Source organism: Pseudoalteromonas phenolica, from assembly GCF_005886345.1.
Taxonomy (GTDB): domain Bacteria; phylum Pseudomonadota; class Gammaproteobacteria; order Enterobacterales; family Alteromonadaceae; genus Pseudoalteromonas; species Pseudoalteromonas phenolica_A.
This window is the reverse complement of sequence record NZ_PNEC01000007.1, coordinates 57,672-115,342: the sequence shown is the minus strand read 5'-3', so window position 1 is coordinate 115,342 and position 57,671 is coordinate 57,672. Positions and strand designations below refer to the sequence as shown.

The window sequence follows — 57,671 nt, the reverse complement described above, 5'->3', positions numbered from 1 at the left end:
CAATTACGTAAAAAATCATCACTGCCGTTAAGCCTGAAGGTATTTAAATTTAACTGATTGCCTGATTGCGTACTTGGGTCTCTGATTGTAAACGAAACCAGTGCGTCTTCTCCTGGTGATAAAGCACCATCGTTAGACACTTTGATATCGCTTATTTGCGGCCCGCTGTTTTCCTCAATAATTGTAACTTTTGCCGTGTTGCTACTTTGATTACCAAATCTATCAGTTGCAGTGGCTGTCCAAGTATGTTCGCCATAATTAAGAGAATTTTTACTATATTGTTTGCTACATGTTAGTGATTCAGTGCCTGAATTGTTACAGGTACGTACAGGTCTACCGTCTTTTTCAATGACCACTTTTTTGAGATCACTTCCAGCATCTCTTGCGGTGAATGAAACCCGGAAAGATGAATCTCTTTTTACTTCCCTAGAGCTAACATCATCGATTGATGGCGTTGTTCTTCGTTTATATTCAACAGTAAGAGTGCAATAATCACCACCTTCATTTATTGAACAGCCATTGTCATCAACATCAGGTCCACTATCATTACATGTCTCGGACTCAGTTAAAGTTTCAACACTTATGCTGTGACTGCCAAAACTGGGCAAACGTAGCAAATTGAGTACCGGAATTATTTCATCCGGATCATTTGGGTTACTTTTAATGTCATCTGTCCAGTTTGCCTTTGAATATTTAACACGGCCAACCTTAACTTCTGTAATTCCCATATAAGTAATAGTATGACCGGGATGATAACTGCCTTCATAGGTTTTTATATTTTCCAATTCAAGCCTAAGGTTTTGACCTTCTTGAAAAGAAAATCCTGATTCATTCGTACAAGCACCTGCAATAGCCGTAGAAGAAAAACCGCCAAGTAACGCAAGTGCTAATAAGCTTTTGCTTTTATTTATTATTTTATTCAGCATCTTATAGCTTCCCTTTCCAAATGACTGTCATTGGCTTAGGCGTAGCTTGTTGACCATAAGCCAGCACCCCAAAGCTTTGGGCTTGTTGCACAATCTGATTTGTAGGAATACCTACACCCATTACGTTGTCTCGCTCTTTAATCAAAAATTGAGGACTGATACCTTGAATCCGTTTTTTATTTAAAAATACCGTCGGCGTATTAATCATCGGTTGTTCAAGTTCATTTTCTAAAGTAAAACTCTGCGGTTTAGGGGCTAGCGTTTGTTGGTCAAAAATACGCACATCGCCATTTTGATAAAACGCATAAACCCCTCTGGCCTTGCTTGTTGGTGAAATAGAATCAACAAATTTTGCTGAGTAATCACCATCGTTATTGACAATGATAGGGCTCGTTAACAATGGCTCTGCATAGTAATCTGAACAGATTAAATTTTGTTTATCGGTCAAGCGTGCTTTACAAAGGCGCCCTTGGTTACTTGCATTGGTTTCACTAAAATACAAATAGTTTTCTGTTAAATTAGGAACACTGTTCACAACGCCATCAAGCGTTAGCTGCCATTCTTGTTGCCAAGACACGGGCTGTCCCTGCTCTTGATAAGCTCTATAAAAGAATAGTTTGTTGTCATGTGTAGCAAAAACTAAATGGTGCTCAGTTTGTAAAATGGTTCGCTGAATAATATCTAAGCCAAGATTATAAAACGGTTGTTTATATTCACTCTTAAGGCCTTTATCTAAGAAAGGGTTAGCTCTTTGAGTTGCAACATGGATCTCTGTTGAAGTTGTTTCGCCATTAAACCCGCTGGCTGTTAATCGAAATTTAGAGTCTGACTTTACATGAAAACTTGTAGAGCCTGATTGTAAGGCTGTGATTGGCTTAGTCGTTGCTCGGCCGTTTTGAATATGGGTAACAGTAGCACTGGTAGAGCCCGCAAGCTGCCAAGCCACTGTCACTTGGCTATTTTCGCTTATCTGTGCGTTTGTTTGTGTGTAGAAGGCACTGATAGATAACTCATTTTTTTCATCGACGCTGGTTGCTGTAGATGTTTGACACCCATATTTAAAGCACGCAACAACTCTAAACTGCCCCGTACCATTATAGGTATAGAAACTATTCGTAACTTTGGGCATTACGGTTACCCATGAACTGCCATTATATTTTAGGACTTTATAATACTCAGCATTTGAAGAAGGCGTCCAAGCTAACTGGGTTTGATCACCCACTTGTTTACTTGATACTCGTACAACTGCATCAGGTGTTAAACCAATAGGTATAAACGTTGTGATGTTGCCAACCATTATCGGCGCATAGGCTTGTTCAAATTGTTCAGTGTTGGCTAGGGCTAAATTATTTATTGAAGTGAGACTCAACACAGTGAGCAACTTGAAGAGCAGAGCTCTTCTTCCATGAATGTATTTTTTCATTCTTATGATCTTCTATATTTTAATTCGGGTTTTAAAATTTTATCTATCTACGTGTATCTAAAGTGATGTACGCAATCTCACACTTGCTCGTGCCTTCTTTCACTCTGACATGCACGACTTTATCTGCCATTTGCGCAGCTAAAAGTGCTGAGTAAACTTCTTTTTTGTTTTCTGCAGTTGGTGGGAGCGTAAAGTAAACACCACTGACTGGGGTGCAGTTCGCTAACTTTTCATCACCTGGCATACCAATATAAATATTGCCATCAGCGTTTACATAAAGCATTTGAATTTTGTCTATACAACCCGTCTTTGAACATGTTGCCGCCATTGAGAAAAAAGGAGCAATTAGCAAAGTGATAGTTAAAATGAGCTTTTTCATGTTTATATTTCTTTTACTCATGTTATTTAGGTTCTAAGACAATTAGTTTTAGCTTGCATTCCTTAGAGCTCAAACCACTCCAATCTTCGGCTTCACTCGCGTATATTTTTACTTTTGTACCGGTGTGATAGGCAGATAAAGCAACACTTAAAAGCTGAGCGTTACTGCTATTCGTTTTATCAATCCAAAACCCCGTAGGACAAAGGTTTTGAGTGTTCGAGTCTGGGCTTTTTAAGCGAATTTTTATCACACCTTTTGTGTAATCAGCCCAAGTCCAAATATCTTGGATCTGATAGTATGAAGCTGTAGACATAGAAAACGCTGGTTTAGTGAACAAAACCAGCGTAATAAAGAGAATAAATATTAGTTTTTTCATGTTTTTAATCGACCTCTTGTAAGCCGGTTATAATACATATAGTTTGGTCACTATCGACGACATATCTGAGTTTTTTATTTCTAGCTTTTGCAGATAATGCATACGAATACTGTGCGCGGTTAAACTCAGTCCCATCCATATTAATTTGCCCTCGAGAGTATCTACAATGTGATGCAAATTCATCTGAGCGAATATAAGCAACACCGTTATTCATATAGAAAGACCATTTGGTAAGTGTTTTACTTGGCCAGTAACGTTTTGCTTGAGTATCAAAGGGTAAAAGAATGAACATCAACAAGATTGTTGTAAAACTTTTCAAGTTCTATATTCCTATCAATTGTTTGTTTAAACTCGGTAAGGGTCTTAGCCAACTCTATGTACTTTTATGTAGCCATCGGCGCATTCGACACTATTGTCGTAGCCAATATTGACCTTTTCTTTCATTGCGTAAGCGGTTAACAACCTGGAAAGAAGCATTTCTCTTCTGTTTTGAGGAACAGAAGAAGGAATAACGAAATAGTTGCTTCTACACTTTGGATGGCTTGTGGGCTGATTATTAAGTGTAAAGTAGATGTAATCACCATCAGTGTAGACAGCTACTTTGGTCGGTATGCCTTTCATATTATCGTTGTATTTAGCACAAGATGTTGAAGTATAAAGGCTTAGTAAAATTATTATTGTTATTATGTATAGCTTTTTCACAACTAGAGAATAGAGTTAAGTACCTAATTTAGTGAGAATGTTACCATCAAAAGTACAAATGTAAATGAATATTAAAAAATTAATATTCATTTACATTTGAGAATTAACTCCACATTTTAAAAAAGGGGCATTCAGCTCCCTTGTTGTGTTAGCTAATTTTTTGCTTATGTTTATCAGAATAAATATCGAACCTTAAACGTCACACTGTCTTCAATGGGGTTTGTCCAAAGCGTGCTTGTGCGATTGCCATAACTGTTTTGTCCGATTGAATCGCGGTCATAACTGTCGCTATCAACACTGCCTCGGCGGTAAACCAAAAACACATCTGAGAAGGGCCCCATACGATAACGCAATTTAAACTGGGCAGTTAAACGATTGTCTTCAAAACTGGTATCAAGGTCTTGCTTAAGTAACTCGCCTTGCTCTTGTACTGCAAAAACTTGCTGAGTTTTGGCGTCTAAGAATGCGACTTGTATTGAACTAGACCACTCTAACTTCTCAGTGATCAAGCCATTTACGATGATATTTGAAGCAAAGTAATCTCTGTCGTATTCGCTGATCACATTTTGCTGATTAGCCACCAGCCAACCTTCACCAGTTCTTAAATAGTTATTCCAATTTATGCTCCAATTGGCATGAGGCATCCAAGTTAAGTCCACCGCATATTGGGTTGATGTTGAGTCGAAGCCTTCTTTGTCATATTCAAAGCTAGCTGCCCAACTGAAGTCTCCTACATATGGGCTTTGGTAAAATAGCCTGACACCTTGTGACGAGGGCTGGGTAAATGCGGTCGTGTTAAAGCCGAGATTATCTTGCTCGCCTTGGGTTAAGTAATCAAAAGTTAAATTAAACCGCGCCCCTGTCGTTAACATAAATTGGCTAGAGTATGTTTGCCAAGCGGGTAAACTTTGTGACGCGCCATTACTTTCATGGCTGAGCTTTACCACATGCTTCACACGTGTAACCCAATCATTCGAGTAATTCACCGAATGTTCAAACTCAGACTGAGCATATTGCCAATCGTTTCTAACCAAATACCCCATATCTCGATTGTCGAACTGGTCGTTTAGTTTTAAGAAACGATTCGTAATTTTTGTATTGGGTGAAAACTGATAGCCCAAGTTTAAGCTCAGGCCGTTACCGGTTTGTGTGGTATTTACTTCAGCGTCTGTACCAATATGGCTAAGTAGTAACGCCCCTTGTAATGACCAAGTTGCACTTTGATACTGACTATCCCAAGCCAATGTACTGGCGCTTCTATCTAGGTATGGGCGCTTAACATGGGTGGTTAACAAGCCGGTTTGCCAATTATTTTGGCGATATTTCGCCCTTGCCGCATAAAATGATTTGCCCGCATCACTGTCTAAATTCGATTCTTCAACAGCAAATGCACCTAGTTGCAATTGCTCTCCTTGATGAACAAATCGTACGGCTTCATCAATTGGGGTGATATTTTCACTGCCATCATCACTGCCGGCACCTATTCGGCGGGTATGTATCAGCTTGGTATTTTGCTCTGCTTGGACGTTAAATACGCTGATATCTTGGGTGAAAAACGGGCGTTTATCAGTTCTTAGCGTTTCAACTGCACTGTAGTTAATATTTACGTCGTCACTGTCAACTTGACCGAAATCTGGATTCACTGACACGCTCAGCTTCTGATGGTGCGCAGGTTTATATATTAAATCGAAGCCTACATCAGTTTGCCCCTTATCTCCTTGTCGGTCTGATAAATCATTTTGCTGGGTAATATAAGGTATAAACGCCAGTTGCTGCTGATTAGGGATCTCAGCAGATACCTTCGGCATTGCTAAATAAAAGTCACTATTACTAATCGTTTGTTTTTGGCTCGCGTAAATAAAATTATTAGCAATATCATAAAGCTGAATAGAAACACCAATCTCTGATTGACTATTTTCACCTGCTGAATGGTGGAAGGATACAGTGTGCCAAGGAATAAACACCTCGGTTGACCAGTAATCGTCATGCTCAAAGTACTGGCTTTGCCAGTCTCCATCCCAATCGTAGTCAGTTGTTAGTTGGGGGGTAAGTACCGCATCTTGCGTACCACCACCTAGGGTTGTCGCAAATAAATAACCACTACTACCATCACCGCCAAAGTCGAGATAAATACGATTGAACTCGCCTTGCATAAAGTTATCTTTGATATTGAATTGTTTTTTACGCGTCTCGGCACTTTGATAATTAATAATGCCAACATAAATGCCCTTTTCATCACTGTAGACTTTGGCATTAACTTGTTTTTTAGTTTGTTCGAGTGTAGCAGGCACAACTTTATAAAAAGTATTAAATGCTGTTGCTTGCTGCCACTGTGGCTCATCTAACTTGCCATCAAGTAAAATTGTCTGAGCCAACACTGATGGCGCTATTGAGAATGAGGCCAATGCTACTGCTTTTGCTATGTGTGAAATTTTCATTACGACTTCCAACTGAATTTCAATGCGCTCATTGCAACAAAACTTGCACTGAAAAAACCTGAAATTTTTCTGAATAACTCTCATGAAAGCCTTATAAACATTGACTTTTATCTTAATAAAGATAACTTTCGGTTATTAGAGTGATTTAAATAACTGCAGTAAGCGTTTTATGCCAGCTTCGTCACAGGGATATCAATTTGACACTTGGGTGTTTTATCCAGAAACAGATGAACTTGTGTGTAGTGAAACCCTACACACACAAAAGTTAGAGCCTCAAGTCGCTCGATTACTTGAACTGTTCATTACCCAAGAAGGTACAACCTTATCGCAAGGCCTGTTAAATGATGAACTTTGGCCAGACACCATAGTTGAAGCGAATAGCCTTTATCAACTGCTCACGAAGCTACGTAAGGTATTAAAAGACACACCAAGAACGCCCAAATATATAAAAACCATTCCAAAAAAAGGCTATGTGTTTATCGCTGAAGTAAGACTCAAATCAGTTGACACTTTGCCGAATCCCCATAATTTTGAATTGGCTTCGCCTAGCCTTAACTCGGCTTCTTTTGTACGCGCTGACACACTGAAAAGAAAACCGCTCTATTTAACCTTGTTTACTCTATTTTTCATCGCATGTTTTAGTGCTATTGCTTTTTTTAACCAGACTCCTCAACCACTTACACCACCTGAATACAAGGTTGAAGACATTAGTTATGAGCTGGGGTTAGAGTTTGATATTGCCGCGCATATAGAGCAAGACCTTATTGCGTATGTCAGTCAGTTTGATCAACTCGTTATTGCCAATAAGTTAGGAAATCACCTCTACGAGCATACTTTCAATACCCGAGTCGCACACCCAAGTTGGCACCCCAAAAAAGACCTTGTGGCGTTTTGGCAATATCTTGAAGATAAATGTGTTTTAAAAATTATTAGCAGTAATGGCAAACAGTTACACGAATCTAAAGCGATTTCATGTGACCGTATTGAAGCGCCAATCTGGCAGTCAGATGACGAGCTCACACTCGTTGTGCACCATTGGGGTAACAGTGATGGTTTTTTGTATCGTTTGAGCACACAACAATTTGTAAAGATACCCGTGCCACTTAGCAAAGGCGAGAAGTTAATAAAAGCACTCAAGGCGTGGGAAAACCAAACTTACTTTCTTGTAAAACAAGTTAATCACCATACAAAGCTGATAACTCTAGACGGAAATATACATCTGTCATGGCCCTACCCGATTTGGCTGGCAGCCTTTGATGTTAAGCAGCAAACTGTCATCACAAATGATGAAAGTAAATACCATAACCTCATTGCGACACATTTGAACAATCAGCAATATAGTGTGATGCGCTCTACCCAAGGCATATTTTCTACTCTTTCTATTGATAAACATGGAGATATTTTTGCAGCAGCTGAGAGCTGGCAAGTTAATATCAAAGATAATGATGACCTGCCGATTTTCTCAAGCTCAAGTATTGATTATTTGCCCGTCAGTAATTTGCTTGGAGAAACAGCATTCATGTCCCGCCGTACTGGGGTGTGTGAAGTTTATTTACATGCTAATGATAAAATTCGGCAGCTATCTTTCCACCAAGGCCATGAATATGTCGGCATATTAAATTGGTCACCCGATAATAGTCTGTTGTTGTCTAACCGTGATAACGACATTGTTTTATATGATAGAAACCGTACAACGAAACAGTTTGCATCAAACCTACCACTCACTTTACAAAACGCGGGATGGATAAATAACGAGCAAGTGTGGGGTTCTGATGGTGAGCATGTTTATGTCTATGATCTAACTGGTCGCATTATTCAACAAACACAGTTAAAAAATCAATTTGTTGGTTTTCATCATCAAACGCAGCAATGGTTGCTATTAAAAAACCAACAGCTAATGACAACGAATACTTTAGATAATTTCAATAACTTGAAAGTATTAACAACACTCTCTAAGCAGCAAGCCAATCACTTTCGAGATGTCAGATTTCAAAACCAATCTATGTATTGGCTCAGCCAATGGTCGAAACAAGATTATATCTGGCAACTTGATATGCAGAAGCCAAGCTCTCCTACTTTAAAAAAATCTGGGTCACTTATTTGGCATTATGATATTAAGCCAGATGGAAGCTTGCTCATTGCGAAGATGGAAAGCGTTGAAGGCGATATTAAAAAGTTTGCAATAGCAGAGCAATAAAAGAGCAACTGAACTAAACTCAAATGGTGCCATAAGCTCATTGCATTTATCATGTTTAAACAACTCCTCGCTTTCGCACTCTTTCTAGCAAGTACCTACACTTTGAGTTGTGAACTTGTGGTGCGTGTTGAGGATTATGCGGCACAATCACATCGCGACGAAAACCAGCAATGGCAAGGCATCGATATCGAGCTTATTAAAACGTTGTTGAATCAAGCAGGCTGCACCTATAAATTTGTACCAATCCGCTGGGGAAGAGCGTTAAAAATGCTCGAAACAGGTAATTTGGACATGATGATGAGCGTGAGTAAAACCACTGAGCGTTCTAAATATATTCACTTTATCGGCCCACAGGGAATTGAACAAATTCTTGTTGTAAGCAAAGCCAGCCCAAAGATCATCTTAAACCGCTTTGAGGATATAAAAAGCACACCATTACCCATTGGGGTTCAAGAAGGTGCTTTTTATGGCAGCGATTTTACTAAATTTGTATCTTCACTGAGCAATCCAGATACATATTTTTTAAAGTGCCAAATAATTACACTAAACTTTCTCTTTTAATAAAAGTAGAATCTTTGGTTTTTTGGAAGAAAGGCTGAATATTGAATATGAAATTAGGCATCAACTCACCCCCAGAGACGTTTACATTCACCCTTTGGTTGTCAATGAAGCACCTGTTTACTTTGCATTTAGTAAAGCATCCCTCACTCAGAAAACTGTCAATAAACTTCAACAGGCTTTTATTCATTTAGAGCACTCTGGCGTGTTTCTGCAAATCCTTAACAGTGCTCAAAAAAACTAGCGTAGTAAAAAAAACGACATTTTACTTATTCAGAAATTTCAGAAACTCGAGCTAAGTTTTCAGTGCAAAGTTACTAATCATACCTAATGATAAAATTTGTCGTTTTTTCTTTTTATCTGATGAAAAAGAACTAAGATTTAAGATATGAATTTTTTAAATATCATCGAACTGAAGGAGCGAACTTGGTATGAGTATTTACGATACGTTGGAGTACGCTGATTCTGATAGTAAAGTCAAAGAAATATACGATGATATATTTGAACACTTAGGCAATGCAGGGCTTGTCGATTATTTTAAAGTACTAGGTAAATACAACCCGCACATTCTCTCTACTACTTGGGCACTGCTTAAAAATGTTTTACTTACTGGTGAATTGCCTCGCGCACTCAAAGAGTTAGTGTTCATTGCTATATCGAACGAGCGTGAATGTGTCTACTGCACTTCTATCCACTGTGCTATGTGCAAATATTTAAATATTGATGACGAAACCATCAACCAAGTGCTACAAAAATCATCTGAGTTAAGCCCTAAACGCGTCAAAGTGGCTATAGACTTTGCTGTTAAAATGGCGACAAATAATACTTCTGTCACTGAGCAAGATCATCTAAGTTTATTAAACAATGGCTTAACCAAAAACCAAGTGTTTGAACTCATGTCTCTTGCTAGTGTGGTCAATTACTCTAATACCTTAGCTCAGGGTATGATGTTAGTCGTTGATGAAGAATTTGCAAACTTACTTAAAGACAATATCGTAGTCTAATTATGAAAAGCAGTATAACTGACTCTTATCAATTATCTTCTTTAATCGAACTCACCAGCAATTTAGCTGATGAGAGTATGCATAGTGATTTGTCATCTAAAACTATCTTGCTCAATGCCGTAAACAAGTTACTTTGGACTTTAAACTTTGATCATTGCTTAATGATCCATAGTAACGGTCAAACTGATTATCTATACGGAGACAGTGAAGACTCACTTATTAGTGAAATAAACAAGCTTTCTATTAAAGAGTTGAAAAACAATACAATCATTAAACTTAACCAGATTGATTTTTATCTCACCTATCAAATTCTTCCTCTAGAAAATGATAAAGCAAACACACTTGTCTTCTTACAGCAGAATCAAGCTTTTAGCTCATCATCGCTGATACTTATTGAACTGTTTAGTGCCGCAGTAAAACGCTTATTGATAACAAAAGAACAAGAACATAAGCGCATAAAATTAAAAAATGAAGCGCAAGTTCTATTACGTTCCAATCAATTAAAATCAGAGTTTTTGGGGAATATGTCTCATGAACTTAAAACCCCCATGAACGGGATTTTAAGCTTGGTTAAGTTGTTACAAAGCACTGAGTTAGAGCAAACCCAATTCGATATGCTGACGACCATTTACGACAGCACACATAATTTACTAAACGTCGTAAATGATGTACTAGAATACAGCCAGATAGATACAAATAATATAAAAATACTGACTACCCCTTTTGTTGTGAATGACTTCTTTAAAGCTTTACTGCAACCCATTAAGAAAGTCATAAAAGATAAAAAGTTATGTTTAAAATGTCAGATAAGTCCAAATGTACCGAGACAATTAATTGGCGATACACTTAGAATTAATCAATTATTAAGTAATATTCTTAATAATGCAGTTAAATTCACTGAGCAAGGCGAAATCTCAATCATTGTTAATGGTCAGAGCGACGCTAATAACCTTTTTAACTTAAATATCGAAGTTTCTGATACTGGTCCAGGCATGTCAGAAGATGCCCAAACTTGGTTGTTTGAGCCTTTTGTGCAAGGTGATGGCTCAACGACGCGTCAATATGGCGGAACAGGCCTCGGCTTAGCTATTACTTCAAAGCTTGCAAAAGCTATGTGCGGAAACATTAAAGTTGAAAGTAAACAAGAGCAAGGCACTAAATTCATAGTTACACTGCCATTAAAAGTGGTCTCTGAGTTAACTCCACTTTCTTCGAACACCCACCAAGCTCCAGACATTAAACACGACTTAAAGCTGCAACCTCACAGTATTTTAATTGTAGAAGACAACCTCATTAATCAGAAGGTGGCGGGGTTATTATTAGCAAAGTTAGGGTATGAGTTTGATATTGCTGAAAACGGACAAGTCGCCTTAGAGAAGTTAGAAAAAAAGCATTACAGCTTTATATTTATGGATATTCAAATGCCTGTCATGAATGGCTATGATGCAACTAAGGCGATCATTCATCGATATAAACAGCAACGTCCTACCATTGTTGCCATGACAGCTAATACCTTTGATACTGATAAAGAGCAGTGCTTCGCAGTTGGAATGGATGATTTTGTTGCTAAGCCAATTTCTGAACAAGAGATAATTCGGGTTCTTAGCCTTTACCCAGTTCGAATCGCGCCGAGTTAATTCCTCGGCGCAAGCGCTTACTTTTTGGATCTATACATGCGTATTGCGGGCTACTGTAACAGTCAGCGCCTGTTGGGCATCCTCTAAATACATCAGTGTTATTGCATAAATTTTCTGCAGTTGGTGAGCATAATTGTTGAATTTGAGTGAATGTACCGCTGGCTATATTAGGGGGTTAGCTGATTTGTAAGGTATTATTGTCTGCCACTTAGCTTTTTCTATGATAGGTTTAATTTCATTTTGATGTTTCCCTGCTGAATTTTCAGCAGAAAATCAAATTAGCAAAATTAAAATTACTGTACAATAAAAAAGCGCCCCCATAAGTCCATATGTAAGGCGCTAGAGATTGGGAAAAGATTATTGAACGTTTGTGATTACCGTATCAATTAAGTGAACAACCCCATTAGAAGTATAAATGTCTGTCGTTGTGACATTAGCGCCTTCAATCTGTAAACCTGAAGTTGGTAGTTTAACTGCCCACCATACATCTCCAACAGCATCACCTTTCATATCACCAGCAGCTTCATCTTGAATATAGCTATAAAGCGGTCTACCTAAGTAAGCAACTTGCAACATACCATCTGCTCTTTCTACTAATGACAAGCCTGGTACATTTGCGATTTGTTCGTTAGTTGCGATAACTGGCGGCCAATTAGTCGCACAAGCATCATTACATTGACTCATTGAGTTTTCTAAATCGTTGTCAAAAACATATAGAGTCTTACCTGCCATTTCAGCAGCTGCACCAGTTACGAGAACACCATTTTCTTTACTGTAAGTTACAGCATCGTTTTCGGTGTTAGATACGCCCGCAAAATCTACAAGGCTTACTGTTAACTTATTACCTTGTAAAGTTTCAACTTCTTTACCATTAGCTGCAAAAGCATTCAAACTACTGACCGACGAAGCTAATACATGCTGTTTTAATACTGCTGTTAATGCATCTTTGTCAGCTAACAGTGCCGTTAAATCAGCGGCTGGGATTTTCTTAAAGGCTGCATTTGTAGGGGCAAATACAGTAAAATTGGCTTCTGAATCACTGAGTGCATCGACAAGTTCAGCCTGTTGAAGCGCAGTTACTAAAGTCGATAAACTAGATGTTTCTACCGCAGTTTCAACTACTGTTTTAGTCGGCTCACCCATTTCTGCAGGAGGAGTAATCACTTTATCAATGACGTGTATCACACCATTGTCGGCCATTACATTCGCAGCAGAAACCAAAGCGTCGTTAATAAACAATTTAGAATTTTGATATGTCAATGCAGTTTTACCTTCATTTGCCATCGTCGCAAAGTTATCTTCGCTGTTTGCTACAGAAACTGCACCGTCAGACATAACTTTTTGATCTGCAATAACGTGGTATAGCAATACACTGCTGAGTAATTCAGTGTCATTCTGCAGTGCTGTAAGCGTTTCGCTGCTTAGAGCAGAAAAAGCAGCATCTGTTGGTGCAAACACAGTAAAGGTTTTAGTTGGATCAGCAACAAGCTCGTCAAGTCCAGTTGCACCTAGTAAAGAAAGTAGTGTAGTGAAACTACCATTCTCAGTCGCAACATCGGCGATCGTACCGTAGCTTTGTGGCAGTTCAACGTCGTTGACTATGACACTGTCGATAACATGAATTGTACCGTTAGAGGTTACTATGTCCTTAGTAACAATTTTAGCGCCGCCAAATAACAATGAGTCTGACTCAGCATTGATAGAAATGGCCAACTCATTTTCCAGTACCGTTTTAACAGATTTACCGTTAAGCGTCATTGCTGTTACTGAGTCAGCATTGAGAGGCAGAACATGCTGCTTTAGGATATCAGACAACACGTCTGGGTTTGCTAGTAAGGTATTAATTAACTTAGTGCCCACTGCTGCAAATGCATCATCAGTCGGAGCAAACACAGTAAATGAACCAGATTCGTCAGCTAACACAGCATCTAAACCGGTTCTTTCAAGTGCAGCAATTAATGTCGTGAAGTTACCCGCTGCTTTTGCAGTTTCAACAATATTAACATCTGAGCTCGTTGGTGCAGGAGGCATTAAAACAGCATCGATTACATGAATAACGCCATTCTCAGCCATTACATCGGTTGCTGTAACGGTACTGGTATTGACCAATAGATTGTCGCCAGATAAAGACAGCGCTATATTGGCACCATTTACAGTTGCTACAGCATTTCCTGCGCTAGCTAACGCAGCATCGGCTTCTACTTTGCTCGCCAAAACGTGATATGTAAGTATTTTAGATAGCGTATCAGGGTCAGCAGCAAGTGCGTCGAGTGTTTCTTGCCCTAATGCTGCAAAAGCCTCGTCTGTTGGCGCAAATACGGTGAAATTTGCACTTTCATTATCTAACGTATCGTCTAGGTTCGTTGCCTCAAGTAAAGACACCAGTGTTGTAAAGTTACCATTTGCAGCGGCTACGTCGACAATTGTGGCAACCTCAGGCAGTTGAGGTTGTATTTCTGTTTTTTTATCATCATCGTCGCTACAGCCGAACATGATCAACGAAAGCCCTACGATGGCTCCCAATTTGATTGATTTAATCACCACTTCATTCCTCTTAGTGTAAAATTCATACAAAATTACGCAGAGAAATTTAAAGTAGATCAGAATTATTTAAAAAATCATTAAAAAAAATTGAATATAAATTTAATTCGGATAGCAATTGATTAACAATGAAATTTAGAGCGCAACGATTTGATAAAAATTAAGAATTTAAAATTTAATAGAGAAAAAGATGTAAAATTTGAATTTTAAAAGCTAGAGTTAACCCTAAAAGCATCAAAAAAGTTGATTATTTCCTAACGGTATTTCCATCATATTATTTTCTTTTTCAGGCCCTCCAACCATCTCGTCATATGCACTGAATTGTCGCATCACTTGTTGCTTAGCATTGACATTCTTAAGCATTTTTTGCAATGAAACGAAATTGTGACTTTTCAACCTTACTCCCTTTTCGTCAGTCACCATTTCTTCTTTGCCATCAATAATCACACTGACGTTGTAAAGTGCTAAATCAAGCGAGTGATATACAAGTTTGTCTACGAAAAAAAATTTTTCTAGTTTGCTAAGTTTCATAAGCCCTCCTGTGTGGTATTACGGAAGTAATTAATAATCAGTTCATCTTGAAGCAACATTTGCATTATTTTCAGGTAAACCGGCTTACTTTAGTGTTGTTTCATCTTAAGTAAGCCGCTATTTTTTAATCAATTGTTACAATGAAACAATATAAAAATAATTAAATTTGATACTTTTGTATCATTCAACTCAAGGAAACAAATATGCATTTAGCCAAATACGTGCTATCGGCATTAGCTGTGTTGAGCTCATCTGTTTATGCTTCAAAAAGCAATGAATGGTTTTTGCACAGCAGTATTTCGCCTGATGGAAAACAAATAGCTTTCTCGTATAAAGGAGATATTTATACAGTTTCAAGTAAAGGCGGAACGGCAAGACCACTCACTTTACACAGTGATTGGGACGGCCACCCAATATGGTCAAATGATGGAAAGAAAATCGCTTTTGCCAGCGATAGAAATGGTAATTTAGACATTTATGTTATGCCATCTTCTGGCGGTAAAGCAAAACGCTTAACCTATCACTCATCACATGATATTCCTCAAGATTTTGACAAAAATGACAAAACAGTGCTGTTTACGTCAGCTCGTCAAGACTCTAAAAGTTCTACAATTTTCCCAACAACTAGACTCACAGAAAGTTACACGGTCAATGTAAATGGTGGCACACCAAATATGTTATCGACCATTCCAGCATCTGAATTGCAGTACGCACCAGATGGTAAACGCGTGCTCTACAGAGATGAAAAGGCATACGAAAATCAATTTAGAAAGCATGATGTGTCTGCATTTGCACGTGATATTTGGCTACAAGATTTAGTCACAGGAAAACACTCTCAATTAACTTCATTCGAAGGCGGTGATCACAATCCTGTTTGGGCTGATAACAATACCTATTACTACACGTCTGAAGAAAAATCAGGGGCGTTTAACGTATGGCGTGCAGATCTAGATGATGATAACAAAAAGCAAATTACGAAGTTTAAACAGTATCCTGTTCGTAGCTTATCTATCAGTGATAAAGGTACATTAGCATTTGTTCATCATGGTAGTATTTATACTTCCAAAGGTGGCTCTGCAAAACATGTAAAAATCAATATTGCCAATGATGTGCAAGAAGATGACATGATGCCTACATTACTTGGTGGCAAGATCACTGAGTATGCCGTTTCTCCAAACGGCAAAGAAGTAGCCTTTATTGCTCGTGGTGAAGTATTTGTTGCAAGCACAAAATTCGGCACTACCCGTGCCATTACTAATACACCGCAGCAAGAGCGTTCAGTGTCTTTCCATAAGGATGGCAAAACACTACTTTATGCTGCCGAACGAGGCGACAGCTGGGGTTTATATGAAACTTCGCTTGCCGATGAGTCTGAACACTACTTTTTTGCTGCAACCAAGCTAACAGAGCAAGTCATTCATCAAGCTGACACTGATAGCTTTCAACCAGTTTATTCACCTGATGGTAAGAAGATTGCTTTTTTATCAGCACGTGATGAAATTCAAGTCGTAGATCGTGAATCTAAAAAAGTAAATGTTGCGCTGGGTAAGAAACACAATTATTCATATGCAGATGGCGACATCACATTTGCATGGGCACCAGATAGCTATTGGATGACTGCAGATTTCGCCCCAAGAAGCCGATTATTCGTTACTAACATAGGTGTATTTCCATCTGATGGTTCACAACAACCTCGCGATATTAGCTTATCGGGTTATAGTGACACTTCCCCTTCATGGCATACCGATGGCGAAGCCGTACTTTGGGCTAGCTCTCGTTATGGACAAAGAGATCATGGTAGCTGGGGCCGTGAATATGATGTGATGGCGGCATTTTTAACTCAAGACAGCTACGATCGTTTTAAAATGTCTAAAGAAGAATATGCACTTCACAAAGAGTTAAAAAAACACAACAAATCTGACGAAAAAGCTAAATCAGAAGACACATCTGAGAAGGAAAAGCAAAAGCTTGATATTGAATGGGATGATATTGAAAGAAGAACCGCTCGCTTAACCTTACATGCCTCAGATTTAGGCCAAGCTTACTTAACAAAAGACACAAAAGCGCTTTACTATTTTGCCCGTTTTGAGAAAGGCTATGACTTGTGGCGTCACTCAATTCGTGACAGAAAAACAGAGTTGGTTGCTAAACTAAATGCTCGCAGAGTCAGCATGAGCTTTAGTGAAGATGAAAAAAATATCGTTATTCTTGCTGATGGTAACCTACGTCAAGGCAAGGTAGGCAATAAGATTTCACTTAAACCTATATCGACTAAACCTGTTATGCAGCTGCAAGCAGCAAAAGAACGAGAGTTTATGTTCGACCACAGCTGGCGTGTCATTGACGATAAGTTTTATCGTGACGATTATCATGGAATTGATTGGCATGATGTCGGTAAATCCTATCGCAATAAACTCAGCTCAATCGGACATGGCCGTGACTTCGCAAACTTATTTGCAGAAATGACAGGCGAACTCAATGCGTCTCACATAGGTTCTTCATACCGTCCTGCAGCAAAATCGACTGATGCGAGTACGGGTCGACTTGGTTTATTTTTTAATGACGTAAACCCATTTAAAGTTGAAGAAGTTTTGGCTAAAGGACCATTCGACAAAGCGAGTAGCCAAGTAAAAGCGGGTGTGACTCTAAAAGCGGTCAACGGCGTAAAACTAGACGCTACTCAAAACTTATTTAAGCTATTAGATCATACTGCCGGAAAACGCGTGCGTTTTACTTTCGAAGACACAAACGGTGAGCTGTTTGATGAAGTGATCAAGCCTACAACAAGCCGAAATATAAGTAACTTATTATACGAGCGCTGGGTTGCCTCACGAGAAGCGCTTGTCGAAGAGTTATCAAATGGACAACTGGGCTATGTGCATGTGCGTGGTATGAACGATCCGAGCTTTAGAGCCGTTTACTCTCGTCTTCTTGGTAAGCACTTTGATAAGAAAGCCATTGTAGTTGACACGCGCTTTAACGGCGGCGGCTGGTTACATAACGATCTTGCGAAACTACTCAGTGGTGAAGAGTACTTCACTATGCATGTTCGCGGTCGTCAGTATCACGGCGATCCGCTAGATCAATGGAACAAACCATCTGTTTTACTTATCAACGAAGGTAACTACAGTGATGCCCATGCGTTCTCATACACATATGATCAATTAGGTTTAGGTGAAATGGTGGGTATGCCTGTGCCAGGTACAATGACCGCAGTTTGGTGGGAAATGGGTATTTCAGGTGACTTCCGAGCCGGTGTGCCACAAGTGGGCATGAAAAACACCAAAGGTGAGTATTTAGAAAACAACCAAACCATGCCTGATTATCTTGTTAAAAACGACCCTGAATCTGTTGAGCAAGGCCGTGATAAGCAAATTGAAAAAGCTGTAGAAGTATTACTGAAAAAGGTAAATTAATACTCAAAAGGCCTTAAATATACATTTAAGGCCTTTTTCAATGCTCGATAAAATCTTGCTCTAGATTTTTAAAGTTCAAAAATATGAATATGCCCATCTAAATCGGGTACTACCACCTTATTATTAGCAATTGCTGGCTCAGCGTATACTCCTCCATGCACAAACCCTGTAATTTTTGACGGCTGATACTGCCATGCTATTTTTCCTGTGGTTTTATCTAACGCGTAAAAGCCGCGCTGTGTTTTAAACCAACCCGTATGATCATGCCCCGTAGCACCAATAAAGACATAGTGCTCTGACATAACAGGCTTACCCCAAGCCCAACCTGATAAAGATGTTTGCCAAATTATAGCGCCTGTCTGTGCATCTATTTTATATAACTTCTTGGCATCTGAACTACCTATGTAAAAAGTACCAGCTGAGTTATCAACAACAGCACTGGACTCAACCCATGACCCATCAGGCATCACAATCTGCCATTTCACCTTACCTGTATCCTTATTTAATCCATAAATATAGGTATCTCTAGAGCTAATAATTAATGTCTGGTTATATAATGACGGACTCGATGAAATGATCCCTTTACTGGCAAATTGCCAATTTAATTGACCCGTTTTTTTGTCAATTGCATAGACAGTTCCTTGCCAACTACCGATATAAACATTTTGTTCATCAAGCGTCGCTATACCGCGGATCATACTATTTGTTTCAAAACGCCATTCAACCTTACCTGTGGTTTTATTAATTGCGTATAAGTGATTATCTGCACTACCAACAAATATAGTGTTATTGCTCACTACAGGACTTGATTTGGTGTAATCAAAACTCCAAGGTGACTTATCTTCAGGTAACTGTCTAGCGACCTGCCTGTCATTAAGGTTAGTTTGCCAGTTCACCAAAGCGCTTTTTCTATCGAGCGAATATAAATGGCCGTCATCACTACTAAATAAAACAGCCTGGCCGTCCAATAAAGGCTTTGAACGCACTTTGCCTGTTGTAGGAAAAGCCCAAATGATTTTGTGATTTTTTAAATCTATCGCGTACAACTTGCCATCATCACTTCCCACGTATGCTGTATTATCCTGAGCGGTTATTCCTCCCCAGTTTTGACCTCCTAGCTTGATATTAGCTTGATGCTCACCACTGTGTGCAAAAACAACAAAAGGAATTAATAAGCAAAGATAAAAAGTGATATTCAATTTGGTAAAAGATTTCAAATTACGTTCCTCCTAAAAGCTAGGAAGACACTAATTTAGAGATGACATATAAGTCCTGAAAAGGACCTTAAATTATCTTAATAATTTTTATTACTATACTTTTCAGTTTATTAGATTTAGTTCAGCTGCCAGCTTTTTAAATTCAACTAACCCCCATAGAGTTGAATAATGTGAGTCCGACGCTATCCAAAGCACTTCATAACGACCTTCTTGAGCCGCCTGTTTTAGATATTGAATTGCCAGTTCGTTCTTACCCAAAACTGTAGCATATCTCGCTAGCGCCATAGTCCCCGAATAATGACCAAGGTCTGTACGTGATGTGTCTTGATAAAGTAACCATTCATAAACCGCTTTTATACCGCTTTGTTCATATAACTCCGTAAGATGAGTGATATCGTTTGGCGTATAGCCCCTATGTTTCATTACTTCTGCCAAGGCATTAAATGCGCCAAGCTTATTACCCAGTTTTGTATATATAGCGCCCAAACAAACATGATAAGACACACTATCTGAGTTATAAGAATAGAGCTTTTCAAGTTCATTTAAAGCAAGCTCATATTGCTGGCTCATATAATAAGTCCAAGCAATGCTTTCACTTGAATACGCATCAGGTAGAAGAATTTGATATTGCTTAATTTGTGCCATAGCCTCTTCAAAATGACCAACGGCCAACAAGTACTGTCCATATAAATGATGGCCTTCTGGGTGTGGTAAAGAATTTATAAAATATTGCTCAGCTTCTTTAACATTTAACCGTGTCATAAAAGTCAATTTCGCAAGTTGTAGGTTTGCTTCTTGATGATCAGGCTGAGTTAGATAAGCTTTCGCCAACCACAAAGTCGGCTCTGTTAGCTCCGGGTGAATTAACACGATATCTTTAAGCATTTCAATTGCCGTTGGCAAAGCATCATGCTGATTTTCTAGATAAACCTTGCGTGATTAAAAGGCTCAATTAGATCGCTAGGAATACTTTGTTTCTCTGAACTAGGCTTAAACAATAATATGCCAAACCCAATTAATAAAAACGAAACGGCAATGGCTAAATGTGTTGATTTATAACCCAACCGAGTGTGGCGTTTAAACTCTGGGCCAATCCAACGATAGCCAACACCAGAAACCGTTTTTATATAGCATAGATGTTTTGGATCATCTCCTAACGTTTTTCTGAGGTTATTTATAGCAACATAAATTGCGTCTTCAGATACAATTTTATCTTGCCAAAGAGAGTCAAAAATCTGCTCTTTAGTAATATTTTTCTTACTATTGTGCTGAAACAACATAAGCAGCGCATACTGCTTGGCATCAAGTGTAATACAACCATTTTTATGATGAAGAGAAAGGGAGGTGTGATTAATTTTCCATGCTATAGGCACTGTGCTCTCAATTGTCATTAACCTGATAACCTCCAACTACATGGCTGCGGAGAGCCACTGAAAAATGGAGTTTTTTAATTCCACTGCTAATAATATCGACTTATCTATTTTGTCTGTTTCTGCTTTTATAATCAAAGGCTATATTAAGCAAGTTAGTTATATCTTAATATAACTAGCTTTCATTGTTGAAACCATTAATAAACACCTTTAATTACTCCAATAAATACTGATTTATATGCAAACCCTCCTCAAAGTTTATTCGAAGCTAGGCGCGCAGCAAAAATTACTCGTTCATAAACAGTTCAGTTAAAGTTCAATAATAATGCAACTATAACTACATGATTATATGAAAGTTGTATTAATTAGATACGCTTTACTTACTAAGCCAGCAATACTTTAAATTTTATCAATATAGGAAAAACACATGCTTAGGACAGCAGTACTAGCTTCGTCTTTATTTACTCTTTCTGCTCACGCTAACATTAGTGTTTTCGATGATATGCTTGCTTGCCACACTTCAGACTCTAATCCTGGATTAGCTGTCAGAATAGAACAATCAGGCAAACTTATTTATACCGGTGTCGCTGGTCTTTCAGATATTAAAAGCAAACAAGTGTTAAAACTTGATAATGTTTTTCAAATCGGTTCTGTATCAAAACAATTTACTGCTGCTGCCATTTTACAATTAGTAGAAAAAAACAAACTTGCACTATCTGACACGCTTGGAGATTTTATAGCTGGGTTACCTACAGAATTTGCCCAAGTGACCATAGCAAGCGTGCTCAGTCATACTTCTGGTTTACCAAACTACAATAACGATGCAAGGATCAGAAATATATGGCATATAAAGCAAGACCTTGATGCCATCATTAAAGAAATCACAAAACAGTCTGTTATAGCCGGACCAGGCGAGGTGTTTAACTACTCCAATACAGGGTATGTCTTACTCGGAAAGGTTATCGAAGTGGCATCGGGCTTGAATTATGCCGACTATCTTAGAACCCATATTTTTAGCCCCTTGCAAATGAACCATTCCTACGTCACAAAACAGGATGAAGGCAACACTGGCACAACAGGCTACACAAGCGACAATAATTCACCTATCAAAGTAGACAGAAGCTGGGTTCATGCCTCAGGCGCAATTGTTTCAACTTTAGAAGATATGAGCCGCTGGCACCAAGCTCTCATTAGTGGAAAAGTTATTTCTAAACCAAGTTATCAAAAAATGATAACGCCAACTGTTTTAAATAATGGAGAAACTTCGCCTTACGGATTTGGCCTTTATAACTACCCCATTAGCGGCAAAAAGACCATCAACCACGAGGGCTGGATCCCTGGATTTATGACATGGTCAATTTACTTACCTGACGATGACCTCTATGCCGTTGCATTCAGTAATAATGATGCAAAGCACCCTGGTCCTTTGGTGCTTGATATGATTGCAAGGCAAATAAGTTTATCTCCAGCCCCAATCACTAAAATCAACAAAGGCTTAGCTAAAAATTTAATTGGAAAATATCAATTTACAGACAACCGCGTCATGACTATCTCTGAAGAAAATAAGCAGTTCTTTGGACAAATTAATGACGAGCCTAAGCGACGCTTGCTCCTAAGAGAAGATGAGTCGTTTTCTTTCGAGTGTACTGAAAATTACTATAAACTGAGCAATAAAAATGATGAAGTAATACTGACGCCAATCAATCTTTATAGAGGTGAAGGTCAACCTTTACGTAAATTGCTATAAATTAAAAATAAATCAATAGATTTGCGTGATTAGTTCTTGAGAAGGCGAATTACACCTTCTCAATACTCAACAACACTTCACCCACTTTAAAACCAAACTTAATAATCTCAGTACGGTTAATTAAGCGATTTTCATCCACTAGATACATCCAATCATCAAGGGTAACGACCAAAGGATCGCCTTTATATTGAATTTCTAAATCATAACGCCAGTACAAAGCATTCCCGCGGGCCTGACCGTTTGCTTGACCAATTACATCATTCGCAGTGCCTGTATATTCACCGTCTGCGGTTTTAGTTATCAGCCAAGTGCGCATGTCTTTCTCACCATCATCGTAGACAAACCACTCATCTAGCTTGCCTTTCAGTTGACCATCTTCTTGCTGCCAAGTGCCGATCAACTTCACAGTAAAGCTTCGCTGAAATGCACCACCTCTGTCGAGCACTACACCATGAGCTTTAAGCTCGCCCTGAAAAAACTCCTCTAATTTTAATTCAGGTGTTTTACCAACGTAATCATCAATATGGTTGCTTGAACACCCAACTAAAAACATCAATCCAAAGATGAGTGTTAACACTCTGATCATTTTTTCTCTCCAATAAGTTGCGCACGCAGTTTCGGCTCCGAAGTTTTTTCACTGAGCCAAATCGCAAGAAAAGCTTTACCAAATTGCTGATCTGTCATGCTTCCTATTTTGCGCGTTGCATCATAAAAATCCGACGCACCATCGGGGTGTAAACGAATAATAAGTTGGCTACCCTCTTTGATATCGGGCCAGATCTGCTCAAGTTGCGTTGCCCAATTTGGAATAGCTTCATTTTCATAGCCAATGTGACCCCATTGATCTAATGTGGCTTCTATCAAGTCTTCTTTGTCTATGTCTCTGAGGTAAGTGATTTTCAGCGCAATTGGGGTGGCACCAGCTTGATAACTAGGTGTTTGTCCGAACAACTCTGCTTTATACAGCTCCCAAAACATCACAGACATTTGACCCTCACCGTATTTAATAAGGTCTTGTACTGGTGAGGCAAGGACGTTAAAAGAAAAGAAAAAACAAATAAAAAAAATCACACGCATGACGTGTACCTGTTGATTTAACTTAACTTGTAATACGGCTTGTTATTTAAATAGATCAACAAAGGCATAACTAACGCCCAACCCAGCGCATAAATAAATAAAAATTGTGTCTGCGCAACACCCATGCCAAGTGCACCAAATTTAACAGCAGCAAAATAACTCAGCGGACCAAAGATGCCACCAATTAAAGCATTAACAAACACATTCAGTTTGTTCAACCAATCAAAAGAGTAATTTAGGCTAAGCACAAACATCAGCCAAAGTAGGCATAACCATGCCGGGAAGAAGCCTTCATTAAAGGTTAAAATACCCAACTTGAACATTAAAAAATCAAAAGAAATGCCAACTGACGCTATCGGCAACAATTTGAAATCTCGAGTCCTTTGTTTAAATAAAGCAAAGTGCAGTGCAATTAAAGGCAATAAAAACCAGCTTGCATGCTCGGTTAACAAAGCACATGTAAACCATACAAGCTGGAATAGGAAGAAGTTAATAACGGCAAATTTGTTCATCAGCATCGTTTCGATAATGAGGCTTACGAAGCACTAGATGATGAGTGCTTATCACACGCTCTAGAAATGCTCCTTCACAATATGCCAGATAAAAATGCCATAAACGCTTAAACTGCTCGTCGAAACCGAACTCGGTGAGCGCTTGCCAATTTTCATCAAAACCTTTGCGCCAGTCTGCCAGTGTTCTTGCATAGTGCAGACCTATATCTTGGATATTATCAAGCATCATATTGGTTTGCTCGGCAACGTGCTTACTCATAATCGCTATCGATGGCAAACACCCACCCGGAAAAATATAGCGCTGAATGAAGTCAACGTTAGTACGGTAATGATCGTAACGAGAATCTAAAATGGTAATGGCTTGAACAAGCATTAAGCCGTCATCTTTCAGTAAGCTATTACACTTAGCGAAAAACTCCGCCATAAACTCATGACCAACGGCTTCTATCATTTCGATTGATACTAATTTGTCGTACTTGCCCTCGAGTAAGCGGTAGTCTTTTTTAAGCAAAGTGATCTTATCTTCAAGCCCCTTGGCTTTTACTTTATCTACGGCATATTCATATTGTGCATCTGAAATTGTCGTCGTTGTCACCTGACAACCATAGTGCTCAGCAGCAAATATAGCCAAGCCCCCCCATCCCGTGCCAATTTCAATAAGATGATCGGTCGGCTTTAAATCGAGCTTGTCGCAGATAGTTTTAAGTTTGTTAAGTTGCGCATCATGCAGCTCTATTGCCGTGTCGCTGTATATAGCACTTGAATACATCATGGTGCTATCTAAAAAGCGCGTATATAACTCATTGCCTAAGTCATAATGCGCTAGGATGTTATTTTTTGAGCCGCTTTGAGTGTTGGCATTCTTGCGGTGAAAAATCTTATTTTTCAGTTGGGTAAACCACGCGCCCTGCTTCTCGATTGCATCTAGTTGTTCTTGGCAACGGGCAAATACTTGAATAACCTCGGTTAAGTTTGGCGTTGTCCATTTCTTCGCGATGTAGGCTTCAGCTGCTGCAATGCTACCCCCTTTTACGAAATCGACATACATAGACGCATCTTGAACGATGATCTTGCCGCATAGTTTGGCGTCTGTGTTACCTAAACGAGTTATTTGTCCGGCTTCTTCTATTTCTAAACTGGCTTTTTGTAGCTTATCGAGTAACGAAATAACCAGGTTGCGACATTTATTTTCAAACCAAGAAAGTTGCTCTGGATTCGATGTTGCAGTGACGTTGGTAGATGACTGTTCCATTATTAACCTCTAGTCTCAGGGTGCGCAATAAATGGGATACGCTTGGCAAACAATTTAGCAGCTTGCCAATAAATGCCAGCAACCACTTTAATTGGCATTAGCGGCGCAAACAGCCATGCTTTAAACAAACTAGTCTTTGTTATTTCACGCTTTTTCATCGCAAGCGTGGCATCAAATTGTTTCTGGTCTTTATGATTTTCAATGTGAACCAAAACCTGCTCTGCTGGCGGCTTTACCCGCCAATGATATTGCATGTCTAAGTCCATAAAAGGAGAGACATGAAAATCTTTTTGAGTTTTCATATCGCTTTGTAAATCGACCAAGTAGTAATGACGCTCAAGCCAAGGTGTATTGCTTACCTCAACCAGCATGTAGCGACACTCACCGTCATTTTGATAACAAAAATAAAAGTTTGCAGGGCTAAAATAAAAACCGAAACATCGGCATTGACCCATTAACGTGACTCTTTCGCCATCCCATTTCCCACCCAGTTGGGAAACTTTACTTGCTATACGTTGTTTTAAATTACCGGGTTCATTTTTTACATAATCAGCTTGAAAAAAACTCATAGGCGCAAATTTTTTCAAGCTAAATACAGAATGAGAAGCTGCTAATTCTTCAACTTCATCTAAGTCTAGCGCAAGTTGTGTCATGGTGTAGTTAAACTCATGACTTTTAGGACTAAAGCGTCTGTGCCTGACTTGGCCCTGATAAATCGCGCTATTCATAACTACAGCTCACACTCGAACCGTTTACACACATCTAGTGCTGAACGCACGCCATCTTCGTGAAAACCGTTGTACCAGTAAGCGCCGCAGAAGTGCGTGCGATTTTTGCCACAAATGTCAGAGCGACGCTGCTGCGCAGCCATACTTTGCTTGTTAAACACCGGGTGGTGATAGGTGAATTCTCTTAATATTTTGGTTTTATCTATGATAGCCGTTTGATTCAATGTCACGCAGAAGGTAGTGTCACTTAGCAGACCCTGCAATATATTCATATTGTAGGTCACCGCGGCTGGGCGCATATTAGTATTGTCTAAACGGTAGTTCCAGCTAGCCCAAGCTAATTGGCGTTTTGGCAGCATGTTGGTGTCGGTATGCAACACAACATGGTTTTCACTGTAAGGTATAGTACCAAGTACTTGCTGCTCTTGTTCGTTAGCATCTGCCAATAATGCAAGAGCTTGATCTGAATGGCATGCAAGCACCACTTCATCAAATAGCTCTTCAGTACCATCAGCAAGCTTTACCACTACATTATCTTCGTTACGCGTTACAGAACTTATGTCACTATTGAGACAAATTTTGTCTGCAAATTCACGTGTTAACGGCTTCACATATTCACGAGAGCCGCCTTTTATCACATGCCATTGCGGGCGGTCGCTGATATTTAACAAACCATGGTTGAAGAAAAATTGCACAAAGAAACGCAGTTCAAAGTCACGCATCTCTTTTAAGCTAGTTGACCAGATGGCTGCACCCATTGGCAAAATATAATGTTGGCTGAAATAATCTGAAAAATTATGTTCGTCTAAAAAGTCACCCAATGTTAAATGAGGGGCTATTTGCTGAGCATGTAATGCCTTACACGCTTTGTTGAAGCGCAGGATTTCTCTAATTAGCCCCCAAAATTTAGGGTTTAGAATGTTGCGGCGCTGCGCAAACAACGAGTTTAAATTGTTGCCGTTGTACTCTAAGCCCGATTGAACATTATGGACACTAAAACTCATTTCAGTATCTTTATAGTCAACGCCAATTTGGCTAAGCAATTTTAAAAAATTTGGATAGGTTTTGTTGTTACAAACAATAAAACCTGTATCGATAGCATACTCTTTACCATCGACCTCAACATCAACTGTTGCTGTATGACCGCCAATATAATCGTTCTTTTCAAATAACTTAATTTCGTATTTTTTCGATAACAAGTAAGCGCAGGTTAAACCAGAAATACCACTTCCAATTATGGCAATTTTCTTCATGTTTTTATCATCCTTTTAGCGAGCGGACGCCATAGACTAAATGGTAGAAAAGATAAGACTTTAAGCGTCCACGTAAAGCCTTTAGGAAAATGAATATCAAATGTGCCTTTGCTCATGCCTTTAAAAATGGCTTTGGCAGCGTCACCAGCATCGATAATGCCGGGCATATCAAAGTCATTTTTATTAGTAAGCGGTGTTTTTACGAAACCAGGGTGTATGACACTGATGCCGATTTCTTGTGGTTCAAGGTCAACACTTAGTGTCTTAGCTAAATAAGAAATACCCGCTTTTGACGCACCATAAGCTTCTGCGCGCGTAAGTGGCACATAGGCGGCACTTGAACTCATCAAGCCAACCTGCCCCCCAAACTTTACCTGCTTTAGCCAAGCTTCTAAACAATAACCCACAGAAATCAAATTAGTTTGAATCACTCTTTCAAATAATGCGCCATCAAACTGTTTAGGATTATCTATGTACTCACACGTACCTGCATTTAGAATTAAATGGTCGATGGCTAAATCTTTTGGCAAGGCATTTTTTAATTCGGTTTGATCGTTTAAGTCAAAAGTACAAGGCGTAATGTTTACTGAGTTATCACTTAATGCATTCAACTTTGTTTGGTTTCTACCACACGCATACACCATAAAACCTTGCTGAGCATACTCAAGTGCCAGAGCTTCACCAATTCCGGATGAAGCGCCTGTTATCACAACGACTCTAGAATGTGTACTCATGCTGCTGTCCTGCGTTTAATTAAATTAATCACAGTCCCAAATACTGGCAAGTGCTGATAAATCATTTCACCCGCGTCAAAGTAGTCACGGTGATAAACAACTTTGCCATTCTCAAATTCAAGGTATGTGTTGCCATTCACTTTTAGTGACTGGCCTTGTTTGATCTTCTTGTGTGAAAAAGTCATTACCCAATACACACTTGCTTGGTCATCTTGTTCAAATGACGTATGGATTTCGAATTGGCCTTGGTTTAGGTTCTCATACATGTTGGCAAAGTAGTCTGTGAGTGCAGGTAAACCTTCTATTCTATGAAGCGGATCTTCAAAGATGATATTATCGGCGTACACTTCATTTAATAACTCAAGATTTGACTTATCAAGTTGGTTATACAGCTTTAAAAAATCTGATATCAAGGCATTATTCGACATATTTAAGATAACTCATTCTTGTAATATTCTAGTGCCTGATTTCTTGCTTCTTTTAAATCAACAATCGCATCGGGGTACACATCATTTTGACCTGTTGCAGCCAAATAAGCTTGCGGTGCGTGAATATGTTTGGTCGGCACATTTTCTAATTGTGGTAAATGCTTACGGATAAAATCTCCGTTGGGATCAAACTTCTCACTCTGTGTTAGTGGGTTAAAGATCCTAAAATATGGTTGTGCATCGCACCCTGTGCCCGCCGCCCATTGCCAACCGCCGTTATTAGCCGCCAAATCACCATCTATAAGATGCTGCATAAAAAACGCTTCGCCTTTTCGCCAATCCACCAGCAAATGTTTAGTTAAAAAGCTGGCGACTATCATGCGTAAGCGATTGTGCATCCAACCTGTTTGTTTAAGCTGTTTAATTGCAGCATCAACAATTGGGAACCCAGTTTGTGCATTACACCAAAGTTCGAATTTATCTTGATTATCTGGCCATGTGAAGCCATGAAATTTTTCTTGAAAGTCTTTATTTTTACTTAAGCTTGGGAATGAATCTAAAAGATGACGATAAAACTCCCGCCAAATCAACTCATTCAACCAGCTAAATTGTGGGGATTTCATGTCTTCTAGCACATTTGGCATATGATTAATTAGCTCAATGAAAACTCGTTTTGGACTAATAGCACCGATGGCTAGATAAGGAGACAAACCACTGGTTGCTTTTAAATCTGGTCTGTCTCTATACAGCTCATAATCATCATGCTTTTCAGATAAAAAGCGTGGTAAAACTTGTCGTAAAGTAGTGTCAGCCAACGGCCATTTTGACGAATTAGCTTTTGGGTAATCGAAACTAAATTTATGCTCGTCAAATTCAACATCAACTGCCGCTAGGTTGCCTAAATAGCCTTGATCAAAGCCACTTTGTTTAACCGCTTGCAACCATGCCTTTTTGAACGGTGTAAAGACTTTAAACATTTCGCCCTGCTTGTTGCGTACAGTGCCTTTTGGCAACATCACATCGGCTTCAAACAAGTTCAGTTCAATACCTGCAGCAACTTGTTTATCTCTGTCTACCTCATCTATTTCTAGCTGGCTGTTTGCAAAAACCCTCGTGATTTGATGCGCAGAGCAAAAACGCAATAATTGATCGATTTGATTATTAAAATCACTGCCGCTTATCACTGTCAGCTCAACACCTTGGGCGTTAAGTTGTTGTTCGAACCACGCCAAATGACGCGCCATAAAGTCGACCTGAATAGGTGCGACGTTATGCCGCTGCCAGGTATTTGGAGTAGAGATGAAAATTGCCTGTTTACATCCTTGCGATAGGGCTTGTATTAATGCGGGGTTGTCATCGAGTCTAAAATCTTTCCTTATCCAATAAAGGGTACTCATTACAGGCTAAACCTTAATTTTAAATCTGCCGGATATGGGTTTAGATACACTTGTTTAGACAAATACTCGTTAGGATAATCACGAAGGTAATGATTAATGAGTGTCAATGGGACGAGTAATGGTACTAGGCCTTGTCGATAGGCAAATACTTGCTCGGTCAATTCTTCTTTCTTTGTTTTATCGAGTACTTTTTTGAAGTATCCCTGTAAATGCTGAAGCGTATTCGTGTTATTTCGGCGAGTCGCTGGAATTTTCAGTGCAGCCATTAACATTGAAATGTATTGCTCCGCTATAGCTTCTAAAGGCTCTTTCGACTCACCCAAAAGTTTGCCTATGCTCTTATATGCCTGCAGACTATGACTCATGACCAAGTATTTATTTTGGCTGTGAAATTCTATAAGTTTGTGCTTTGTGATCCCGGAAGCAACAATGTCTTGCCACTTTTTGTAAGTGAAAACGCGAGTTACAAAGTTTTCTCTTAATACTGCATCATTTAAGCGACCATTTTCTTCACAAGGTAAGTTAGGGTGAGCTTCTAATATCTGCTTTGCAAATAATCCGACACCATTGTGTTCGCAGCCTTTACCATGCTCGTAATACACTTTAACTCGCGACATGCCACAACTAGGACTGCCTTTCATAAACACAAAGCCACTTAAATGGTCAATACGAGATGACACTTTTTGACCATAATCAGTCATCTCTTCTGTGACATCCATAGAGCCATCAGGGCGAGAAACTGCAATCAGATCATCGTATTTTATTTGTCTTATGGTTGGCCTTGGGATAGGCAAACCAACAGCGACCTCAGGGCAAAACTTTTCATATTCGACGTATTTACCTAACTGATTCATACAAAAATCAGACTTCTTGTGACTTTTGTCAAAGCGCACTTTATCACCAGTCAGGCAAGCGCTAATACCAATTTTAACTGGTGAAGAAAATTCTGTGTTAAACGTATTCATTACCATCTCCTAGTAAATAAATTTACCAATCGGGTTAAGTAATTTGCTAAGCCCTTGGGTAAAGTGCAGCGAATCGCTAGATACAGTTAAGCACAAACACCCTTCTTTGGTAACGGGTGTATGAGTGTCGTTGCCATCAAGCCAGATAAAATCTCCGCGTTGGTAAGTACCCATTTCATCTTCAAAGCTTCCATCGACTAATAACGTGATCTCAAAGCCGTTATGTGTATGATTTGGTACCGAGCCCTCGGCGTCAATATGCAAAAGACTCATGCGTAAATCGCCGTCTTCAAGTTCAAATCGAGAGCGGGATAATTTGCCTAAATTCATCCAATTTGAACGTTCAATATTTCTTAACACTTGCGGCAAACAGTATGGCGTATCTGCCACTGTTATTTCTTGTATTTCAGATTCAACAATTTCTTCAATGTATGTGTCTTGGGTAATATCATCAATAAATGAATCAAAGTCGAACTGTAATTCGAGTTCGCCTACATCTATGGTATCGAAATCGAAACATGAATCTGCTGCTTTACCTGTAAGCTCTGTGACTTGTTGCTGACATTTTGGGCACATTTCTATGTGAGCAGCAATCATAATATTAACTGATGCAGGTAACTCACCAGCAACATAGCTTTCAAGCATCTCTAGTTTAGGATGGTGCTTAATCATGATTTGCTCCTATGTGCTGTTTTAGTTTTGTTAGTGCTAGTCTCAGTCTTGATTTAACTGTCCCGAGTGGGATATTTAATTGTTTTGCAAGTTGCTCTTGTGAAAGCTCTTGAAAATACACGCCACGAACAACTTGCTTTTGATTTTCAGGTAACCGATTTAGATATTGCTCTAGCTGTTTGTCCATAAGATGATCTGCAAACATGTGTTCATCACTGTTTTGCGCCTCAGCTAAAGGCCATATATCTTCACTTATGGTGTCTTCTTGATTGGATTGGATTTTGCGCAACATATCAAAGCTAATATTACGCATGACTGTGTATATCCAAGTAGTAGCAGCGCCTTTTTCTACGTTATAAAGGTGTGCCTTTCGCCATACGTTAGTCATCGTTTCTTGCAGTAACTCATTGGCCATAACAGGATTGTTAAACTGCTTACGACCAAAACCAATGATCTTTGGAGAGAACCATTTAAATAAATTCGCAAAGGCGCTTTTATCACGCTCTTGTGCCACACTAATTAACCAAGAAGACAATGTTTTGCCATCAATTTCAGAGGCTGGAGTCTGAGATTGTTTCGTTGTGCTCATCGAAGGATGGGTGTTCCTATTTTCTGTGCTCACCATGACTAAACCCATTAATTGCATTTTCTTTCATTACGATGGAAGAATAGGTATAGATCAATTTAATTTTAGCGGATACTGGAAGTGTAGATGATATATCTGATTTAACCTAACATAACGGTATGCAGGAAATTTTGAGCTTTATCAAAACTGTAGGGTTCAACAAACACTTCTTTTTGTTCCATGGACAGTGGCAGTAACTCTAAAAATCTAGCACACACCCAATTTGGGTCTTGGAACTGAGGGTCTGAATATAAACTTTGAATATCTCCATGCAGTGAAAAAATCTCTTCAAGCTTATCAGCTAAAGCAATATGACTTTCACTACTGCTCGCCTCAGGCCAATGATTTATTGGCTGGCACTGTGCAAAGCGTAGGTTATCCTCATCAAAATGAACCTCAGACAAACTCACCAATGACTTTGCTTTTACATCGATATGCAACATGCCGTCTTCTTCATAAAAATCAATGATATCAACCCAAGCCGCCCATTCTGATACTTCAAACTCTGTATCAGGCTTGTAAACAGTCAAGGCAAAACCTTGGTCTCGGGTCGCAATAGAAACCAATTTTTTATATCTAGGTTCAAAGATCCTCAGACGAGTTACACCACCTGGTAATAAAAATACAGGTAGAGGAAATACAGGTAGTTGCATAAATAGGCCAAATAATTCTTCATGTCCTTATTTACGTCAGAAGTATTTAAATAGATCGTTTAAGTTTGCCTGCTATCAGAAGAACATTATTTTTGCGTTTTCAGCACTTAATATTTATCACTCATCTAGTCAAAATTCAGAGTTTTAACAACTTTGTATTAATTTACCAATCTCATTAGAGCGGGTATGAAACTTAAATCTGTTATTTTTTTATCTTAAAATTTTATTTTTCCGGAGCTTTGACAGTTAATTGATTAAAGCAACAATTAACAAAGTTCGTTTAGAAATGGACTTCGGGCAGCGCTTGATGAGCATTTTTATGACGTTATAATCAGACTAAAATAGAATACCTAATGTAGATAAAATTGACATTGAGCAACTACACCTGGCGCATCTAAGCGGTTGCTCAACGTAAGTTTTGCACCTTGTTGCTCAATCATATTCCTACACAAGTTAAGCCCTATACCTTTGCCTTGCGATTTGGTGGTATAAAACGGCACAAATAAATTATCAGCGTTATGAATACCCGACCCCGAATCTTTTACTTCAATAAAAATTTGCTTTCCCTGCTTGTAAGCATCTAATTGAATTGGTTGTTGTGATTTGCTCGCTTCAATCGCATTCTTTACCAAATTAACCAACACTTGTTCGAGCAATACTTTATCTGCAAGTACTTCAAGCTTGCTGCATTTAATCTCAATGGGGTAATCAAACAAATTGCTTACCGATTTAAATAATGGCGTAATCTCGAATGGTTCTAAATGAACATCGAATTGTTTACTTAAATTCGCATAACGATTTACAAATTGCATCAAACCATTACTGCGCTCAATAATAACCTGTAAAGCCGGATCTAAATTCGCAAACTCGTCATTCCTTTTAAGCATATCTTGTAGTGTTTGTGCTAACGACTTAATGGGTGACAGTGAATTATTGATTTCATGACTCAATACGCGAGTCATTTTCTGCCAAGCTACTTGCTCAGTGTGATACACCACCTGCTCAATGTTAGTTAATACCAACAATTGATAATTCTGCTCTTGCATGGTGAATTGACTATGCCGTAGCTGCCATTTTGAGATAAAAGATTCATCCCTTAATTGCCATTTATTATCGACTAACATAAAGCCTAAGTCGTCCGCGCTTGTGTGCCTGAGGGTCTGCCATGGTTGCTTACACCAATTAGAAAAAGCCTCATTAGCATGATGCAATCTATGCTCTTTGTTAAAAACAACAATAGGCGTTGCAAGTTGCTCAATGAGTCTGAGTACTAATACTGCTTGTTGATCATACTGCGATTTCCTGTTTTGCAGATCAACCGAGATAGTAGTAATTTCATCTGCTAATAATTTAACTACGCCTTGATTAAATTTAGGGTTTGCGCGCAAAGAATAGTCTTCATTTCTTATTGCCTCGAGTACAGCTGAAAAACGATAGTAAGGGTTGAGCAAAGTCCGTTTAACAAACCAACAAAGCAACGCAAAAGGGCAAATTAATAACACCAAGACAGTGCAAACCACTAAGACAGTAGCTGAGCTATACCAAAGGATAAAGCCCGTTAGACCAGACAAAACCAACAAGCAACTGCCAATAAACAATGTCAGTATGCTTTCTATGGAAAGTAACTCTAGTTGCTCTACAAGTTTTTTTATTAGTTTGAACATGTGCTGGCTCATTATTTTTTATTAAGCAACTTACTTAGTAGACATACCAAACTTTTCTAAACGACGGTAAATAGCACTTTTACTTATGCCCAGTAACTCGCCTGCTTGTTCTACATTATTGTGCGTTTGCACAAGGGCCATTTTAAGTAGTTTTTTCTCAGCATCCTCAAGGGTCATCAAAGTAATATCATCTTCCGATGATACATTCTTAGATGAATTGTTCAGCACTTTAAAATCAAGATCTTGCACATCGATACAGTCACCTTCGGCCATTAAAACCGCCCTTGCCATCATATGACTGAGCTCTCTAACGTTACCCGGCCATGAATAATCAAGCAAAGCGTTCTCGGCTAAATTGCTTAAAGGTAACGGGTTAACTTGGTATTGTTTGGCATGTAATTCAATGAAGTGCTCTGCCAACACAATGATGTCTTCAGAACGTGCGCTCAAAGGAAGGATCGTCAGCTCTATGGTGTTCAATCTAAAATACAAATCGGTTCTAAACTCGCCACTTTCGAGCATGGCTTCAAAGTCGGCATTGGATGCCGCAATAATGCGACAGTTCGCCTGTTGAGTATGCGTATCACCGACTCGCTCGAACTGTTTTGATTCAAGCACTCTGAGCAGTTTAGCTTGTTGATTCAGCCCCATTGTCGCGACTTCATCTAAAAATAAAGTACCATTATTGGCAAGCTCAAAGCGCCCGGCTCTATCTTGTTTAGCATCGGTAAATGCGCCTTTTTTATGTCCAAACAGCTCGCTTTCAAACAAGCTTTCAGGAATGGCACCCATGTTAACAGAAACAAACTCACCATTTCGCGCAGAGTAATTGTGCACATACTCTGCGATACAGCTTTTACCTGTGCCATTTTCACCTCGCAAAAATATGGTTGCATCGGTTTTAGCGACACGCTCTAACTGCGCTTTTAACTTTTGCATCTGTGGGCTGTGCCACAAAATTGATATTGTATTGTTGGTTGATGAAATATCACTTTTGCTTCGTTGAACCAATGACTCATTTTGAGTAATCGTTTCTTGACGATCAATTTGTGCTAAAGCAAGATGTTTTTTGACCATCATCACAACAGCATGATTATCCCACGGCTTAGCAAAAAAATCTTTCGCGCCCAACTGCATGGCTTCAACAGCCAAAGAGACACTTGACCATGCAGTCATAGCTAAAATTGGTGGAAAACTTTTTTTTTGTTGAGCTCTTAGAAAAGCCAACCCTTCTTCACCAGATGTGGTATCGAACTCAAAGTTCATATCGAGTAAGATTAGGTCAATTTGATGCTCTGACAAAACCATTTTAGCACTTGACGGAGAGTGAGCTTCTAAGACTTCGAAACCATGATTACAAAGCAATAACCTTAGACTTAAGCGAATATCAGCCCTGTCTTCTACAATCAAAATATGTTGTTTGTTATTTACTACTGACATGGTTGTTCCTTGTTAACACCGCTTTCTTACTTTTATCTTTGAAATAATAGCCTAGCCTTTGTCTTAAAGGCTAGGCTAAGCTTTGTTGAGATTTATTAAGCACTACTCATTTCTAAGCGCTTTTATTGGGTCTGATGCTATCACTGATTTCACCGGTAAATAACAAGCTAGCAATGATATCAATGCAATAACAGGCAAAGCGACTATCAAAACTGTCAGATCTCCAGTAATGCTCATTGCCAATAACCGAGTACCAAGTAAATACCCTATCCCAGCTAACAAGCCGCCTAGCACTAATCCTATCACCACAGGCTGCATACTTTGCTTCATCACCATTTTTATGACTTGTCCGGTGTGCGCTCCTAATGATAAGTGAATCCCTAGCTCGTAACGTCTCATTTGTACGCTGTAACTTAAAACACCATATATACCTGCTGCAGCTAAGCTTAGCGCCAGTGTAATTAAGCTCACTGTCAGTATGGCAATGAGCGTTGGCTCACGCAGCCTGAGTGTGAGAAGTTCATTTAAGGTACGGTGAAGGCCGATGCTCAGCATAGGGTTCACTTGTTTAAGGGTTGCGAGAATTTCGGCATCACTGATTGGTCCATCCGTTTTGATACTTAGACCAAAGCGTGGGTTTGGTATAAATGGTAAATAGTATCGCTCACGCGCATAATCAACTTGGCGATCAGGGACATAAATATCACCCACAACCCCAACAACAGCCAACGGCTCACCTGCCCGTGCTTGCAAGGTTTGACCAATGGCAGCCTCATTACTATTAAATAGGCGCTTAGCTAATGACTCACTGATGATGATTTCTTGAGGAATTGTATTAGAATCTGTGAGTTCGCTAAAGCTTCGACCATGTAACATTGGAATACCAAGTAACTCAAATGTGTTTGAATCAAATTGCGCAGTACTGACAATACCTAGCATGGTATCTTTGGCATCGTATAGATAGTTTTCCCACCCCATTTGTAGTGGCGTAAGACGAGTTAATGTGACATCTTTTACTTGAGGAAGGTCTTTAAATTGTGACTTTAACTGCTGTGTTAATTCAAAAAAGCCTTCACTTATTTGCCCAACATCGACGCGCACATAGTGTACATTGTCGGTGTTAAATGCCACGTCTTGTGTGACGCGTTTAACTGCTGGTGTGAGCACTGTGGTGGCACCTAGCAACAAAGCGGTCGCCAACCCAACTTGTACGGCCACTAACACATTGCGTGCCGTTGATGAAATTTGTGCACCAGTGCCTTTACCACTGCTTTGTAATGCTTCATTGAGGTGCTCGTAATTGACTTGATTACTCGCCAGTTTGGCCATAATGACGGCAATCACGAGTGTAATAATAAAGCTTGCTGTAATGGTGGTAGGGTCAAGGGCTAAGCGCTGCATACGTGGGAACATATACTGTAAGTCGCTCTCTAGCCACACCATAGTCCAGCCCGCAATCAATAAGCCAAATACACAGGCTAACATGGTCAGAATAATGGTTTCACTGAACATGCCCCAAAAAATGTGTTTAGTTTTAGCGCCAATGGCTGCTTGAATCGCCATAACACGCTGTTTTTGTACAGCTCGAGATAAAAACAGGTTACTCATGTTAGTCACGGCAATGAACAAGAGGGTGAGCACCCCTGCCAGTAATAACAAAGCCATTTCATCACTGTCGGCAATAATTTTATCCTTTAATGGCATAAATTGGGCGCCAATGCTGGTGTTTGGTGCCACATCATCACGACTTAAATAGAGTTCATTTATTTGTGCGCCCAGTGTTTTGTTTGCCTGCTCAATCGATACATTGTCTTTTAAAATGGCAATGCCATTAATGCCGCCAGTGATACTCGCCCAGCGATTGGTAACATCAATTTCTTGGTCAAAACTAAACCAAGCTTCTAGCGGAAAGTTGCCAAATACTTCTGGTGGTTGGAACAACTCCGCCGTTACGCCAACAATTTTGTAAGCATGGTTACCCACAGTGGTAAATGTGCCAATGATGTTTGGATTTGCACCAAAATGCTCTTGCCACATATCATAGCTTAATACCAATACCCTTTGCTTAAAGTTGACTCCTTCGTCTTCGTTGAAGTGGCGACCCAGATGCATTGGCACTGCCAGCATAGAGAAATACTCAGGCGTGACTCTAGCACCATCTAAAAATGGTGTGCCATCTACGTCTCTGAGCTTTTCACCATGCAGGCTCATCAGTGCCATCGTTTCAATGAGTGTTTTGTCACTATAAATATGGTATTGCGCCGATAGGATCTGAAAACCATACTGGGTATCGCCGTTAATGGTTTCACTTTGATCGGTTACAATGAGCTTATCAGCATTCGGATAGGGCAGTGGTTTTGTGAGTACCAAATAATTAATGTTTATCACCACAGCCAGTGCAGCTAGGGTAACGGCCAGTGTTGTGATCACCGTTAAACTAAAGCCTGGCAGGCGCAATAAGCTGCTAATTGCTAGCTTAAACTCTTGCTTTAAGATACTCATACTGCCAACTCCATTTTAAATTCATCAGCCATCACACCGTCCAGAAGATGCAATTTGCGCTTGGCCATATCTGCATACCTTGGATCATGCGTTACCATACAGATGGTGGTACCTTGGCGGTTTAGCTCAGCCAGCATTGCCATTACAGCATCACCATTTTTAGAATCTAGGTTACCCGTTGGCTCGTCCACAAGTAAAATTGCAGGGTCATTCACTAATGCTCTGGCAATGGCAACACGCTGCTGTTGACCACCAGATAACTGGTTTGGCTTGTGACTGGCCCTGTGCGTCATTTCAACTTTTGCTAAGCAAGCCTCTACTTTTTGTTTTACTTCACTCTGAGATAATGCCTTTTCACGGTAGCGCAGTGGTAATGCAATATTGTCAAAAACAGTGAGTTCATCAATTAAGTTAAATGACTGAAATACAAAGCCAATATGTTCGTTACGCATACTTGCTCTTTGATTCACACTCAAATTACTCACATCATGCCCGGCTAATATATATTCACCACCTGAGGCACTGTCTAACAAACCTAAAATCGATAGAAGCGTAGACTTGCCACAGCCAGATGGCCCTGAAATAGACACATAATCACCGGCAAATATCTCTAATTCTACGCCTCTTAAAGCATGGGTTTCCATCTCGCTAGTGACAAACTTTTTCGTGATATTGGTTAGTTTTATTTTTGTGTTACTCATAATTTTTTCCTTTAAGCACTGTTTACTTAACAATGGCAATGTGGGTGTGTGCTTGCCAGCGAGTCATATCACTAAGAATAAACTGCTCGTTAGGCTCTGCGCCAGCAAGTATCTGAATTTGCTCGTCTGTTGCGGCACCAAACTGAACTGGGGTAGCAATGGCCGAGCCGTTATCGGTTAATTTAAATAAAGTCGAATTTGAAAAAGCTTTTACATTGACGGGCTTTTTAATAAACAGTGCGTTTTCTAATTGACCCACAGCAATTGTGCCTTCGATGTTTAACTCTGGTCGTGCGTTGTCGGTTAACGCGCCGTTTAACGCCACTTCAACCTGTATATTGCCGTTGTTGATCACCGGATCAATACGTATCACTTCCCCTGAGATCTCACCACGACGAGTATTGATGCTTACCGCTTGCGCCAGTTGAATAGACTGCATTTTTGACTGTGGCACGTTCAGCAAAGCATAGAGATCGGTGGTACTGCCGACTAAAGCCAATTGCTCCCCTAAATTTACCGCTTGCCCGAGCTCCACACTCAGTGATTGCACCACACCATGAATACCCGCTTTAACAGTTAGGCTGTCGAGTTGTTGTTGTACTAAATCTAATGCTTCTTGTTGTGCCAAAATATTAGAATCGGCAATTTTTAAATTGGCTGCATGCAGGGCTTCAAGCTGGGTAATGCGAGCAGTTTCAATCTCTAAACGTCGAGTTAACTGTCTGACTTGTAATTTAGTACGTTGATAGTCGATATTAGAAACGATTCCTTTGCTGACCAACTGACTCTGTGCGTTCGCTTCGAGTTCGGCACTTTCAAGATCAGCTTGGATGCGGGCTAATTCTGCTTGCTGAGCAAGCAATTCGCGTTTTTGGTTAATATCCGTTTGAATACGCTGGTTTTGACTGTCGATGTAAGCACGCTTTGCATCGCGCACCGATTGGGTAATATTCGGATCTGAAAGCTTTAAAATAACACTATCGGGGGTTACCTCAGCACCCGGTTTTAAAATAATTTCATCAACCGTTGCCTGACTTTTGGCTGTCAACAATCGAGGCTTTTTTGACTTCAACCGACCAAACCCTGATACGCTTAGTGCTAAATCACCCTGCTTAACGGACGCTGACCAAATATCTTTTTTATTGACTTGCTGTGCATAGCTAGGCTGAAAGAACAACCATATGCTCGAAAAAATTAAAACGCCAAGCAATATCACCACACTATGCAAACGTTTAAATTGTCTTTTAGGCTTCACCAATACATCCATAATTTATCCTCACAATGACGTATAGAAGCTGTATTACAAATGACATGCCAAATTTTAAGACCATGTATTATATAGCTTTTTATTTGTAAGGCTGAAGGAGACATACTGTATTTTTACGATATCGAAAATGAATTAACGAAATCGATTCGACGGCGTTTGACCCACTTTAAACCTTCATCACGTCCGAAGTTTGCAGTAAAGGATGGTACATCAATTGTTTCGGGCTAAATCAATAAAGGCGATTTTTCCTTCCAAAACATTGAATATTTAGGGAAACAAATAAACCTGAACAATGCACCAAAGTTATATGTAACTGGCAGCTTCAATGCGGTGCTTCAGACTTGCTTCACCCAAGACCAAATGAGATGATATTTACATGTTATTCTGACTCTTAGGTTAGTTTCTTGAGTTTAAACACGCAAAGCATAGAGAAAAAAAAAAACAGGCATACCGCTCAGTATTATGGTCGAGACTTCTGGCAATTCCATATCGCTTTTTGGGGCATATCTGCCTTCGTGATGTTTTTATCGGGTTTGAGTCAAGAAATGGGCTTTGAAATCGCGCTTGTCAGAAATGTACTTTATGGTGTTTTAGGCTTCCTTTTTACTTTTTTATTTATTTCAGTATTCGATAGATTTCAAAATAAAAAAACACTAAATATACTGTTGATTTGCATCATACTCTCTTACCTGATTGGCACATTAACGACATTATTAATTAACCCTATTAGCGCTTCTCAAAGTGGTTTTATATTATGGCAAGAAAGTTGGACAAGTTGGTTTTCTGGCTCTCTTAACTTCACCTTAGTAACATTGTTATGGTGTAGTTTTTATCTTGCTTTCAAACATGGTTTACAGTTTTTAAACGGTGAAGAGGCAGAAAAAGTGGCTCACGCAATATCTTCAATGTCGTCAGTATCAACTTTTTCAGAGTTTATGGCTTTAGAACGTAATAAAAAACTGTTTCTCTTACCTGTTGAAAATATTTGCGTTGTGCAAGGCGCTGGGGATTATCTTGAAATTATCACCGACGAAGGTAATTTTTTAAAAAGAGAATCCCTCAATAACATGGTTGACATGCTAGACCCTAAAATTTTTCAACGCGTTCATCGCTCAGTCATTGTAAACCTTCATGCCATCGATAAGTTTGAGCCGAAAGGAAAAGGTGACTATACCCTAATTTTAAAATCTGGATTACACATGCCCGCAAGCCGAAGCTACATGAAAAATGTTAAGTCTCAATTTTAAGCCAATATACATATTTGAAATCTATAAATAACACGGTTCATTTAGAAAGAGATTTTCACTCCTCTTAGCTATATTCCTGAAGATGAAACATGCACTATCGTGCGTGTAATTTGTACACTTACCACTTTTTAAAAGTAGCGGCTTTTTCAACAACTCAGACATTCAGTCAAATCAAAGAAATCAGATCACTTAATTGACTCAGCAGAAGGGCACAGGTACGTCTTGGTGCAGTACAATTACTCAATCACTCTATATTTTATTTAATCCACTCAGGCATTCTATCGCGCCTATGTCCAGCTTAACGGGTTCATCTGATTAACATGACACAATTTACCGCATCAATATCCAACTCGTAGATCAGCGCTTGTATACCAGTCTTAAAAAATAGATCGTTTCTTTTATATTTGAATCAATAAGTTAATTGCATCTATGAAAAACTTTACCAAAAGTAAACACGCAGTTTCGAGATTAAGTATGTTATTAGTTTTAACGCTTCTCATACTGCTAACACTTTCATCTTGTATGAGTCATTTAATTGCGGACCAAATGGTTAGAGCTCCGAATAAATCTTTAATCGGATATGAGTTAAGTCGCCAATTTAGCCCTTATAACTCGGGTCATGATGGACTACTCAGTATCGATGGTGTGAAGCAGAAAAGTATACACTTACCTTCTCGAGGTATAGATGTTAGCTTCATTGAGATAGAACCAAACAATTATGGTTTTGACTATCTAACCAAACCCGTTATTCATGAAAGTGGTAAAATTTGGCGAATTGCCACCCATTGGAAATGGCTTGAAGCGCCATGCAACAACAGTAGTCAAAAGTTGCTACCTCAAAAGACTTTAGTGTTGCTTCATGGTTGGGGAAGAAACAAAAATAGTCTGCTAAATTATGGACTCGCTCTTTCTCAACATGGTTACAAAGTGATCATCCCAGACCTTCGTGGCCATGGTAATAGTACTGGAAACTGGGTCTCATTTGGCGCTGAAGAAGGTCAAGATGTCAGTGCATTAATGGACTTACTCAAAATTGAAACGTTTGATATTTTGGGGTTTTCATTGGGTGCCAGTGCGGGTCTTCACATTGCCTCTGTTGATGACAGAGTTAATCACTTAGTGGTCATCGCACCGATGCATTCACTAGAACAAACCATACCTAAATTTGCCAAACAGTCTCCGAAATGGATCAGTGACCTTGTTTTGCACTACCAATATAAAGCCTTAAAGCTGGTTAATAACATAAGTGGGTACACTTATGAGGTTACGTCTGATGCAGTATCTCCGGCTCAACTGATCACAAAACCTGTACTCTTTATCTATGGTGGAATTGATAATATGAGTAACTATGAGTTGAATTATTTATTATTTAAGCAAGGATCAACCAAAAATAAATTAAAAAAGTTCGAAGGGTTAAGGCATACCCATTTATTGCTGCATCAGTCAGCCATTATGCCTACCATAAATCAATGGCTAGGGTTAACGGATTCTAATCGCAGCAACTTATTTAATAATGACTGTATTTATAAATCATTTAATTATTGAAGATACAGATGCCTAGTAAAAACTTAAAGCCACAAAACAACCTTTTAACATTCGATACTGACTTTTGCATAACGAACTTAAATATCTACAAACTCTCCTTATTGGCTGACTGAAAATGGGTAATGCAGATAAGCATTGCCCTCCTTAAAAGTAAAAATTTTATTTGACTAAATTAGAGAGTATTGATTTATCAACACTTTTGATAAGTTTTAGCTTGGTTATTTGTAGATTTGTATACACAGATAATTCGTTACAGCCAAGTTAAACTTAGTAATTGATATACTCAAATACTAAAAGCCATTACTGCATTTTTAAACACAGTGTCGTAAATTTGCATAAATTAAACCTAACAAATTGCATCCAAATAATTTAAACTCGCGACCTGATAAAATGTACACAAGGAATCGTGATGATGTGTTTTGACCCTATGGAATTACAGTTTACAGGTGCAATCCTGAGCTTAGCCATGGCGATTGGCATGTTGATTCTTTTTATGGCTAATAGGTCATCGACGCCTTTCTTGTATTGGTCTCTAGCTGGTGTACTTAATACATTTGCCTATTTTTGGTCTTCTTTCTTTGATGTTGTTGCACTGCCTTTTGGCTCAACATTAGTCGCACTGAATATTGGTTTAGAAAACACACTTTTTGCGCTTAATTATGTGTTTATTTTATTGGGCGTTTTGAATCATTTATCCGTTCAATTCAATATCAAACATATAATTACCATCATGATCTTTCTATTTGGGCTACAGTTCATCGCGGCATTATCATACTCATTTGAAGTGAGGATCACCGTATTTACACTGTGTGTTATGATAATCAAACTAGTTGGTATCTATTTACTCTATCAAGGCATAAAACACGCAAAACGACTGCACTATTTACCTTTATTTATTATGGAGATACTGGTGCTACTGCAATTAATGCTGCGTGCAATTTTTACGCTATTTGCAGAAGTAGGTTATATCATAGAGCCCAACCACCCCATCAATACAACAGGTTGGCTGGCGGATATTTTATATATTTCAATGGTGTCATTTGCCTGTGTGATTGTCATTATGAAAGATAAACACTCGAACGACATCAATCGACTTTAACTTCTGCAGATTTATTAGATGGTTAAGGTTGAACATTACCGTTTCAATAGGCTAACTTTTAGACACAGCATTACACACTATGCCGGCTGGCTGCGAACTCTATACTCTTAGCTATTGCGGACTCGAGTAATTTAACCTCACTACCCGGCCCAATGGTAAGGAGTTTTGCACCTGTGGTTGGTTTACCTCGGTAGGGTCGAACAAACACTTCGCCATCTGGGCAGCGTTCAAAATAAGTAAACCCCTGTTCATTACCCAATACTGTGCACCCTTTTACTCTAAGTACGCTATCGGGAATAGCATCACAAATGTCTTTTATACAAATCGGATCGGGCAGCGGAGGTAAATCAACAGAGCAAGACGACCAATGTGACTTATGATGCTCAAACTTTTCTGCCCTATTACTAGATGGCAACAACTCAGGCAGTTTATTAATTTCTAGCTCTTCACAAAGCAAGATCTCTGCAGCGGGATTAATCGCTCTAATATCGTCTTTTACCTGGGCTAAGCGTGCTTCGCTTACTGAATCGGTGTGAGACAATGTGATCAACGACGAAACTTGTATTTGATTCGCTTCTAGCTCGTTATGAACATTTCTCAACTGCCAATTTTTAACATCAACCACAGAAATTTGAACTGGAGGCATAAAACGCGCTTCGATCCCCACACCAAGAAACCCCATTAATGCGCAGGCATCGGTCGTGCCATTCGCTTCAATGAGTGTTATACCATTTACTCGCTCAGTAATTCGGTTAACCGACTCTCTTAGTTCACCAACACCACTGCAACAAATACAGCTGCCATTCAATGCTTTCAAGCTTTTTTCATCGAGCATATCTAAGAACTGCAGTGCATCTAAACTGGCATTTTCATAGTCATTTAAAACCACAAAAGGCGACCAATTCGCTTGACTATATTCAGTGACCAAACGTTTCAATAATGTGGTTTTTCCGGCACCAAGAAAACCAACGACAACAATAATGGGTTCCACTTACTATCCCCTCATTTGTGAGTAAACTCGAATCTAAACACGAACATCATATCGTGATAATATCACAAAAAAGTTTAGATTATCCCTTTCATTAATTTCTCCACCATGCCTTCTTCATAGCCGCTCTGTAAGAGCTGGGAAAACCTTGATAATCAATGTGTTCTCCATAATCAATTCATAATTATGTGATAAAAAATACCTTCTGCAATGATGCAGAGTCATAACAACAATTAAAATTAGATGTGTCATGATCGGCTCCTACAGAATGTTGAGCCGATTATTTTCTATCTATGCGTTCTTTTTACCTCCAATAAACTTTGTAGCTTTCATGAATATACATCTTTCAGTTACTATGCCTCTTGAATTAATCCACTTATAAGCAAGTCTTCTAATTCGAGGGCCGGGTATTAGAGTGACTATAAGGAATATCAATGCATCAAAGCTTAAGAGATAAAATCATATCTGTGTGTGAACAGAAGATAACTAAAAAGGGAGAGACCGTCGGTGTGTCGTTTTACGCTTTTTTTGCTAATAAAAACGACAATCCTGAACAACTCATGGAAGCTGCTACTTGGTGGATACAGACTCATCAGTTAGATCACTTTGAAAAAGCAGTCAAAGTTAAAGAAATGGTTGAACAAGGGCTGTAGGGATATAACAATGAATAAAGCTACCTTTAGACTATTTATTGCATTGAGCTTGTTGTCAGTAATAAGTGCGATAACCTACTCTGCGGTTAAAGACTACCAATACCCAGATTTGATTCAACAATTCTTGGATGCTTCAGAAAACGCACTTACATGGCTTGACTGGATCTCTTTGGCTGCCACACTTATTGCCTTTTGTGCAAACATTTCATTATTATTTTTTTCCAACATTGGGCGTTTTATTTATGTAATCTGCATTCCCTTTACACTAATTGTACCTGGATTAAGCAGCGAAACGGTTATTACTAATCAGATAGAAGATCTGCTTTTTGGTATAGATACATTAATGACTGGGTTTGTGATTGCCTTGTGTTATTTTTCAAGTGCTTCCGATAATTTTCAGCAATCAAAGTAATAAATACTCTTATACAGCTAATATAGCAAAAAAGCAGGCTTTCGCCTGCTTTTATAAAGTTAAAAATGCGGGTTATCTCCCTCTTTATTGAAGTTCAACCCAAAATACACCGACGTCTTTTTTCACGACCTTGACTTGGCTGCCTTTGCTCAGAGGTTGTTTACTCTTAACTAACCACTCTATGCCTGAATAAGCATATTTATAACCGTTATGCTCATCTATGTCATGTTCTAAGGTGAAAGTAAGCTCTGCAAAATCACTGTGCACATCAGTTGACTCACGACTTTCTTGTAACCTTTTAAGCGGCTTCCAAAGTAGTGCTGCCAAACCTGCAGTAATGATGGCATTTACCCAAAGTGCGGTGGTCCAACTTGCATCGAGTAACCCTGCATACATCAAGGCTCCACTGAACACCAATGAAAGGCCGACAAAGAACAACACAAAAGTGGCAAAGCCAAGCACTGCCACTTCAACAATCAGTGCTATGACACCTAATATAAGGAGTGTTTGCGCAATATTGTCTGTCAAAAATGCCATAGGCTAACCTTTTTGCTTTTGGTTTAACGAGTTAATAATCGACATACCCTGAGCCACTAATGAGCTGGCATCTGTGCCATTATCAGGAAGTAATACCACAGAAGACTCTCTGGCTATTGCTTCTTTTGCACCTATGGCTTTAGTCGCTAAATCTAGCTGGATGGCTTTTTGGCCTTCATCTGTATTGGCCGCTTCCCCCACTTTACGTAGTGCGTCAGCTTGTGCTTCTGCAACTGCTAAAATTGCTTTTGCTTCACCTTCAGCCTGCAAAATTTGCTCTGCTTTATCAGCTTCAGCAGCAAGAACTTGAGCCTGCTTTTTACCTTCTGCAACATTAATGGCAGCTTGTCTATCACCTTCAGACTCTAAAATTTGTGCACGCTTAACACGTTCAGCTTTCATTTGTGCCTCCATGGCTTCCATAACAGAGTTTGGCGGCACGATATCTTTGATTTCATAACGTAAAACTTGGATCCCCCAAGGATCTGACGCAGAGTTTATGGCCGTCACAATATTTGTATTGAGTAGATCTCGTTCCTCAAAGGTTTTGTCTAATTCCATTTTCCCTAACTCACTACGCATGGTCGTCTGAGCCAATTGAGTGACAGCGAAAATGTAATCATCAACTCCATAAGTCGCTTTATAAGGGTCTAAAACTCGGAAATAAAGAACACCGTCTACAATAAGAGAAATGTTATCTTTGGTAATGGCTGATTGAGAAGGTACATCGACCGCCTGCTCTTTTAAGCTACGATCTGCTGAAATTCGATCAATGAAAGGGACAATGAAATTTAAACCCGCTTCTTTGGTTGATTGATATTTACCAAAACGCTCCACCATCCAAGCGCGGTTCTGTGGTACGAATTTAATGCTACTTTTGAGTATTATGACTACAAACAGCAATAAGAAGAATTCGACGGTAAAGATAAACTCTATAATGAGTGTAACTGGATCCATGTTATTTCCTTTTTGATTATTGTTTATTCAGATTATCAGCTTGTCGCTAGATTCTCTAGTTATCCTAATACTATTTAAAAGACACAGTCACTAACCTTGGTTTAGCGAGCTTGCTAACTGATTCGACATTTCTTGCCTCAACGCTTCAGCTTCAATGGGTTTGCTCACATAACCACTCATTCCACTTTCTAAACACTTTTCTTTATCTCCTGTCATGGCATTTGCCGTAAGCGCTATAATCGGAATATTTTTAAATGAAGCATAATCCTGCGCAGCTCTTATTTGCTTAGTTGTTTGGTATCCATCTAAGATTGGCATTTGACAATCCATTAAGATCATATCGAAATCGTTAGGTTTAGTTTTCAATAAAATATTGAGTACCTCTTGGCCTGAATTTGCGATTACAAATTCAACCCCCCAATTCGACAGCATTTTGGTAGCAACTAGTTGATTAACCTTGTTGTCTTCAGCAAGCAGTACCTTAAGCCCATGTAAAGAATAGGCTGATACATCTTCTTTTAATATTAACGGTTCTGTTGTTTCTTGAAGCGTTTTCTTACTAAATAACTGCATCAGATCATAGCAAGTGAACGGATGATAAAATATCGAACATTCTGTTATTCCAAGTTTAAGATGATTTGAAAGCTCGCTGTTTACTGCACTGATAACGCAAACCTCATCAGCATGGCTTTTTGCACTTTCTATTAAAAAGGTATATTCAAGGCCTGACTCTTTACAATTAACCAAATCCAAGATGATTAAATCATAATAGTTTTTGGCTATATTTTTTGTATCTAGGACACTCAAAGAAAAGCCGCGAGATTTAAATTGATTTTGCATTATGGTTAAAAAAGTGTCGTTTGGAGAGTAAAGCGCTATATTGTTCGGTACATGCATGCTCTGATCGAGATCTGCTTGCTGAATATGTACTTCATCAACCAAAATAGAAAAAACAAATTCACTTCCTTTATCGAGCTCGCTATTAACCAGCTCAATATCTCCTCCCATTAACTTACACAAACGTTTCACAATCACTAAGCCCAGTCCTGTACCTCCAAATAAACGAGTGGTTGATGCATCACATTGACTAAAAGCATTGAACAATTTTCGTTGTCCTTGCTCGCTTATACCAACCCCTGTATCAGAGACATTTGCCGTTAAAACTACCTTTCCTTGTGTATTTTTTTGTGACGAAAGTGACAACTGTACATGGCCTTGTTTAGTAAATTTGATCGCGTTGCTCAGTAAGTTATTTAATATTTGTCTCAAGCGAACAGGATCTAACAATAATGTGTGGTGCATAACTTGATGGCAATCTACATACAATGTCACTGGTTTTTGGCTCAATTCGATAGCAAATGATTTAGCAACGCTGTCTAACAAAGCTAACAAGTCAATCTGCTCTGGATTGATAGCTAACTTGCCAGATTCTATTTTAGAGAAATCTAAAATGTCATTAATCACGCCTAGCAGTGAATTGGCACTAGCGTGAGCTAACTCAGTATATTGTAATTGTTGAGTCGATAGCTTAGTGCTCTGAAGTAGATCTAAACACCCAATTACTCCGTTTATAGGTGTACGAATTTCATGACTCATATTTGCCAAAAATTCAGATTTTAATTTAGAGTGTGCTTCAGCTCTTTCATTTTCTTTACTAAGAGCAATATTCATAATGACTAACTGTTCTTTGCTTAACTTATTTTTATAGTGCCTGATTTCACCAACCATAATAGCGAACGCAAAATTGAATAATAATTGGCTAATGAACATTGAAATAATAAACCACTGCGCTTTCAATGATTCATCTTGGTGTAATGTATTAGCGTCTCCCCAATTAACATCAAAGACTGTTACTAGAGACACACTAATTAATATCGAGATACTCAAAAATATCAAACGAGTAGATATTTTATATTTACCATAGCTATATCGATGTAACCCCCAAAACATCCAAATAAGTGAAGTCATTGCAGTCAACACTCCAAGCGTAAACCTAAATTGATAACTGGGGATCACGAAAGTAAAGATGATGTGTAAAGCGGCATAACTAAAAATAAAATTGAAAAGAGTGGGTTTGTGAATTTGCTGCTCACAGGCCTGATAAGTGCCATAGAGGATCAACCAAAAAGCGGTTTGGACCACAAAGTTTGGTATGATGTATTTTAACCAACCGGGTAAATCACCTTGGCCTTTAAAAAGTAATAAACCAACTAATAAAAAGCATGCTGACAACGCCCAATAACGTACGGCTTTTATATCTTTATTTGCAAACCATAAGAAAATAAGTGATAAGGCCGAGGTAATGACACCTATCCCACTCATCAGCAACAGAGTTGATGTGGATAATTGCATGTTTCTCCATAAAAAAGCCGAATAAATATAAATGCCACACTTAAAGGCAATTAAAACACACCTAATAATAAAACTTAGACCTGAACCTTATCAGTGTAAAGATTAGTCGAATTTTTTGTAAAACCAGCGCTTACTGCTTTTCCAAAGAACAAGCGTCACTTTGCACACCTAAAACATATTGCTTATTGTTCATTACGCGATTCGCTACACAATAGACTCTTTATCCAATTTCCTCGCAGTTCTAATAATGTGGCATGCGTATTGATTAGGTAAAGGCCTTGATGTTGCTTTATAAAAATTAACACGCTGATTATTAATGATTTTTTATATACATCATCGTCAACGGGATAAGAACAACACTAAAGTAGTGCACAATTGCACCATAATGAGGCAACTATGAATTACACTGAAGTTAATTTTGATGGGTTAGTTGGACCAACACATAATTATGCCGGGCTGTCATATGGCAACATGGCATCAAAATCGAATGCCAATAAAGTCGCAAACCCAAAAAAAGCCGCACTCCAAGGTTTAGAGAAAATGCATATGCTTAGCCAGATGGGTTTACCTCAAGGCGTTTTAGCACCCAATGCTCGACCTGATTTGGTCACATTAAGAAGCCTAGGCTTTTCAGGCTCAGATGCCAATGTCATCTCTCAGGCTTCAAAATCAGCACCACAATTTTTAAAAGCATGCTATTCAGCAGCTTCTATGTGGACAGCCAATGCGGCAACCATTTCACCAAGTGCTGATAGTGGTGACGGCAAGGTGCATTTCACCCCAGCGAACTTAAACAACAAAATTCACCGCGCTATTGAAGCAAAAACCACCAGCAAAATTTTAAAAGCCACTTTTGCAGATGAGTCCATGTTTACGCACCATGCACCTTTACCACAACACCCCCTGTTTGGAGATGAAGGCGCCGCAAACTACACCCGTTTAGCCGATAGTTATGGTCATTCAGGGTTGGCGCTTTTTGTATATGGTGAAGATATGAATAGCAAAGTAAAACCACAGGTTTTCCCAGCAAGGCAAACTCGTCAAGCCAGTGAAGCAATTGCCCGAAGTCACCAACTAGATCCAGCGCAAACGCTCTACATTCAGCAGAACCCTGCAGTGATAGATCAAGGTGTATTCCACAATGACGTGATCGCCATTGGCAATGAGAATGTATTTTTATTTCATGAACAAGCATTCTATCAACAGAAAAAAGTTATTGCGCAAATCAGACAAAATTACACAGGCTCACGCCCGCTTCATTTAATCGAAGTCTCTGACGCTGATTTGAGTGTTGGTGAAGCTGTTCAAAGCTATATCTTCAACAGCCAACTAGTAAGCTTGCCAAATGGCGGAATGGCATTAATTGCTCCGAGCGAATGCCAAACAATCGATACTGTAGAACGCTATTTGGCAGCACTTTGTCAAGCAAGTAACCCGATTAACGAAGTCATTTACATGGACTTAAAACAAAGCATGCAAAATGGGGGAGGACCTGCTTGCTTGAGGTTAAGAGTTGCATTATCACAACAAGAATTAAATGCGGTTAACTCTCATTGTTTAATGACTGATACGCTGCACAACACATTAACTAAGTGGGTAAATAAACATTATCGCGACCGTCTGGTAGAAGCTGATTTGGCAGATCCAAGTTTAATGCAGGAGTCTCAACAAGCATTAGATGAGCTTACACAAATTATGAGCTTAGGCTCGGTATACGACTTTCAACTGTAGCCTAATTAATTTAAAAGCCAGAAACGGTTCTGGCTTTTACACTTCTAAGCTAATTGTGTTTTTGCTGATAAACGCTTCTTTGGCCTTCTCCTTTTTAGCCATAAGTAGCAACCTGTAATAGCAAAGATAAGCGGCGTTAAGCCAATCACACACCAAATAATTCGGCTAGGTAGACCAGCAAAATAGCCAAAGTGAAGCTTACGAAAGCTATCAACAGCGACTAAAAAAAACGGCGCTTCACGAATATCATAATTTGGCATACGCTCACCTGTTTGCTTATTAAAAGTCACCATAGAAGCATATTCGCTGGTGACAAAACTGGTGTTGCTTACTTCTCCGAAGAATATGACTTGAAGTTCAGGCTCATATGGAAAAAGTAAATAAGTTGGCCTAAACCCACCCATTTGCTGAGTTGATTCAGCAATCATTTTATCGAGTGAAAGCTGGTGATTGTAGAGTCTTTCAGTTATCACATATTGATGTTCTTCACTATGCTCAAGCTCATGATGAATGATCTCAGAAATATTCCAATACACCCCTGTGAAACCAATGATTAATAGAACGGGTGCTGACCAAATACCAACTAATTTATGGATATCGCTAAACAGCGCAATACGCTTCACCTTTAGCCTCAAGGTAAAAAACTTTTTCCAAAACTGACGATAAATTACCAGCCCGGAGATGCCCATAAATAGCAATATGAGTGATGCTACACCTGTAACCCAAAGCCCGGTATCACCAATCAAAAACTTATAGTGCAAATCAAGCAGCCAGTCTGTTAGGTAATGATTGACCGCAACGGGCTCAGAACGCACAACCCCTTGATATTGGTCAAGATAGACTTTAAACCATTCGTTGGTGCCGTGTTTGAGCACATATACACGATCTGCTGCTATACCATCATCAAATACTTCCCAACTGCCAATTTCATAACCCTGAAGCTGGTTGTTGAGCTCAGCTCTTAACTCGTCATAACTTAATCTTTTACCTGTTTCGCCCTCTACAACCGCAAGTTCTGGCATTAACCAATGATCGAGTTCTTCTTTAAAAACTAAAATACTGCCTGTTAGAGAAATAATGATCAGTGGAATGGCGACGACTAATCCAAGATAGCGATGCCATAAATGGAGTGTTTTTTTCATTTTTGATTGCCCCTCATCTGGTTAAAAACACAAAAGGCCGCATAAGCGGCCTTAAATTTTTTATAAACTTACAATGACCAATTTAAAGTCAATGCATAGTTACGAGGTGCACCATAGAAACCTTGTGCCCAATACAATGAGTTAATGTACTTCTCATCAAATACATTATTAGCATTGAAGGTCAGGTTAACTTGATCGTTGATTTCGTAGCTTGCCATAAAATTAACAATCGCATAGGCGTCTTGTTTAGTAACGAAGTTTTCAGTGGCATTTTGTATACGGCTGATCTCATCTTGCCAACGCATGTTCATACCAAAGCTTAACCCTTCAATGGCTTCAACGTCATGTTTAACTGCTAGCTTAAATACTTGTTTTGGTGTGTAATCTTTTACAAGTTGCGCTTCAACGTTGCCTGCATTGATAGTGTCTGACACATCAATATCTGTATTGCTATAACCTACGTGCGCACTGAAACCATAGCCCAATTCACCACTTAACTCGATTTCATAGCCCTTAGATTGTATCCCTGGTGCCGCCTTGTGTATTGGATTATCTGGTGTCGAGTTTGCCACATCTGCAACAGCGATGTTCACTTGCTCTGCGTTGAATAGCGCTACATTTAGCATCAACCTCGAGTCGAATAGTTCTGCTTTTACACCCAATTCTTGTGTATCACCGATAATTGGTGCTAACTGAGAACCACTAGCGTTAGTCTCGGTTTGAGGCGCGAAAGTATCTGTGTCTGAGATGTATAGATTAATATCGTCATTGACTGAATACACTAGACCAATATGCGGAGTTGTATCACTCTCTTTGCGACCTTTATTATTGCCATATGATACCCCTTGTGTTTCCCAATTTGTGTATCTAAGACCAGCGAGTAATTTTAAATCATCAGTAAGAGAAAAACGCGCGGATACATATTGAGAGCTTTGTTCACTGTGTACATCGGAGCCAGGGGCCGCAGGGTTTACATCAACCAAAGTTGGCACCGGCGCAACACCATCCCACTCATTCATGTTAGGCATTGGCGGGAAACCATTGCCGGTTTGATAATCATATAAAGAGCGATCAAAGTAATACATATCGGCTTCGCTAGCACCAAAAGCCACGAGATGCTCTTGACCAAATAACTCAAAGCTGCCGCGCGCATACACATCAAATAAATTGACTCGATCACGTAGTTGATAATCGCTGGCATAACCAGTTAGGCCTAAACCAGTTTCTGAATCTGGCGTGCCGTAAACATAAAATAGATTTGAGTCTTGCTCGTTTTGCGTGTGTGCATAACGTGCAATGACACTCCACTCGTCGCCAATATATTGCTCAAGCTCAACAAATGCTTGTTTTGAGGTGTTGTTCCAATATGCCCAATCTGCTGCTGTTGAAGTAGAAACATCATAGTTTGTCGGCTGACCTTTGTTATCAAATAAAGCTAATGCACCCCAAAGCGGGCTGTCAGCATCATTACTTTGATAGGTTAAACTGGTCGTTAACGTCGTTGTGTCTGTTAAAGCAAACTCAGTAATGCCATAAAATACTTCACGATCTACCGCATAGCGATCTAAGTAAGAGTTACGCTTTTGTTTAACCACAACAGCGCGGCTAGAAACCATATCATTGAAGCTACCTGACATATCTGCTTCAACACGTTTATTTGACCAAGAGCCTGCTGTTACTGACACATCAGCACGTAAATCGGTCGTTGGGCGTTTACGAATAAAGTTAACTGTTGCTGACGGGTTACCTGCACCTGTCATCATGCCGTTTGCACCCATCACAACTTCAATTCGTTGATAAATTGCAGTGTCTAATGTACCCTGCAATGAACCTCGCTCTTGCGGTAAGCCTAAGCCATCTACTTGAAAGTTAAGAATATCGAAGCCACGTGCTTTGTAGTAAGTTCGGTCTGTTTCTATCTTCTCAACTGAGACACCCGGTGTCGTTTCTAGTACTTGATTCACATCGTCTAATGAAAAGTCGTCCATCAGCGCACGCGTCACCACTCGCACAGATTGCGGTGTTTCTTTAATTGAAATACCTAGCTTAGTAGCTGTTTCTGCTTCAACTGCCAGATAGTTACTGTGCTTGTCACCTAATACTTGGATTTTCTCAATGTCTTTTTTGCCATCATCAGCAAAAGCATGACTTGAAAGAATTGCTGAAGTAGCAACGAATAGAGCGCTTAACTTAAATACACGACTTGTCATAAGAGAGCCTAAATTGGTTATTATTGAATCGCGACGCAATATAATGTAAATGAGATTGATTTGCAAAATCAATTGCAAAAATAAAAACTGTTTCAGCTCTGAAAAAGCAAATAGTGCAATGAAAAAAGACAATTGATATAGTAATCAGCCACCTAAGGGAGCAATGTCCTTGCATGCTGTGGAGGTTACTCTAGAGACTTAATCCAAAATAAAGCGCTTACTAGCCTTTATTGCTAAAAATACATTGTCTAAGGAAGAAAATGAGTAGGCTGATCGTTTTTAATTTTGATGGCACAGGTAATGAGCCTGAAGATGCAAAACAATATGATGAACAAAAAGATGCTAGCATCAGTAATATCTTAAAACTGCACTTTTTAATGGGTGGTAACCTACATCGAGATGGCGAGTATTATGGCCTGTCAAATCGCAGCAACATTGCACATTGCTTTTACTATCAAGGGGTAGGTACGTATGGCGGCTGGTTTAACCGCTTTATTAATCAAGGCTTAGCGTTTAATTCATGGGATGTGTCATACATTCTCAATAAAGCAAGAAATGACTTTTTAAATCACTACCGAACAGGTGACACCGTATTAATCACTGGGTTCTCTCGTGGTGCAGCTTTAGCAAGGCGATTTGTCTCTTTGATTGAGCATGCCATTAACAATGACGAAACACCTCCTTTCATATTCTTATGTGTATTTGATACCGTTGCGAGCATCGGTCTACCCGATTTAAGCACTCGCAAACGCCCTAAATTCTCAGTAGTTTTCGAGCATGGTCGCACTATTTCAAACCTAGTCAAACACGCCACTCATTTAGTCAGTCTTGATGAAAAGCGTAAAGCATTTCAGCCAACATTGATGAACCATGATCCTAATAGGATCACAGAAATTTGGTTTGCTGGTGCTCATTCAGATGTTGGGGGCGGATATAAAATGGATGGCCTCGCTGATGTAGCACTTGGCTATGCCATTAATTGGCTCAAATATATGCAACAGACACATGACTTGCCGCGCTTTACTTTAGACATCACTGATAGCGATTGTCTCAAACGAGCTTGCCCCGACGCACTTCAAGGCACCATCAGTCACGACGATTTATCTCTATCTCCCAGTGCGTTAGGGCTCAACCATCAACAAACCCGCACTTTCTTTATTGATTGGTTAACCTTAGATGACAGAATTTGTTGTGTGATGAAAGACAATAAAATCGACCCTAGCTTAACGCCTGTGGTGCACCACAGTGTCGCTAAAAGGGCAAGTCTAGACAACAACTACCAACCCAACTCACTTGAGCAAACCGAACACTATTTATGGCATGACTTTACTCTACCTTTGCAGACATTTTCATGTGTGACAGAACACTCTGAACAAGCAGCACAAGGCTATGCTGAATTAGATGAGCACTAAATTTTGCACAAAGTGGTCAGATGAGTTATAAAAATGCTTAGTGCGTTAGGGAGCATCTTTCATGAAAATCCATCAAATAGAAGGTTATATACAAACAATTTATCTTGTTGAGTATCATGATAAACTCATGCTGCTTGATGGTTGCTGTCGTGCAGATCATGACACTGTATTGAGCTTTATAACGCAAACTCTCAATCGTACCATTAGCGACTTAAAAGTCATTCTAGTAACTCATATGCACCCTGATCACGCCGGTGGTGCTCATAAACTCGCTAAAACCACTGGGGCAAAAATTGCTGTATGTAATGCTCCGGGGCACTGGTATCGTGGCCTAGATGGCATGTTAATGCATTGGACTGATATGCTACTCGCGCTTTATGTTGCTGGTCGAAAAGGCAAGAAAAAACAAAATCTGTTTTACCCAAGAAAGTTGCAAGCCGACCATTTTCTCGCAGACGGCATGACCATACCTGGCTTTGATGACTGGCAAGTCATGCACATCCCTGGTCACACCGACCGCGACATTGCCGCTTATCATATCCCTTCAGAGCGTGTTTATGTGGCTGATTTAATGGTTAAAGTAAAAGGTAAATTAATCCCACCATTTCCTCTGTTTTATCCTCGACGTTACCGCAACTCGTTGCAGGCCATTAAATTACTCCAGCCTAAGTCCGTCATTTTAGCGCATGACGGCGAGTTAGAGTTTGCTGATATAGACTTCGACAGCTTGATAGAGTCAGCGCCCACCACCCCAATGACCCATTGGCGCTCTGTAAAATATAAGTTTAAAAAAGCACTTAATATCCATTAGCACTGGGTTTAAACGATTCGGATTTTTCGACATATATTCTGGCAGTTTGGATATATCAGCAAGTTTGCTCACTGGTTAAGCTATCTGCAACTCGAACACTTGGAGCAAATCTGATGGCTTTATTCACTTCTTTCAAAACAGCAATAGCCGTGGCTTTAATCGGTATTTCATCAATCGCCCATGCAGGTCACGATACTGAAACAGATCAAAATGGCGTTATTTTAGCGGGTCACGATGTAATTG

50 protein-coding genes (2 of these 50 cut by a window edge) are annotated in these 57,671 nt (G+C 39.3%); 15 read left to right on the top strand and 35 right to left on the bottom strand.

The features are described 5' to 3' along the window. The 6 genes from CWB72_RS03950 to CWB72_RS03925 all read right to left on the bottom strand — a co-directional run. Positions 1-926, bottom strand: partial view of a SpvB/TcaC N-terminal domain-containing protein gene (locus tag CWB72_RS03950; RefSeq protein ID WP_138629415.1) — the 5' portion only. 10,330 nt of this gene lie to the left of the window's left edge; only the first 926 of its 11,256 coding nucleotides appear in the window; its start codon is at positions 924-926; its stop codon lies off the left edge, out of view. A 1-nt stretch (position 927) separates the two neighbouring features. Beyond that, positions 928-2,349 (bottom strand): hypothetical protein, encoded by a 1,422-nt coding sequence (locus CWB72_RS03945; RefSeq protein ID WP_138629413.1) that lies wholly within the window; start codon positions 2,347-2,349, stop codon positions 928-930. Between the two features lie 43 nt (positions 2,350-2,392). Further along, positions 2,393-2,728, bottom strand: a complete 336-nt coding sequence (locus tag CWB72_RS03940) for a hypothetical protein (RefSeq protein ID WP_130256032.1) — start codon at positions 2,726-2,728, stop codon at positions 2,393-2,395. Between the two features lie 22 nt (positions 2,729-2,750). Beyond that, positions 2,751-3,104, bottom strand: a complete 354-nt coding sequence (locus CWB72_RS03935) for a hypothetical protein (RefSeq protein WP_138629411.1) — start codon at positions 3,102-3,104, stop codon at positions 2,751-2,753. A gap of 4 nt (positions 3,105-3,108) precedes the next feature. Then, entirely contained in the window at positions 3,109-3,423 is a 315-nt protein-coding gene (locus CWB72_RS03930) for a hypothetical protein (protein ID WP_138629409.1), read from the bottom strand. A 556-nt stretch (positions 3,424-3,979) separates the two neighbouring features. Continuing rightward, positions 3,980-6,244 (bottom strand): DUF5916 domain-containing protein, encoded by a 2,265-nt coding sequence (locus CWB72_RS03925; RefSeq protein WP_138629407.1) that lies wholly within the window; start codon positions 6,242-6,244, stop codon positions 3,980-3,982. 169 nt (positions 6,245-6,413) lie between these two features. Here CWB72_RS03925 and CWB72_RS03920 point away from each other — a divergent pair, with 169 nt between their 5' ends. From CWB72_RS03920 to CWB72_RS03905, 4 genes are all read left to right on the top strand, one after another. Then, the gene (locus CWB72_RS03920) at positions 6,414-8,441 is read left to right on the top strand and encodes a winged helix-turn-helix domain-containing protein (RefSeq protein ID WP_138629405.1); all 2,028 of its coding nucleotides are present in this window, start codon (positions 6,414-6,416) and stop codon (positions 8,439-8,441) included. 51 nt (positions 8,442-8,492) lie between these two features. Next, on the top strand, positions 8,493-9,002 hold the full coding sequence (locus tag CWB72_RS03915) for a substrate-binding periplasmic protein (protein WP_138629403.1): 510 nt from the start codon (positions 8,493-8,495) through the stop codon (positions 9,000-9,002). Between the two features lie 428 nt (positions 9,003-9,430). Beyond that, the gene (locus CWB72_RS03910) at positions 9,431-10,003 is read left to right on the top strand and encodes a carboxymuconolactone decarboxylase family protein (RefSeq protein WP_138629401.1); all 573 of its coding nucleotides are present in this window, start codon (positions 9,431-9,433) and stop codon (positions 10,001-10,003) included. A gap of 2 nt (positions 10,004-10,005) precedes the next feature. After that, positions 10,006-11,640, top strand: a complete 1,635-nt coding sequence (locus CWB72_RS03905) for an ATP-binding protein (RefSeq protein WP_138629399.1) — start codon at positions 10,006-10,008, stop codon at positions 11,638-11,640. A gap of 357 nt (positions 11,641-11,997) precedes the next feature. On the opposite strand, the gene CWB72_RS03900 is transcribed toward CWB72_RS03905, so the two are convergent. Beyond that, positions 11,998-14,133: a fasciclin domain-containing protein gene (locus tag CWB72_RS03900; RefSeq protein WP_436409843.1), complete on the bottom strand. Its 2,136-nt coding sequence runs from the start codon at positions 14,131-14,133 to the stop codon at positions 11,998-12,000. Between the two features lie 282 nt (positions 14,134-14,415). Further along, entirely contained in the window at positions 14,416-14,712 is a 297-nt protein-coding gene (locus CWB72_RS03895) for a DUF6482 family protein (RefSeq protein ID WP_138629395.1), read from the bottom strand. Between the two features lie 203 nt (positions 14,713-14,915). Here CWB72_RS03895 and CWB72_RS03890 point away from each other — a divergent pair, with 203 nt between their 5' ends. Continuing rightward, on the top strand, positions 14,916-18,128 hold the full coding sequence (locus CWB72_RS03890; RefSeq protein ID WP_138566776.1) for a S41 family peptidase: 3,213 nt from the start codon (positions 14,916-14,918) through the stop codon (positions 18,126-18,128). Between the two features lie 68 nt (positions 18,129-18,196). On the opposite strand, the gene CWB72_RS03885 is transcribed toward CWB72_RS03890, so the two are convergent. The 3 genes from CWB72_RS03885 to CWB72_RS03875 all read right to left on the bottom strand — a co-directional run bounded on the left by CWB72_RS03885 (position 18,197) and on the right by CWB72_RS03875 (position 20,736). Then, positions 18,197-19,345: an outer membrane protein assembly factor BamB family protein gene (locus CWB72_RS03885; RefSeq protein WP_138566775.1), complete on the bottom strand. Its 1,149-nt coding sequence runs from the start codon at positions 19,343-19,345 to the stop codon at positions 18,197-18,199. Positions 19,346-19,447: 102 nt separating this feature from the next. Beyond that, entirely contained in the window at positions 19,448-20,230 is a 783-nt protein-coding gene (locus CWB72_RS03880) for a tetratricopeptide repeat protein (protein WP_138566774.1), read from the bottom strand. A gap of 35 nt (positions 20,231-20,265) precedes the next feature. After that, positions 20,266-20,736 (bottom strand): winged helix-turn-helix domain-containing protein, encoded by a 471-nt coding sequence (locus tag CWB72_RS03875; protein WP_138629393.1) that lies wholly within the window; start codon positions 20,734-20,736, stop codon positions 20,266-20,268. 406 nt (positions 20,737-21,142) lie between these two features. Here CWB72_RS03875 and CWB72_RS03870 point away from each other — a divergent pair, with 406 nt between their 5' ends. After that, entirely contained in the window at positions 21,143-22,462 is a 1,320-nt protein-coding gene (locus tag CWB72_RS03870) for a serine hydrolase domain-containing protein (RefSeq protein WP_138566772.1), read from the top strand. 49 nt (positions 22,463-22,511) lie between these two features. Here CWB72_RS03870 and CWB72_RS03865 read toward each other — a convergent pair whose 3' ends face one another. From CWB72_RS03865 to CWB72_RS03780, 18 genes are all read right to left on the bottom strand, one after another. Next, positions 22,512-23,048, bottom strand: a complete 537-nt coding sequence (locus CWB72_RS03865; protein WP_138566771.1) for a DUF3833 domain-containing protein — start codon at positions 23,046-23,048, stop codon at positions 22,512-22,514. Next, positions 23,045-23,539, bottom strand: coding sequence for a chalcone isomerase family protein (locus CWB72_RS03860; RefSeq protein WP_138566770.1), 495 nt, complete (start codon positions 23,537-23,539; stop codon positions 23,045-23,047). The genes CWB72_RS03865 and CWB72_RS03860 overlap by 4 nt, the downstream gene beginning before the upstream one ends. A 17-nt stretch (positions 23,540-23,556) precedes the next feature. Further along, positions 23,557-24,051 (bottom strand): DUF2878 domain-containing protein, encoded by a 495-nt coding sequence (locus tag CWB72_RS03855; RefSeq protein ID WP_171037217.1) that lies wholly within the window; start codon positions 24,049-24,051, stop codon positions 23,557-23,559. Further along, entirely contained in the window at positions 24,029-25,303 is a 1,275-nt protein-coding gene (locus CWB72_RS03850) for an SAM-dependent methyltransferase (protein ID WP_138566768.1), read from the bottom strand. The genes CWB72_RS03855 and CWB72_RS03850 overlap by 23 nt, the downstream gene beginning before the upstream one ends. 2 nt (positions 25,304-25,305) lie before the next feature. Then, positions 25,306-26,031 (bottom strand): DUF1365 domain-containing protein, encoded by a 726-nt coding sequence (locus CWB72_RS03845; protein ID WP_138629391.1) that lies wholly within the window; start codon positions 26,029-26,031, stop codon positions 25,306-25,308. A 2-nt stretch (positions 26,032-26,033) separates the two neighbouring features. After that, positions 26,034-27,284 (bottom strand): NAD(P)/FAD-dependent oxidoreductase, encoded by a 1,251-nt coding sequence (locus tag CWB72_RS03840; RefSeq protein WP_138566767.1) that lies wholly within the window; start codon positions 27,282-27,284, stop codon positions 26,034-26,036. Further along, positions 27,281-28,018, bottom strand: coding sequence for an SDR family NAD(P)-dependent oxidoreductase (locus CWB72_RS03835; protein WP_138629389.1), 738 nt, complete (start codon positions 28,016-28,018; stop codon positions 27,281-27,283). The genes CWB72_RS03840 and CWB72_RS03835 overlap by 4 nt, the downstream gene beginning before the upstream one ends. Continuing rightward, complete coding sequence (locus tag CWB72_RS03830; RefSeq protein WP_130253869.1) at positions 28,015-28,446, bottom strand: nuclear transport factor 2 family protein; 432 nt, start codon at positions 28,444-28,446, stop codon at positions 28,015-28,017. The genes CWB72_RS03835 and CWB72_RS03830 overlap by 4 nt, the downstream gene beginning before the upstream one ends. A gap of 2 nt (positions 28,447-28,448) precedes the next feature. Continuing rightward, positions 28,449-29,843: a deoxyribodipyrimidine photo-lyase gene (phrB, locus tag CWB72_RS03825; RefSeq protein WP_138629387.1), complete on the bottom strand. Its 1,395-nt coding sequence runs from the start codon at positions 29,841-29,843 to the stop codon at positions 28,449-28,451. Continuing rightward, positions 29,843-30,808: a YbgA family protein gene (locus CWB72_RS03820; RefSeq protein WP_138629385.1), complete on the bottom strand. Its 966-nt coding sequence runs from the start codon at positions 30,806-30,808 to the stop codon at positions 29,843-29,845. The genes phrB and CWB72_RS03820 overlap by 1 nt, the downstream gene beginning before the upstream one ends. 9 nt (positions 30,809-30,817) lie before the next feature. Continuing rightward, positions 30,818-31,480, bottom strand: coding sequence for a ChrR family anti-sigma-E factor (locus tag CWB72_RS03815; protein ID WP_138629383.1), 663 nt, complete (start codon positions 31,478-31,480; stop codon positions 30,818-30,820). Beyond that, a complete protein-coding gene (locus CWB72_RS03810; RefSeq protein WP_432760864.1) occupies positions 31,473-32,102 on the bottom strand; it encodes a sigma-70 family RNA polymerase sigma factor in 630 nt (209 codons plus the stop codon). Before CWB72_RS03810 ends, CWB72_RS03815 begins: the two co-directional genes overlap by 8 nt. 104 nt (positions 32,103-32,206) lie before the next feature. Next, positions 32,207-32,758: an LON peptidase substrate-binding domain-containing protein gene (locus CWB72_RS03805; RefSeq protein WP_138566762.1), complete on the bottom strand. Its 552-nt coding sequence runs from the start codon at positions 32,756-32,758 to the stop codon at positions 32,207-32,209. 350 nt (positions 32,759-33,108) lie between these two features. Beyond that, positions 33,109-34,422: a sensor histidine kinase gene (locus CWB72_RS03800; RefSeq protein WP_171037216.1), complete on the bottom strand. Its 1,314-nt coding sequence runs from the start codon at positions 34,420-34,422 to the stop codon at positions 33,109-33,111. A 30-nt stretch (positions 34,423-34,452) separates the two neighbouring features. Then, the gene (locus tag CWB72_RS03795) at positions 34,453-35,862 is read right to left on the bottom strand and encodes a sigma-54-dependent transcriptional regulator (protein ID WP_138629379.1); all 1,410 of its coding nucleotides are present in this window, start codon (positions 35,860-35,862) and stop codon (positions 34,453-34,455) included. A 102-nt stretch (positions 35,863-35,964) separates the two neighbouring features. Then, the gene (locus CWB72_RS03790) at positions 35,965-38,364 is read right to left on the bottom strand and encodes an ABC transporter permease (protein ID WP_252371492.1); all 2,400 of its coding nucleotides are present in this window, start codon (positions 38,362-38,364) and stop codon (positions 35,965-35,967) included. Then, positions 38,361-39,065 carry an ABC transporter ATP-binding protein gene (locus tag CWB72_RS03785; protein WP_138629377.1) on the bottom strand — a complete coding sequence of 235 codons (705 nt, stop codon included), beginning with the start codon at positions 39,063-39,065 and terminating at the stop codon, positions 38,361-38,363. The genes CWB72_RS03790 and CWB72_RS03785 overlap by 4 nt, the downstream gene beginning before the upstream one ends. A gap of 22 nt (positions 39,066-39,087) precedes the next feature. After that, positions 39,088-40,332 (bottom strand): efflux RND transporter periplasmic adaptor subunit, encoded by a 1,245-nt coding sequence (locus CWB72_RS03780; protein WP_138629375.1) that lies wholly within the window; start codon positions 40,330-40,332, stop codon positions 39,088-39,090. Between the two features lie 404 nt (positions 40,333-40,736). Between CWB72_RS03780 and CWB72_RS03775 the strand changes: the two genes are divergently transcribed. From CWB72_RS03775 to CWB72_RS03765, 3 genes are all read left to right on the top strand, one after another. Then, a complete protein-coding gene (locus tag CWB72_RS03775; RefSeq protein ID WP_138629373.1) occupies positions 40,737-41,579 on the top strand; it encodes a LytTR family DNA-binding domain-containing protein in 843 nt (280 codons plus the stop codon). A 474-nt stretch (positions 41,580-42,053) separates the two neighbouring features. After that, positions 42,054-43,124, top strand: coding sequence for an alpha/beta hydrolase (locus CWB72_RS03770; protein ID WP_212747874.1), 1,071 nt, complete (start codon positions 42,054-42,056; stop codon positions 43,122-43,124). A gap of 409 nt (positions 43,125-43,533) precedes the next feature. Further along, positions 43,534-44,223, top strand: a complete 690-nt coding sequence (locus CWB72_RS03765) for a hypothetical protein (RefSeq protein WP_138629369.1) — start codon at positions 43,534-43,536, stop codon at positions 44,221-44,223. 70 nt (positions 44,224-44,293) lie between these two features. Here the strand turns inward: CWB72_RS03765 and CWB72_RS03760 are convergent, their stop codons facing one another. Then, positions 44,294-45,214 carry a GTP-binding protein gene (locus CWB72_RS03760; RefSeq protein ID WP_138629367.1) on the bottom strand — a complete coding sequence of 307 codons (921 nt, stop codon included), beginning with the start codon at positions 45,212-45,214 and terminating at the stop codon, positions 44,294-44,296. Positions 45,215-45,645: 431 nt separating this feature from the next. Here CWB72_RS03760 and CWB72_RS03755 point away from each other — a divergent pair, with 431 nt between their 5' ends. Together CWB72_RS03755 and CWB72_RS03750 are read left to right on the top strand one after the other, a co-directional pair. After that, entirely contained in the window at positions 45,646-45,864 is a 219-nt protein-coding gene (locus tag CWB72_RS03755; RefSeq protein WP_130253883.1) for a DUF6500 family protein, read from the top strand. 10 nt (positions 45,865-45,874) lie between these two features. After that, positions 45,875-46,276 (top strand): hypothetical protein, encoded by a 402-nt coding sequence (locus tag CWB72_RS03750; protein ID WP_138629365.1) that lies wholly within the window; start codon positions 45,875-45,877, stop codon positions 46,274-46,276. 84 nt (positions 46,277-46,360) lie between these two features. On the opposite strand, the gene CWB72_RS03745 is transcribed toward CWB72_RS03750, so the two are convergent. From CWB72_RS03745 to CWB72_RS03735, 3 genes are all read right to left on the bottom strand, one after another. Further along, on the bottom strand, positions 46,361-46,813 hold the full coding sequence (locus CWB72_RS03745) for an NfeD family protein (RefSeq protein WP_138629363.1): 453 nt from the start codon (positions 46,811-46,813) through the stop codon (positions 46,361-46,363). A gap of 3 nt (positions 46,814-46,816) precedes the next feature. Next, positions 46,817-47,770 carry a slipin family protein gene (locus tag CWB72_RS03740; protein ID WP_138566751.1) on the bottom strand — a complete coding sequence of 318 codons (954 nt, stop codon included), beginning with the start codon at positions 47,768-47,770 and terminating at the stop codon, positions 46,817-46,819. Positions 47,771-47,860: 90 nt separating this feature from the next. Beyond that, positions 47,861-50,122, bottom strand: coding sequence for an ATP-binding protein (locus tag CWB72_RS03735; protein ID WP_138629361.1), 2,262 nt, complete (start codon positions 50,120-50,122; stop codon positions 47,861-47,863). Positions 50,123-50,518: 396 nt separating this feature from the next. On the opposite strand from CWB72_RS03735, the gene astB reads away from it, so the two are divergent. Further along, the gene (gene astB / locus CWB72_RS03730) at positions 50,519-51,853 is read left to right on the top strand and encodes an N-succinylarginine dihydrolase (RefSeq protein ID WP_138629359.1); all 1,335 of its coding nucleotides are present in this window, start codon (positions 50,519-50,521) and stop codon (positions 51,851-51,853) included. Between the two features lie 44 nt (positions 51,854-51,897). On the opposite strand, the gene CWB72_RS03725 is transcribed toward astB, so the two are convergent. Then, complete coding sequence (locus CWB72_RS03725) at positions 51,898-52,995, bottom strand: PepSY-associated TM helix domain-containing protein (protein ID WP_138629357.1); 1,098 nt, start codon at positions 52,993-52,995, stop codon at positions 51,898-51,900. 68 nt (positions 52,996-53,063) lie between these two features. Beyond that, positions 53,064-55,205 (bottom strand): TonB-dependent siderophore receptor, encoded by a 2,142-nt coding sequence (locus tag CWB72_RS03720; protein ID WP_138629355.1) that lies wholly within the window; start codon positions 55,203-55,205, stop codon positions 53,064-53,066. Between the two features lie 260 nt (positions 55,206-55,465). Between CWB72_RS03720 and CWB72_RS03715 the strand changes: the two genes are divergently transcribed. The 3 genes from CWB72_RS03715 to CWB72_RS03705 all read left to right on the top strand — a co-directional run. Continuing rightward, a complete protein-coding gene (locus CWB72_RS03715) occupies positions 55,466-56,617 on the top strand; it encodes a phospholipase effector Tle1 domain-containing protein (protein WP_138629353.1) in 1,152 nt (383 codons plus the stop codon). 61 nt (positions 56,618-56,678) lie between these two features. Next, complete coding sequence (locus CWB72_RS03710) at positions 56,679-57,428, top strand: MBL fold metallo-hydrolase (RefSeq protein ID WP_138629351.1); 750 nt, start codon at positions 56,679-56,681, stop codon at positions 57,426-57,428. A gap of 113 nt (positions 57,429-57,541) precedes the next feature. After that, positions 57,542-57,671, top strand: the 5' end (the start) of a protein-coding gene (locus tag CWB72_RS03705) for a YHS domain protein (protein ID WP_138629349.1). It continues 215 nt past the right edge of the window; only the first 130 of its 345 coding nucleotides appear in the window; the start codon lies at positions 57,542-57,544; its stop codon lies beyond the right edge, outside the window.

Bases quoted from the DNA above. Each gene is read 5' to 3' on its own strand.
- CWB72_RS03945 (WP_138629413.1), bottom strand. From the start codon at position 2,349: ATGAAAAAATACATTCATGGAAGAAGAGCTCTGCTCTTCAAGTTGCTC.
- CWB72_RS03940 (WP_130256032.1), bottom strand. From the start codon at position 2,728: ATGAAAAAGCTCATTTTAACTATCACTTTGCTAATTGCTCCTTTTTTC.
- CWB72_RS03935 (WP_138629411.1), bottom strand. From the start codon at position 3,104: ATGAAAAAACTAATATTTATTCTCTTTATTACGCTGGTTTTGTTCACT.
- CWB72_RS03925 (WP_138629407.1), bottom strand. From the start codon at position 6,244: ATGAAAATTTCACACATAGCAAAAGCAGTAGCATTGGCCTCATTCTCA.
- CWB72_RS03920 (WP_138629405.1), top strand. From the start codon at position 6,414: ATGCCAGCTTCGTCACAGGGATATCAATTTGACACTTGGGTGTTTTAT.
- CWB72_RS03915 (WP_138629403.1), top strand. From the start codon at position 8,493: ATGTTTAAACAACTCCTCGCTTTCGCACTCTTTCTAGCAAGTACCTAC.
- CWB72_RS03910 (WP_138629401.1), top strand. From the start codon at position 9,431: ATGAGTATTTACGATACGTTGGAGTACGCTGATTCTGATAGTAAAGTC.
- CWB72_RS03905 (WP_138629399.1), top strand. From the start codon at position 10,006: ATGAAAAGCAGTATAACTGACTCTTATCAATTATCTTCTTTAATCGAA.
- CWB72_RS03900 (WP_436409843.1), bottom strand. From the start codon at position 14,133: ATGTTCGGCTGTAGCGACGATGATGATAAAAAAACAGAAATACAACCT.
- CWB72_RS03895 (WP_138629395.1), bottom strand. From the start codon at position 14,712: ATGAAACTTAGCAAACTAGAAAAATTTTTTTTCGTAGACAAACTTGTA.
- CWB72_RS03890 (WP_138566776.1), top strand. From the start codon at position 14,916: ATGCATTTAGCCAAATACGTGCTATCGGCATTAGCTGTGTTGAGCTCA.
- CWB72_RS03880 (WP_138566774.1), bottom strand. From the start codon at position 20,230: ATGCTTAAAGATATCGTGTTAATTCACCCGGAGCTAACAGAGCCGACT.
- CWB72_RS03875 (WP_138629393.1), bottom strand. From the start codon at position 20,736: ATGACAATTGAGAGCACAGTGCCTATAGCATGGAAAATTAATCACACC.
- CWB72_RS03870 (WP_138566772.1), top strand. From the start codon at position 21,143: ATGCTTAGGACAGCAGTACTAGCTTCGTCTTTATTTACTCTTTCTGCT.
- CWB72_RS03865 (WP_138566771.1), bottom strand. From the start codon at position 23,048: ATGATCAGAGTGTTAACACTCATCTTTGGATTGATGTTTTTAGTTGGG.
- CWB72_RS03860 (WP_138566770.1), bottom strand. From the start codon at position 23,539: ATGCGTGTGATTTTTTTTATTTGTTTTTTCTTTTCTTTTAACGTCCTT.
- CWB72_RS03855 (WP_171037217.1), bottom strand. From the start codon at position 24,051: ATGAACAAATTTGCCGTTATTAACTTCTTCCTATTCCAGCTTGTATGG.
- CWB72_RS03850 (WP_138566768.1), bottom strand. From the start codon at position 25,303: ATGGAACAGTCATCTACCAACGTCACTGCAACATCGAATCCAGAGCAA.
- CWB72_RS03845 (WP_138629391.1), bottom strand. From the start codon at position 26,031: ATGAATAGCGCGATTTATCAGGGCCAAGTCAGGCACAGACGCTTTAGT.
- CWB72_RS03840 (WP_138566767.1), bottom strand. From the start codon at position 27,284: ATGAAGAAAATTGCCATAATTGGAAGTGGTATTTCTGGTTTAACCTGC.
- CWB72_RS03835 (WP_138629389.1), bottom strand. From the start codon at position 28,018: ATGAGTACACATTCTAGAGTCGTTGTGATAACAGGCGCTTCATCCGGA.
- CWB72_RS03830 (WP_130253869.1), bottom strand. From the start codon at position 28,446: ATGTCGAATAATGCCTTGATATCAGATTTTTTAAAGCTGTATAACCAA.
- phrB (WP_138629387.1), bottom strand. From the start codon at position 29,843: ATGAGTACCCTTTATTGGATAAGGAAAGATTTTAGACTCGATGACAAC.
- CWB72_RS03820 (WP_138629385.1), bottom strand. From the start codon at position 30,808: ATGAATACGTTTAACACAGAATTTTCTTCACCAGTTAAAATTGGTATT.
- CWB72_RS03815 (WP_138629383.1), bottom strand. From the start codon at position 31,480: ATGATTAAGCACCATCCTAAACTAGAGATGCTTGAAAGCTATGTTGCT.
- CWB72_RS03805 (WP_138566762.1), bottom strand. From the start codon at position 32,758: ATGCAACTACCTGTATTTCCTCTACCTGTATTTTTATTACCAGGTGGT.
- CWB72_RS03800 (WP_171037216.1), bottom strand. From the start codon at position 34,422: ATGTTCAAACTAATAAAAAAACTTGTAGAGCAACTAGAGTTACTTTCC.
- CWB72_RS03795 (WP_138629379.1), bottom strand. From the start codon at position 35,862: ATGTCAGTAGTAAATAACAAACAACATATTTTGATTGTAGAAGACAGG.
- CWB72_RS03790 (WP_252371492.1), bottom strand. From the start codon at position 38,364: ATGAGTATCTTAAAGCAAGAGTTTAAGCTAGCAATTAGCAGCTTATTG.
- CWB72_RS03785 (WP_138629377.1), bottom strand. From the start codon at position 39,065: ATGAGTAACACAAAAATAAAACTAACCAATATCACGAAAAAGTTTGTC.
- CWB72_RS03780 (WP_138629375.1), bottom strand. From the start codon at position 40,332: ATGGATGTATTGGTGAAGCCTAAAAGACAATTTAAACGTTTGCATAGT.
- CWB72_RS03770 (WP_212747874.1), top strand. From the start codon at position 42,054: ATGTTATTAGTTTTAACGCTTCTCATACTGCTAACACTTTCATCTTGT.
- CWB72_RS03765 (WP_138629369.1), top strand. From the start codon at position 43,534: ATGATGTGTTTTGACCCTATGGAATTACAGTTTACAGGTGCAATCCTG.
- CWB72_RS03755 (WP_130253883.1), top strand. From the start codon at position 45,646: ATGCATCAAAGCTTAAGAGATAAAATCATATCTGTGTGTGAACAGAAG.
- CWB72_RS03750 (WP_138629365.1), top strand. From the start codon at position 45,875: ATGAATAAAGCTACCTTTAGACTATTTATTGCATTGAGCTTGTTGTCA.
- CWB72_RS03745 (WP_138629363.1), bottom strand. From the start codon at position 46,813: ATGGCATTTTTGACAGACAATATTGCGCAAACACTCCTTATATTAGGT.
- CWB72_RS03740 (WP_138566751.1), bottom strand. From the start codon at position 47,770: ATGGATCCAGTTACACTCATTATAGAGTTTATCTTTACCGTCGAATTC.
- CWB72_RS03735 (WP_138629361.1), bottom strand. From the start codon at position 50,122: ATGCAATTATCCACATCAACTCTGTTGCTGATGAGTGGGATAGGTGTC.
- astB (WP_138629359.1), top strand. From the start codon at position 50,519: ATGAATTACACTGAAGTTAATTTTGATGGGTTAGTTGGACCAACACAT.
- CWB72_RS03725 (WP_138629357.1), bottom strand. From the start codon at position 52,995: ATGAAAAAAACACTCCATTTATGGCATCGCTATCTTGGATTAGTCGTC.
- CWB72_RS03720 (WP_138629355.1), bottom strand. From the start codon at position 55,205: ATGACAAGTCGTGTATTTAAGTTAAGCGCTCTATTCGTTGCTACTTCA.
- CWB72_RS03715 (WP_138629353.1), top strand. From the start codon at position 55,466: ATGAGTAGGCTGATCGTTTTTAATTTTGATGGCACAGGTAATGAGCCT.
- CWB72_RS03710 (WP_138629351.1), top strand. From the start codon at position 56,679: ATGAAAATCCATCAAATAGAAGGTTATATACAAACAATTTATCTTGTT.